Here is a 57,671-nt window from a genome sequence, read left to right as displayed (position 1 = left end):
TGAAAATATCGCCAGAATTTTGCGCGATCAGCCAATCGGCACGCAGGTTGGTGTGATTGTTGATTCAATGCCCGGTGCCACGTTTCAATTGTTCAAACAGGGTACCCAAACCCGTGTTGTGGTAAGCCCGTTTCGGCTGGGAACGTTTGCCAATATCCGGTTGGGGGTGGCAACTGTAAGTGCCGCGCCCGAAGCCATCGAACTTTATACCGAAATGACCAACCGGCTGTGGCGAAGAAGCCTTAAAGGCGAAGAAGGTGCTGATTATATCGAGCAGCAAATTCTTGGGGCCAGCTTGTAAGCCTGGCACTGTAACTGAAGTTACATGTCCTGTCGGTGTTTCGTCTTCATTCCCGTTGATGCATAACAAACCGGGTTTGTCCGGTCTTTTCTCCGCTGCTATTGCCATAGCGGGGGCGGAGCATTTGTGTTTTATAATTGGTATAATGATCAGAGGGGGAACGCCCCTTTTTGTACAAAAAGGGGCGCACAGCGTTAATTGTTTTTCGGTGTGTCATTCAAACTGTCGCCGTCACCGTCGTCGTCATTGGTTTCGCCGTCCGCTTCTTCATCACCGTTAGATTGTTTGATGATGTCCCCTTTATTCGCATCTACCAGCATTTCATGTTCGACGCCGTCGGCATCAAGAATGGTAACCATATAACGCGCGCGGTTGTCATTAACGCGGAGCTGTAATTCGGCGACCTTGCCCGGCATTGCTTTGATCGCAATGGCAATGGCGTCTTGTGCCGACAGTTTGGCGTGGGTTAAGGCCGAAACTTCGGCAGCGTCATCATTGGTTTGCGATGAAGACGCCATCGCCGGGGTTACGGCGACAAAACCGAGCCCGGCGGTCAGGGTGGTCAGCGCAATAAGTGTGATCTTTTTCATGAAATCCTCCGTGGTTGACGGGCCCGATGCCCGTTTGTCAGATGCGACATTACGGCACCCGCTTTTCCGCCAGATTTCGCGGTAAATACAAAAATGTATGGTGGTTGCTGTGCCGTGTCTCGCCGCCTTCTCACGGGTAATGGCTGTTGTGTAGCGCGTGGGACGCATGCTCGCACGATGTTCCTGTGGCCCGGTGTGGGAAGAATTCTTGACGTGGATCAAGGCATTTCGGGGTGGCCCGGCGCTATTGATAATAATTGTCATTATCTGTGTGATGTGGGCCATGAACGCGCTGAATTTCGTCAAAATTTCCAGAACACAGCGATTTGCGGGTGCGATTGAAAATTTCTTTAGCAAAAACCGGCGCCATCTTGGCCTGGTTCACCTCGGCATGTTTGGCGTATTCATCGTCCTTATTTTTGTGCCGCCGTTTTTACCCGCGCCTTTAGAACACAGCCGGGTTTTTGATAACTTTCAATTATTCGCCAATTCCTTGCTGTGGGGGGCGTGGTTTCCGCTGGTTTTGTTGTCGGTTGTTGTCACCGGGCGAAGCTGGTGCGGCCTGTTTTGCCCCATGGGGGCAGCATCTGAATGGGCCAGCGGTCGTGGGCTTGGGCGGCGTGTTCCCGGCTGGCTTAAATCACCGGCGGCCCCGATTGTCAGTTTTGTTTTTGTCACAATATGGGCGCAAACCCTTGGTGCGCGTGATCATGCGCAATCGGCGGCCATTCTGTTTGGCTGTGTCATGCTGGCAGCCTTTGTGTGTGGACTGGTTTTTGGCCGCAAAAAACGGGTGTGGTGTCGCCATGCGTGCCCGATCGGGTTGTTATTAGGGGTTTATGCCCGCCTTGGCGCGGTTGATTTCAAGCCCAAACGGTTTGTCGCAGGTGGCGACCGGTGGACCGAGGCCACGGCGTGCCCGACCATGATCGACTTGAAACGCAAAAGCGAAAGCCGCCATTGCATTGAATGTTTCCGTTGTGTCAGCCCCAATGCCAAGGGTGGACTTGAGGTGCAATTGCGCCGCCCCGGTGCCGAACTGGAAACCATCCGGCATCACAACGGTAATTTGGCAGAAGTCCTGTTTTTGTTCATCAGTGCTGGTGTCGCACTGGGCGGGTTTTTGTGGCTGGTGCTTGGCAGTTATCAGGATTTTCGCCTGTGGCTGGCAACCGAGGCCATTAAACGGGGCTGGCTGTGGGTTGGCAGCCCCGGACCTTCATGGCTGATGGCGGTTTTTTCCGAAGAACGGGAGGTTTTTCGCTGGGTCGATTTTTTGACCATTACCGGGTACATGGCCGGCTGGATCATGATCTGCACGCTGGTTTTATCATTTACCACGGGGGTGGCGGCGTGGCTGGTGCGCCGTGCCGGTGGCACAGGCACATTTCACCAGTGTTTTGTCGCCCTTGGCTATCAGGTTGCGCCGGTTAGCCTTGTTAGTCTGGTGTTGGGGCTTGGCAACGGGGCTTTTATCAACCTTGCCCTTTTAGGCCTCTCACCAGCATTTATTACAACCGTGAAATTACTGCTGTTTGTTAGCGGCGCGGGCTGGAGCCTGCATTTGGGCAACCGCATTCTGGCATCGTTTGGCGTGCGGGGATCTTCCCGTGTCGGACCCTTGTTGTGTGGTGCAGCGGGCAGTGTGTTTCTTGCGTCTGCCTGGTACCCGGCCCTGTTTGGCTAGGCACCAGATTTTTTCGAACTGTAAAAGGAGACTTGATGATGAAATCTGTCAATTTACCAGGAATGCGACGCACTATCGTGGCTTCTGCCGTGATGCTGGCGGGCACTTTTGGCTTTATCGTGTCAGCTTCGGCGGGCGAGCAACCGGCTGGTGAATTGCTGAACAAAAACGGCATGCATATATTGGGTGTATTCCTGCAGCCGGTGGTGATGGAACCGGCAATGCCCGGTCAGGAAGCCGATAAAACCGATATCCATCTCGAAGCTGATATTGCCGCCCTGCCGACCAATGCCAACGGTTTTTACGAAGATGCATGGATCCCGTATCTTGATGTTGATTATCAGCTTGAGCGAACCGGCAGTGATTGGCACCAGGCCGGCAAACTAATGGCGATGGTGGCCTCGGACGGGCCGCATTATGGTGCCAACGTTAAACTCGATGGCCCGGGTGAATATCATGTAACATTTCACATTAACCCACCAGAAGGCGGCCATTTCATGCACCATGTGGACAAGGAAACCGGCGTCGCCCCGTGGTGGCAGCCGTTTGATTATGACGGGACGTTTATTTTTGCCGGTGCAGGCAAAAAAGGGGGGTATTAACCGGCCCGCATCGCGACTGAAAAAGAACGTGGAACGCCATATGCATTTCACGTTCTTTTCTGTTGGGCGGGGTTTTAAACTGTGTTTGTTTAATCGGTGACGGGAAGCTGGTCTTTGCGGGTAACGGTCAAAAACGCGACCAGTGCGATGATGACGGCAAAGAAAACCGCATTGATTTCAAATGTGCCAAGGCCAAGCCCACCTTCGCTGGGGGGCTGAGACATCAGATCGCCAAGGGACGCGCCAAGCGGGCGTGTCAGAATATAGGCAATCCAGAAGGCCAGTACGGCATTAAGGCGCAAAAAGTAAAAAGCCAGTGTTGTCAGGGCGATCAGCCCGCCAAAAATCAGGGCCGATTGGGCGTAACCCCAGTTAAGCCCCTCGGATGCAAGATCGCCGCCTGCTGTGCCCAGCGCAAAGGTGAACAGGATGGTTAACCAGTAAAATATTTCACGGCGTGTTGTATAAATCGAATGGATCGACAGGGTGCGTTCCGCGCAGAACCACGCGATAAATGTTATCGCCAGGGCGATGCTGAACGCGACGGTGGTAACCTCAAGGCTGATGCCCATATTGTCGACCAGATTGTCCGTGATCAGGGTGCCGACAATGCTGATCAGGATGACGGTTAACCAGTAAATCCATGGTTCGTATTTTTTCTTGCTGACTTGCACAAGCAGGGCGGCAATCAACAGGCCCGCCATGATCCACGAGGTGACGGTCAGGCCAAAACCCATATCGACGTTGAGATAATCGGCCGCCGTTTCACCAACGGTGGTTGCCATAATTTTGATAATCCAGAAATAAAGCGTTACTTCCGGTACCTTGTTAAAAATTTGTTCGCCGGGTGTATCTTTAAGCAAAGCCATGTCGGCTCTCCGTATCAGGAAGGGCAATATTGCGCATGAAAAGGCGGGTTGGTCGCCACTTGGCGCCACCAGCGTTATTGCATCCTTCTAAGATGGAAAAATCGCGCCCGGCTTTCGGTGATCATACAAAAATGTAAGATCCCGACCAAAGCGGCACCGTAAAGCTTTGTCTGCTCGGGCGAACCATGATGCTTGGCGCGTTTCTAGCACCGTCATCTGTCGCGTGTGCTGCGAGCATCATGGCTGTGTCAGGATAGGGGGTTAGCGGGCCGGTGTGGGAAACGAAATTTGCACCCGTAAACCCGGTTCATTGTCATAAAGGTGCAGTTCAGCCCCATGCAAATCGGCAATGGCCTTTACCATGCTAAGCCCCAGTCCGGTGCCATCTGTTGTGCGGCTTTTTTCCAAACGGTACAGGCGGCGCAAAACGTTTGTCCGTTCAGAACGGGGGATGCCGGGGCCATTATCGGCAATTGTGACCACAGTTTTTCCTGCGCTGTCTTGCGCGCATGAACAGCAAATGCGGGTGCCCTGCGGGCAATGTCGCAAGGCGTTTTCAATCAGATTGGCAAATAACTGGGTCAAAAGTTCCCGATCACCGGGGATGGCGGGCCCGACGCCGACACCAGATGTGGTTTGATGGGTCAGGGTCATGGCGGCGTCTTTTGCAACTTCTTCATAGATATCGGCAACATTGGCAAGGATATCGCCAATATCGACCTTTGCAAAACGGGCGCGCCGCGCGCCGGTTTCAATCTGGGCAATGCGCAATAAGGCGTCGAAGGTGGCGTTGATGCGGTCACATTCCGCCTGGGCGGCTTCGAGGTCGTCGGTTATTGTTTCACCGCGTGCATGCAGGTCGGATGCGGAATTGATCAGTATTTTTAACCGGTTCAGCGGTGTTTTAAGGTCGTGTGCGATATCGGCACTGACCTGTTTCATGCCCTCAACTACCGATGACAGCCGTTCGAGCGCAATATTGATGTCGCCCGAGAGAAGGGCAATGTCATCCTCGTTTTTTTGTACGGGAATGCGCGCCGAAAGTCGTCCTGCTGCAATTTCGTTCATGGTTTCACGAACTTTATCCAGCCTGCGCTGGGTGTTCGAGGCGATAGCCGCTCCGCCAATTGTCGCAAGCAGGATCACAACGACTGATGCCCAACCGAAACTTTGTAAAACAATTTCTTCGATTTCGCTGATCTGCTCGCCGCTTATGCCAACTGTCAGACTGTAATGGTCAAGGATTCCACGATACAGCCGATAGGGAATGTCGGCATCAAGGCCAAAGGCGGCACCAGTGGTTGTTGACCATCCGAATGGTGGGGCAAGACCGGCGGCAATGTTCCCGGCAATGCGCTGCCCGGCATTGTTTTGTAACAATAAAATTTGGCCGAAATTGCGGGCGGCATTGGCACGCTGGCTAACGGCTTCAATAATTTCCTCGTCTGCCGGACCAGGGCCTATTTCCGAAATCAGCGAAAAAATTTCTTCGATCCGTCGGTGTTGCCAGTTTTCCAGCTCGGTATTCATGACCCGGTAGGTCACAAGGCTGGCAAGGAAAAAGGCCAGCAAAAACAAAAACGTCACTGCCATCACCAGCCGAAAGGCGGTGCTGCGAACAAAGTTAACGCGGTGCATGCAGGGAATATCCGGTGCTGCGTACGGTATGAAGAAGCGGATGGGTAAAGGGTTTGTCTATTTTGGCCCGCAGGCGGCTGATATGGGTTTCGACCACGCTGGTTTTGGGATCAAAGTGAAAATCCCAAACCCGTTCTAACAACATTGTTCGCGTTACAATGCGCCCTTCATTGCGCATCAGAACTTCCAGCAGGGTAAATTCCTTGGGCAGCAGGCTAATTTCCTGACCCTGGCGGTTAACGCGGCGCTGGATCAGGTCCATTTCCAGATCATCTACCTGCAAGGTGGTTTTTTCGTTCTGAAATGGCGGACGGCGCGACAGGGCGTTTACCCGGGCAAGTAATTCGGAAAACGCAAACGGTTTGACAAGATAATCATCTCCGCCCGCCTCAAGGCCATCAACCCGGTCATCTATGCCCCCAACCGAGGTCAGGAAAATCACCGGCGTTTTTACCCCGGCGGTGCGCATTGTTTTAACAATGGTCAGGCCATCCAGCGATGGCAACATGCGATCAACAACGACAACATCATATTTCTCGCGCGTGCCTTGAAAAAGGCCATCATGCCCATCGGTGATGCAGTCACACACATGGCGGTTTTCGCGAAAGCCGGACGCGATATAAGTGGCCGTTTTTTCATCGTCTTCAATGAGTAATATGCGCATTATGGCTGCGGTCTCGCATTATGCTGTGGTGTATGGTGCCGGGTTTCGTCGTCATGCCATGGCTGATGATATGACAATAACAGGTTTGCCCGGTTATTCCATTATCCGCGTCATAGCAAACTTCATTGAACGCAAACGATCAACATGGCTCTTACGCGGCGGGCGTCTTGGCGGACTGGTATCAGTTGGTTGGTGCGATATCTTCGTACTCTACATCAATTGCATTTTTCATCGTCATTTGGCCCGTGCGTGTTCTTGCGTGAGGCGGCATACGGGTTATTGGCAACATGTTTGTAACCGCCGTGCGCAGCACAATCATTGCAGCCGTTGCGACCAGTAAACAAACGGCGATGCCGCCCGCGACAGCGCAGACCATAACAGCACCAATCATGCGTATTTTTTGCACAATGATCTTCATCGCATTCCTCTTGGTTTGCAGGGGCATCATGGTTATGACCCGGGAACATCGCGACCGGTTTGCTGAAATCTTACAAATTTGTAAGTTGCAGGCGTTTATTGGAAATGCGTCTTCAAAATGTCACGTTTCAGGGTGTGATTGGCGGGTGCCAAACGCCAAAATTTTTAAATGTCGACAGCAAGTGACGAAAGAATAGTCTTTAATGGAAATTGCCAATTTTATTGAACATTGGAACCGCCAGTTTTTTCTGGTTCTAAACGGCCCGCAAAACCCCGACTTTACAATATTGGCCATTGCCCGCCTGTTGGCAGAAGATGCAATTTATCTGGTACCAGTATGGTTGGTCTGGCTGTGGCTGCGCGGCGACCCTGCCCGGCGCGGTGGCCTGTTGATGGCTTTTGTTGCTGCCGAAATTGCGCTGCTAATCAATCAGTTGATCCCGTTGGTCTGGTTTCATCCGCGCCCGTTTATGATCCCGCTGGGCCATACATTTGTGACCCACGCTGCAGACAGTTCGTTCCCCAGTGACCATATTGCCTTTCTGGCCGGTATTGCGATTGGGCTGGTGTGCTGGCGGGGCGGGCGCAAAAGTGGCCTTGTCATTGGCGCGATGGCCGTTCCGGTGGCATGGGCGCGTATCTATCTGGGTATTCATTTTCCGCTTGATATGATCGGTGCCGTTATCGTAGCCGCCGTCGCGACGGTTATTTCAATGCCACTTTGGCCCTATGTAAACGGGGTCATCATGCCAAAGCTGGTGACGCCGGTTTATCGCCGTGTCTTTTCCTGGCCGATCCGGCGCGGCTGGGTCCGTGATTAGGCGGAGGAAAGCGGCCCTCCATCTTTTGTGTCTATCGTTCGCGCAAACCCCGTTTTCGAGCGTTGTTTGGTAGCGTTACGGTTGCCGTTCATGATGGTAGGGCGGGGTATGGCGCAAGCACTTCGGTTGAGGTCGCACCGTGATAGACCAACCTACCGTCGTGGTCATGGATACTTTCACAATGACGAGAAAGCTGATGCACAGTCGAGGGACAACCACCGTTCATTGCTACCAGTTTTAGGGCCGATATTTAACAGTGTCATTTGTGACACCCTAAGGTGTGGTGCGGGTAGCAGCGGCCAGATGACGTCGGTGGTCGCGGATTAAAGCCAATGCAGGGCCGGAAATTTATAGCAAATCGAGCTGGATGGCGTGCGGGACGGATTTTACGCTGTGGTTCTGCTTGTTAAGCAAAAATTGCTGCGAAAAAGTTTCATTAATGCTGGTTTGATTTTGCCGGGCAGCCGCTGGCATACGGTCCAGATGAAATGAATTTGGCGGTGTAAGCCGGTATTCCGCCAAGCGGCCCCTGGCCGAAACCGGATGATATTCCCCCAGCGCGTCAATATACCGCACCGACAATAACCCGCCTCGTACAAGCTCGTTTAACACCCGCGACACATTTGCCAGCGTTGGCGAGCGGACTTCCTTTAAAAAACTGTCAATCGCCCGTTCACGCGCTTGCCGCATCTGGTTATAGGAAATGTGGCCGTTTGCATGCGACGTTTCAAGTTGCAAAAGCTGAAGGTCGAGGTCTCGCTGTCGTTCAATCAACCGTTCAGTGCGGGCCAGATTGCGCGCCGGATAGGCATGGCTGCGATCCACGGCCGCGGCAAGTTCGGCCCGGCTGGCGTCAATCAAACCGTTATCGCGGGCATGTGCCAGCAACACCAGAATAAGGGCGCTGGCAAATCGCGGGCGGGTGCTTTTCTGGGCAGCGGACTGAAGTCGATCAAGATAGGGATTTTGCATGTTCTCACCATGGAAACCTAACAAAATCATAGAGTCGCCGCGACTCCAATGCAAGACAAAACATGAACATTTTAGGGTGTCACAGCAGGCAGGGTACCATTTTAAAATGGTACCCTGCCTGCTGGTCTCAGATTAGGGCGTGAAGAGCCAAAGTACAAAACACGCGAGTGCAGGGCTGCCGACTGGTTTGGTTTTGGCCGCGATAGCGGTCGTTAACCGTTACGCACTTATCAAGGGACAGGCGATTTGGGATGCGAGTGCAGTGTCGCACTGGTCATCGCTACAGATCATGTCAAACTGGTCAAGCTTGGCAAAAAGCATTGGTTTGATGACATTGAATTTGGTTGAATCAACCACCAGAATTTTGTTCGCAGCCGTGCGCAAGACCGCTTTTTTGATATCCACTTCGTGCGGGTTGGAACAACTGACCCCGCGCGTGGTATTCACCCCGCCTGCCGACATAAAGGCGGTGTTGATATTAAGATCAAGAATGGCATTCACACTGTTGCTGTCAGCAAAAGACGCCGAAGACGCATGATACATGCCGCCAAGCATGATGACGCGCAGGCCGCGTTTTTTACATAAAATTTCGGCAACATTGATTGAATAGCATACCGCTGTAATGTCTTTGTTTTCTGGCAGGGCATTGGCCAGATACGGGATGGTCGTACCGCAATCCAGAAACAGGGTATCGCCGGGTTTGATGTGCCGGGCTGCGATCTGGCACGCCATGCGCTTCAAATCGGTGTGTTCACTGCGCTCGCGGTCCAGGATATAGCCCAAACCACCCGCCATGGGTGATTTAAGGGTAATATAGCCGCCCAGATAGGTGAATGTATTTTCACAGGCGGCAACATCCCGGCGTACCGTCATTTCAGATACCCCTAAAAGGTCTGCGGCATCCTTTAACCGGATCACGTTGCTGACCTCAAGCGAGCGAGCAAGGGTTTCTATTCGGTCCAGTGATTTTGTCGACATTCAGACTCCGTTCATGGCCGCGCCTGCGCAAGGGCGTTATATGATCTCATTGCGGCGTCGCTGGCACGCTTAAAGTGAGTTTGTCGAAGAACATTTCCCATCAAACACTTCAACACAAGTAACCGATCACGATCAGGTAGGAAATAAGGTGAAACGCTTCTGCCAAAGTATGTTTTTGGCTTGACCTGATGGTAGCGCGATGACAGGATCATTTCAACAAATGTTATAAAGTTAACAAAATGTGGCGAGCCTGTTGGTCGCCACCTAGGGAAAAGTCCAAATGTCTAACGGTCAGAATACGCTCGCTGCGCGTGATCTTGCAGCCTATATTGATCACACCCTTTTGGCCGCCGATGCGACGCCTGATCAAATCATTTCCTTATGCACCGATGCCCGCACCCATGCCTTCAAGGCGGTGTGTGTGAACCCGATTTATGTGCCGCTGGTGGTGCGTGAATTGGCCGGAACCGACGTTTTGACGTGCTCGGTTGTGTGCTTTCCGTTTGGTGCTGACCCGGCTTCGGCCAAGGTTTCCGAAACCCGCTGGGCTGTTGAACAGGGTGCGCGCGAAATCGATATGGTTATTGCGCTGGGCTTGCTTAAAAGTGGCGACACTGATGGCGTGCGTGCCGATATAGCCGCGGTAAAAGACGCCTGCGGCGATGCGGTTCTTAAGGTTATTATTGAAACGGCCCTTTTAACCGACGAACAAAAAGTGCTGGCGTGCGAGCTTTCCAAACAGGCCGGTGCCGATTTTGTTAAAACCTCGACCGGGTTTGCCGGCGGCGGCGCCACGGTTGAAGATATTGCATTGATGCGCAAAACCGTTGGGCCAGACCTTGGTGTGAAAGCATCGGGTGGTGTTCGCACCACCGAGGATGCTCTTAAAATGATCGCGGCCGGGGCATCGCGTATTGGCGCAAGTGCCAGCATCAAGATTATCGGCCAGTAAAACAGAATTTGGCGGGGGTTCCGTTGGACCCGCCAGGGTTTTCTACCCGTCTTTTTAACGGACCGTATAAATCGCGCTCTTGCGATCTATGCCAACAAGATGCAGAAAACTGCCACATAAAAAACGATTACAATTTGGAGGTAACTAATGAACAAGCTTCTTTCGTCGCTTGTCGTCGCCGGGACCCTGTTAACAGGGGCAGCCCACGCCGACGAAGCGGTAAAAACGCCGGATATTATCCAGAAATTTACATCCGAAGCCACCGGCAAGGAATATTCCATTGCCACCGTGGTCAAGGTTGACGGCATTGCCTGGTTTGACCGCATGCGTGAAGGCGTCAAACAGTTTGGCAAAGATACCGGCCACGATACCTGGATGGTCGGGCCGAGTGCAGCAGATGCCGCAGCCCAGGTGCAGCTGGTTGAAAACCTGATCGCACAGGGTGTGGACGCCATTAATATCGTGCCGTTCTCGGTCGAAGCGGTTGAACCGGTTTTGAAAAAAGCCCGCGATCGTGGCATTGTTGTGATCGCACACGAAGCCTCAAACCTTAAAAATGCCGATTACATCCTCGAAGCTTTCGACAACAAGGCATATGGTGCCAAGTTGATGGAAGTTCTGGGTAAATCGATGGGCGGCAAGGGCAAATATGTCGCTACCGTTGGCAGCCTGACGTCCAAGTCCCAGAATGAATGGATTGATGGTGCGGTTGCGTACCAGAAAGAACATTTCCCGGATATGGAAATGGTAACCAAACGTCTGGAAACCTATGACGATGCCAACACCGATTACACCAAACTTAAAGAAACCCTGACCACTTACCCGGATCTGTCGGGTATTGTCGGGGGGCCGATGCCGACTTCTGCCGGTGCAGGTCGTTTGATTGCCGAGCGCGGTTTGCAGGGCAAGCTGCACTTTGCCGGTACCGGTCTGGTTTCGGTTGCTGGTGAATACCTGGAAAATGGCGACATTCAGTATATCCAGTTCTGGGACCCGGCAGTTGCCGGTTATGCCATGAACATGCTGGCTGTAATGGCGCTTGATGGCAAAGGTGATCAGATCAAAGCTGGTCTGGATCTTGGCCTGCCGGGTTACACCAAACTCAGCACTCCTGAAGGTGGCAATGCCAACCTTGTTTATGGTCAGGGCTGGGTTGGCGTGACCAAGGAAAACATGGACAAGTATAACTTCTGATTTCATCAGATGATGAAGGCGTCCGGTTGGGCGCCTTCATTTTATTTTTGAAATTGGGCCCTTTGTTTCACGTTGACGGGCTTGTCATGTCTGAAAATTTTATTGAATTGCGAAATGTCCGCAAGGAATTTGCTGGTGTTGTCGCGCTTAACGATCTTTCGCTGACGATCCGCAAAGGCGAAATTCATTGTCTGGCCGGTGAAAACGGGTCGGGAAAGTCGACCTTGATCAAGGTCATGTCGGGTGTATATCAACCCGATGGCGGCGAAATTTCGATTGATGGCAACAAGGTTGAACATCTGTCGCCGATGGCCTCAATCGAGCATGGCGTGCAGGTTATTTATCAGGATTTTTCGCTGTTCGGTAATTTGACCGTGGCTGAAAATCTGGCCATGAACGTGCAGTTGCGCGAACAACGCCATATTCTGAACTGGCGTCGCATGCGCGAAATCGCCAAAGAAGCGGTTAGCCGCCTTGGCGTCGAGCTTGACCTTGATACAGATGTTGAAAAACTTTCAACCGCTGGCAAGCAGCTGGTGGCCATTGCCCGTGCGCTGATGTCCGATGCCCGTCTGATCATTATGGACGAGCCGACAACCGCCCTGACTGGCAAGGAAATCGAAACCCTTTTCCGGATTGTCAGGGATATCCAGTCGCGCGGCATTGCCATTTTGTTTGTCAGCCATAAAATGCGCGAAATGCTGGAAATCAGCGATCATATTACGGTTATTCGCAATGGCGAGAAAGTGGCCGACGGCCCAACCCGCGACTTTGACGAAGCCCTGATCACGCGCCATATGACCGGACTGGACATTATTTCCGAACCCTATGTCTGGGATCAGGCGCAATACGGGTCGCAGCCTGCACGGGTTGAAACACAAAACCTGTCGTTTGGTAGCGATCTTGACAATATCAATCTGTCGGTTCGCCCGGGTGAAATCGTTGGCGTTTCCGGGCTTTTGGGCTCTGGCCGTACCGAACTGGCACTGGCGCTGTTTGGTATGATGCCGGGTTATAGCGGATCAATCGCCATTAGCGGGCAGGAAACCAAACTGGCAACGCCGCAAGATGCGATCCATGCCGGTATTGCCTATGTGCCCGAAGACCGGCTTAGCGAAGGCTTGTTCCTGACCCAGGGGATTGATCGCAATATATTATCAACCAGCTATGAAAAGCTGGCGCCGGGCTTGCTGATTGACCAAAAGAAAGCGGAAGACTGGGTTGATACCATGATCCGCGATATGCAGATCGCAACCCCGACCGGCAAAAAACTGGTCAAGGAATTGTCGGGCGGCAACCAGCAGCGCGTGGTGATTGCCCGCTGGCTTTTGACCAATGCAAAATTCCTGATCCTCAACGGCCCGACCGTGGGCGTTGATGTGGGTTCCAAGGCCGAAATCCATCGCATCATTCGCGAGTTGGCCCAAAAAGAAGGGCTGGCCGTGTTGATGATATCTGATGACGTGCCGGAACTGGTCCATAATTGTAACCGTATTGTCCTGATGCACCGTGGGGCCTTCGTCGAGGAAATGGCGTCTGCCGAAACCTCCGAAGACCAGATCAGTGACAAGCTCAAGAACTTAACGTGAGGAAAAACTCGATGACCTGGTTTCAAAAATCAGAGGTGGTCATCGCGGGCATTCTTGTGCTTGCCATGGTCATTATCGGGCTGGTCAACCCCGCCTTCTGGAGCCTGGACAATATGTTCAGCCTTCTGCGCAGCAATGTCATTATTGGCATTATGGCGCTGGGCGTTTTGCTGGTGATGATATCGGGCGGGATCGATGTTTCCTTCCCCGCCTTTGCCGTTGCGGCAATGTATCTGACCGTCAAGGGTATGATCTATTTCAACTATGACGGGGTGCTTCTGCCATTTGTTGCGGCGGCCACAATGGGGGCGCTGTTTGGCTGCCTGAATGCGTTTTTTGTTTATAAATTTCGCATGATACCGCTGATCGTGACCTTGGGCACGGGCAGCATGGTGCGCGGGTTTTTGTTAGGTGTGGTTGGCACCAGCATGATCAACATTAACAAAATGCCCGATGCGCTGATTGAATTTGGCAAATCCGATATCGTTAACATGGTCAAAGCCGATGGCAGCACCTATGGCCTGACGGCGATGATTTTGGTTTATGTCGGTTTGGCCATTGCCCTGCATCTGGTGCTGCGCCATACCATGATTGGCCGTGGGGTTTATGCCCTGGGCGGCGACCCGGAGGCTGCAAGCCGGGTTGGCTTTAACATTCGTAAAATCACGTTTTTCATTTATTGCGTTGCCGGGGCCTTAGCTGGTTTTGCCGGTTTGCTTCATAGCGGCATGATCTGGCTTGCCAATCCGCGCGATTTTGTCGGGCTGGAGCTCGACGTGATTGCGGCTGTTGTTCTGGGCGGGGCCTCCATTTTTGGCGGGCGCGGTTCGGTTCTGGGCACGATGCTGGGCGTGTTTATGCTGGTGATGGTTAAAAACAGCCTGATCATTATGAAAATCGATACCACCTGGCAGCGCGTTGTTGTCGGTGTCATCATTGTCATTGCCACAGCCATCACGGCATGGCGTGACCGCCGTGCGAACGCGTGAGGAGGCCGATATGAAACGTCAAATGGATTTTCGCAGCCTGCTCAACCGGGACAATAACATCGTTCAGCTGATCGCGATGACGATCCTGATCTTTGTGGTTATGACAGCACTTAGCCCCGACAAGTTCCTGCGGTATTACAACTTTGAATCCATCACCTATATTTTTCCCGAACTGGGCCTGTTATCGATTGCGATGATGATTGCAATGTTGACCGGCGGTATTGATTTGTCCGTCATTGGCATTGCCAATCTGTCGGGCATTTTTGCCGGGGTGATGTTTAAAAAATTCGCCACCGATGCCGGTGTTGCTGATACCGGTTTTGGTATTGTGCTGTTGGGCGCGGTCATTGCGCTGGGCACGGGCCTTGTCGCCGGGGCATTAAACGGGTTGTTAATTACCCGGCTTAAAATTACGCCAATTCTGGCTACCCTTGGCACCGGGCAAATATTCACCGGCCTTGCCATTGTTATGACCGGTGGCCCCGCCATTGTTGGCTTTCCCAATGCCTGGGCCTTTATTGGCAATGGAAAAATTCTGGGTCTGGCAACACCATTTGTGCTGTTTATCGTGCTGGCCTGCCTGATCGCGTTTATCCTGCGCCGCACGACTTTTGGCATCAATCTGATGTTGATTGGCACCAACCCCAAGGCTGCCTTGTTTGCCGGTTTGAAACGCGAAAAAATGGTATTGATGAGCTATATGCTCACCGGTGTCATGGCATCCATCGCCGGGATCATCCTGTCGGGCCGCACCAATGCTGCGAAGTCCGATTATGGGACGTCCTATTTGCTTCAGGCGGTGCTGATTGCGGTTCTGGGCGGCACCAATCCGGCCGGTGGCCGGGGCACGGTTCTGGGTGTGTCGATTGCGGTTACGGCGTTGATGCTGCTGTCTAGCGGCTTTCAGATTTTACGCTTTTCCAACCATCTGATCGATTTCATCTGGGGTGTGTTTTTGTTGCTGGTCATCGCGATTAACGCCTATAAAAATCGTACACGTTAAGGGATGCAGAAAAGATGAGTGTTTCGACCCAAATCAATCTGCGCAAAAGCTATTTCGGCGATGCCGAACAGGTCATTGCGGCCCATGGCAACATGTCGGCCAGCCTGTTTCGTTATGAAAGCGGCATCGAAGCGATCCGCTTGAAAAACGGGCGCGGGCATCTGGTGATTTTGCCCTATATGGGGCAAATGATCTGGGATGCCGTGTTTGACGGTGTCGATCTGACCATGCAAAACATGTTCCGTATGCCGCGCCCGGCGGATGTGATTGTCGGCACCTATGGCTGTTTTGCTTTTCATTCCGGCCTTCTGACCAATGGCTGCCCCGGGCCAACCGACACCCATCCATTACACGGCGAAATGCCGTGCGCGCCAATGGATAGTGCTTCTATCGAATTTGGGTCCGATGATGAAGGGGCCTATATGGCCGTCACCGGTACGCGCGAATATGTCATGGGTTTTGGTGCCCATTACATGGCCCGTCCCCGTGTGGTTTTGCGGCCCGATTCAACGCTTTTCGATATTCAGATGAATGTTGAAAACCTGTCGGGTGCGGCCATGGACCTGATGTATATGTGCCACGTCAATTTCGCGTTTTGCGAAGGGGGCCGGATCATTCAACCGGCAAAATTCACGCCCGATGAAACCATTGTCCGTACCGAGGTTCCGGCGCACGTGCCGCGGAACCCCGATTATGATGCCTTTTTGCAAACTCTGGCGGCAAACCCGGCGGCAATGGAAACCATGAGCGAACCGCACCGCTACGACCCCGAACAGGTGTTTTACATTCGCAATGGCAAGGCCGACGCCAATGGCAACACATCCTATATGATGCGCAGGGTCGAAGGCGATGCCTTCCATATCACCTATAACACCAACGATTTTCCCAAAACCGTGCGCTGGGTTATGGCCAACCCCGATCAGAAGGTGTGCGCATTTGCCTTGCCGTCAACCTGCGAGCCCGAGGGCTTTAGCGCCGAACAGGGCAAGGGCAATGTGATTTCGCTGCAAAGTGGCGAAAGCCGGCATTATTCCGTGCGTCTTGGCTATGTAACCCGTGCCGACAGCGATGTGGCCGAACAAGCGATCCGCTCGCTGTAAATCAGGAGAACTAATATGGCTGGTAAAATTGCCATTGTCGGCAGCAACATGGTCGATCTGATCACTTATACCGATCGGATGCCGTTGCCCGGCGAAACCATCGAAGCCCCGCGTTTTGAAATGGGCTGTGGCGGCAAGGGTGCCAATCAGGCGATTGCCGCGGCACGCCTTGGCGCTGATGTGATGATGGTGACCAAAGTTGGCGACGATATTTTCGCCGACAACACCATCCGTAATTTTGAAAACTCCGGCATCGATACCCGGTTTGTCGACCGTGTTCCGGGCACATCAAGTGGTGTTGCGCCCATTTTTGTTGATGCGTCAGGTGAAAATTGCATTCTGATCGTCAAGGGGGCCAATGCGGAATTGTCTCCGGCTGATGTCGACCGTGCCGCCGATGCGCTAAAGGAATGCGACCTTATTTTGATGCAGCTCGAAGTGCCGCTGGAAACGGTTTATCACACCGTTGCCTTTGGCGCGAAACACGGCATTAAAACGCTGGTAAACCCGGCCCCGGCCCCTGTCGATCTTGATAGCAGCAAAATCGAAAAGGCAACGTTTCTGGTGCCAAACCAGACCGAACTTGCCACCATTTCGGGCATGGAAGTTAATTCGCTGGCCGATGCCGAAGCGGCCGCACGCAGCCTGATTGCACGTGGTGTTAAAACCGTGATCGTGACGCTGGGGGGCGATGGCGCACTGTTAATCGATGGCGATAATGACGCGGTGCATGTTGATCCGGTTTCGGTCAAACCGGTTGATACCACAGGCGCAGGCGATGCCTTTATCGGTAGTTTTGCGCGCTATTATGTTGAAAGCCACGATGTTAAGGCCGCCCTTAACATGGCCGTGCGCTATGCTGCCGATAGCATTACCCGACCGGGCACCCAAAAATCCTATGCCTCGGTCGAAGAATTTGAAAAGTTCTGCGCGGCACTTTAAGTCACACGCTATGGATGTTTAATTCAGGCCTTGGCATAGCCAGGGCCTGATTATTTTAGTGGCAATGAACGCTGCCAGTGCTGTTGTCCATATGGCAACATTGACCGGGGGGCGAGCTTTTTCGGCACCCGCCACCATGTTCGACCTTTTGCGGTTCAACGGTTACGCTAACCTGATGTGCATATGCAGGAATATTACCCGCCAAAACGAACAGCCCTAAAATGGCGATAGCAAAAATTCGCATGTTTCGTCCTTCCCGGGATTGTTGGGCGATTAAGCTATATTCATTATACCTTAAATAATGCCCGCTTTGTTGGAAAAACAGGCAGATTTGGCTCGCCAAAAACCGCAAACATGAACAAGTGTTTGTGACGCGATGGTATAGAGCATTCTGGGGGTGGGGATGTTTTAACCTTCATCGGCTATTCGCATCTTGAAGTTGTGCGCCATCAATGGTGTGATGATTACCACATATCGTGACCGCGAATTATTCCCAAGGAGCCACCATGTCTTTTCCCCTGTTTGACCTTACCGGACGCCGCGCCCTTATCACAGGATCGGGGCAGGGGATTGGTTATGCGCTGGCGCGCGGATTGGCACAGCATGGGGCCAAAGTTGTGATTAATGGTCGCAACGCGGAAAGAACCCACGCCGCTGCCGACGAATTGCGGGCAGAGGGTGCTGATATTGCAGTTTCAATTTTTGATGTCACCGATGCATCTGCTGTTTCTAATGCGATAGACGAAATCGAGCAGGATCACGGCCAAATTGATATTCTGATCAATAATGCCGGGATGCAGTTTCGCACGCCGCTGGAGGACTTCCCGCTTGATCAGTGGGAAAAGCTGATGCAAACCAACATTTCCAGCCTGTTTTATGTTGGTCAGGCGGTTGCCAAAAAAATGATCCCGCGGGGGGCTGGGCGGATTATCAATATGGCCTCGGTGCAAAGTGCATTGGCCCGCCCCGGTATTGCACCCTATACTGCGACCAAAGGGGCTGTGCGCAACCTTACCAGTGGCATGGCAACCGATTGGGCCAAATATGGCTTGCGCGTCAACGCTATTGCGCCGGGCTATTTTAAAACTCCGCTGAACGAAGCCCTGATCAATGATGCTGAATTTTCCGAATGGCTGGCAAAACGGACCCCGGTCGGGCGTTGGGGCAATGTTGATGAACTGGTAGGGGCGGCTGTGTTTTTAGGTTCGGACGCTGCCAGCTTTGTTAATGGTCACACTTTGTTTGTCGATGGCGGGATCAGTATTTCGCTGTAAACATTTCCAAACCCGCCAGCATCCGGGCGACCATTGATGATGGTCGTCAGGTTTGCCCCATTACACCGGCAAGCGCGAAACCACATCGAGCACCGGGCGCAAATGGCGCGAAATAATGCCAATGGCGGAATCTTCATCAAAATTTTCCAGTGCAACAATCAGGTCGTGATGTTCCTGATCAATTGTTTCGGCGCGCGCGGGCTGTACCCGCATGGCGGCAATGGCAACGCGTTGCTGGCGCACCTGCAAGGACCCGTAAAGTTCAACTAAAACCGCATTATTGATGGTGGCAACGATGCTGCGGTGAAATGCCTGATCATATTCAGCGCGCTGGACAAAATCCTGGCTTTTGCTGGTAACGCACATTTTTTCGTATAAATCGCGCAAAACGGTGGGGATCGGCAAGCGTTCCTGGCAAATCCGCTGCATGGCGTGCGTTTCAATCAAACGGCGGCTTTCATAAACTTCAATCAGTTCCTGTGCCGTAATTTGCCGCACCACCGCGCCACGCCGGGGCGTCAGGCTGATATAATGGTCGCTTTGCAAACGGTGCAGGGCTTCGCGCACCGGTGTACGCGACACGCCAACCGCGTCCGATACGATTTTTTCTTCGATGAAATCACCGCCGCGCCATTCGCCATTTAAAATTTTCCCCCGAACATAGTCATAGACAAGTTCCTTGGCCGGTCTTTTGGGGCCGTCTTCCGTGCTTTTTGTCTTGCGGGCTGCTTGCGTCATGTTTCCTCGTTCGGGTTCGTTTTTGTCCCAAAGCAGAATTACACCACACAGACGGGGTAGACAACGAAATATTTTTTTTGTACATGTCATGTATACACGGTGAATAACGTTTCTCGAAAAGGACAAAAAATGCGTGTCGCCATCTGCCAGTTGAACTCTCAGGACGATAAGGAAGTAAACCTTGCCACCGCTGAAAAGCTGGTGCGCGAGGCGGCGGCTGATAAGGCCGATTTGGTTGCTTTGCCCGAATACACCGATTACCAGGGCCCGAAAGAAGGTGCCCTTGCATCCGCCGAACCGGAAGACGGCCCCACCACCCAACGGTTTTCGGCCCTTGCGGCTGAACTGGGTGTCAACATTCTGTTAGGTTCGATCCGCATTCAAACCGAAGATCCTGCCCGCTGCAATAACCGCAGCTTCCTGTTCGGGCGCGATGGCAAGGTGGTTGCGCAATATAACAAGCTGCATCTTTATGATGTCGATCTGCCGGGTCGGATCACGTATCGCGAATCAGATACCGTCATGCCGGGACAAGATATTGTCATGGGCGAGGTCGATGGCCACAAAGCGGGCCTGTCGATTTGTTATGATGTTCGTTTCCCGGAATTGTTCCGTTTGCAGGCCCTTCAGGGTGCGAAAATCCTGTTCGTTCCGGCCGCTTTCGCCCTTTATACCGGGCGCGATCACTGGGATGTGCTGTTGCGCGCCCGTGCCATTGAAAACCAGTGCTTTGTTATCGCACCGGGGCAGTTCGGCCCGTATCCGCCCGCTGGGGCGTGCAATGGTCGCAGCATCATTATCGATCCGTGGGGTAATGTTTTGACCCGCATGGCCGATAAGGTTGGCTACGCCATTGCCGATCTGGATTTTTCGATGCAGACCAAAACCCGCGAAGAATTGCCATCTTTGGGCAACCGTCGCGCCGATATTTACGATTTGAAAACCGCGTAACCCCCACCGGTGCGTCCATGCCGGGCGCACCGTTACGTCTTTCAAACGCCCTCACGCCACCATTTGACGATATAAAAAAGGTCCTGCAATGAACGCTTCCAAATACGGTTTCTGGATGTCATCGCCCAATTTTGCTGCCGCCGAAATGGCACGGCTTGCCGGGTACGAGTTTATTATTCTTGATATCGAACATGGTTCGTTCGACTTGCAGGACCTTGAACGCTTGATCCCGTTTTTAAAGGCCATTGGCTTTGAAGTGCTGGCAAAGGTGCTGGGCCCCGAACGCGGTCCAATCCAGCAAGCGCTTGATTTTGGGGCGGATGCGGTTGTTATCCCCCATATCCTTAGCAAGGCCCACGCCGAAGAAATTTGTGCCTTTGCCAAATTCCCGCCCTTGGGTGACAGAAGCTTTGCTGGCGGGCGCACATCGTCCTATACCGGGTTTAATGACGAATGGGTTGCCACCCAGGATACCAAAACCCGTTGTTATCCCATGATCGAAGATCACGGCGCGATTGAAGAAATCGAAGGCATTTTGTCCTTGCCCACCGTGGATGGTGTTTTTGTTGGTCCGTCAGATTTGTCACTGCGTCGCGAACGGGGTGCCTATTCGCGTAAACCGGGCGACTTTGACGATCTCGCCAAGGTGGCCGCGGCCGCCACAGCCAGCGGCAAGGTTTGGGCGTTGCCCGCATGGAGCCCCGAAGAAAAGGCGTTCGCCCATAATAACGGTGCCGGATATTCCGTTTTGATTATGGAGCACGGCGCGATATTTCAGGGGCTGAAAACGGCCATGAACGACATGAACGAGATATCTGGAAAATGACGGAAAAAAGCACGTCTTTCATTGCGCGTCTTGACGGGGGCATGACCCGGCTGGGGCGCTGGTTATCGTGGGTTTCGGCGGCATTGATTGTTTATATGCTGTGCCATATCGCGCTGGAAATTGTGCTGCGCGCGTTCTTCGATACATCGACCTTCGTTTTGGAAGAATTTGTGGGTTATGCGTTGGGCGCGATGATTTTTCTCGCCCTTGCCGCAAGCCACACCGAAGACCGGTTGATCCGCGTGAACCTGCTTAAAAACATTCTGGGACCACGCGGGCGCGAAATCGCCGATGCCTTTGCCAATCTGGCGGCGTTGGCGGCCTGTCTTTTGTTATTTGGCGCGCTTTACAACATTTTCACCCGCAATCTGCGCTTTGGAATTACCAGTTCCAGTTTTTCCGAAACGCCGCTGTGGATACCGCAATCGCTGATCATTCTTGGCCTCGGGTTTTACATCCTGCGGCTGGCGGTCAACGTGCTGGTACATACCGAAAAATCACTAAAGGCTTAAAAAAGCCAATGCTTCAGGTGAGGTTAAATTGGACCCGTTAACATCTGCCGCGGTTGTTCTGGCCGCCATTCTACTGGTTCTTGCATCGGGCATCTGGATTTATGTCGGCCTTATTCTGGTCGCGGCAGGTTCGCTGATGTTTCTGGGCCACATGCCGCTTGACCGGGTCATGAATATTTTTGGCTCGATCATTTTGCGCAGCGCCGGGTCGTGGGAACTCTCCGCCATTCCCTTGTTTATCTGGATTGGTGAACTGATCCTTAAAACCGATATTTCGATGCGCATTTTTCGCGGCCTGGCCCCCATTGTCGGGCGGTTGCCAGGTGGATTAATCCATTCCAATGTCTTTGGCTGCACGTTGTTTTCGGCCATTTGCGGGTCCAGTGCCGCAACCACGGCCACGGTCGGTAAAATCACCATTACCGAACTGGGCAATAAAAATTACCGCGAAAGTCTGGTGCTGGGCTCATTGGCCGGGTCGGGCAGCTTGGGCCTGCTTATTCCGCCGTCCATTGTCATGATTGTTTATGGTGTTTTGGCCGAGGTGCCGATTGACCGGTTGTTTGCTGCCGGTATCCTGCCCGGTATTTTTATCGCCATTATGTTTTCGGCATACGTTGCCATTCGCTGCCTGATTTCGGGCGACCAGAACGCGCCGGGGTCACCGCAATATCGCGAAGTTGCCCCGGCTGAGGAACCGACCGAACGCTATACCCTGTGGAACAGCCTGCAGGATCTGGCGCCGATCATGCTGATTGTCGGTCTGGTTCTGGGCTCGATCTATACCGGTCTGGCAACCCCGTCTGAGGCTGCTGGTATCGGCATGGTTTGCGTGCTGGTGTTAACCGCGGTTACCCGTGCGCTGACATGGGAAGTGTTTCAGTCCTCCCTGATGAGCACCCTGCACACCAGCATCATGATTTTTACCGTGGTGATTGCGGCATCGCTGATTTCTACCGCCCTTGGTTATCTGCATATCCCGATCGAACTTGCCAATTATATCGTCGGATCAGACATTTCGCCTGGCCAGTTCATCTTGCTGACCTCGGTGTTCTTCCTGTTCCTCGGCATGATCCTCGATGGTGTTTCCATCATTGTGATGACCCTGCCAATCCTGTTTTCCATCGTGCAGGGGCTTGGCATCGATCCGATCTGGTTTGGGATTTATCTCGTGATCATGGTCGAGGTTGGCCAAATCACCCCGCCGGTTGGCTTTAACCTTATGATTATCCATTCAATTTCCGGTGTGCCGATCTCGCGCATGGCGCTTTATGCCCTGCCGTTCTGCTTTCTGATGTGTCTATGCGTGGCGATTTTCTACTTCATCCCGGAAATCGTCATGTATCTGCCAAATACGCTCTTTAATTAAAAAATGGAGGCTTCAAAAATGATCAAATCAATGCTGTTCGCTGCTGTTGCGTTTGTCCCGTTATGTCTGGGCCAGGCACAGGCCGCCGAATATAACTGGGACCAGTCCACCGAATATGGCCCCAATTCCATCAACACCAAAACCGACGTTTTCTTTGCTGACCGGCTGAAGGAACTGTCGGGTGGTAAAATCGCTATTACCATTCATTCCGGTGCCGCACTCGGCTTTCGCGAAAAAGACCATCTTTTCGCAGTGGCCGATGGCGCATTGCCGATTGCCACCACGGTTAGCGGCACGCTGGCCGGTGTCGATCCGATCTTTTTGCTAAGCTCGCTGCCCTTCGTCGCCAAGGATTTTGACGATGTGCGTAAATTGTGGGAAATCGCCCGGCCTTATTACGAAAAAGTATTCGAAAAATACGACCAGAAACTAATCCACGCAGGCTGGATCGATCCGTCGGGGATCTGGGCGGAAAGCGAAATTAAATCACAGGCCGATTTGAAAAACCTGCGCATTCGCACCTATGATGCCACCGGCACCCGCGTGCTCGATGCCCTTGGTGCATCGCCGCTGCAAATTTCGTGGTCCGACGTGGTGCCGCAGTTGGCAACCGGTTCTATCTCGGCCGTGCTGACCGGGGTTGACGGCGGGGCCGCTGCCAATTTCTGGGATTACACCAGCGTTTTCACCCAGATCAATTATGCCATGCCGCTGACCTTTGTTCACATGAACATGGACGTTTACAATTCCCTGCCGCCGGAACTGCAAAAAGCCGTGATGCAGGCCGGTGAAGAAGCCACCGAATGGCGCGCCACCCAAATTCGCCAAAATCAGGCCGCCAAATATGACGAATTGCGCTCGCACGGCATGACTGTGATTGAAAAGGTTGATGCTGATTTTGCCCAAACCCTTTCATCTGCGTCACAGCCGGTAATCGATGACTGGAAAGCAAAAACCGGTTCGCGTGCTGACGAAATTCTCGCCAAATTCGCCGCTAAATAAAACGTTGCCGGTCCCGGCATGGCGGTATTTGCCATTGCCGGGACCGGTTTTTTAAGGCCCTGCCTGTTTTATAATCATATTGTTGGTTTGATTTCAAACTGCTGAATTTTTAACACAAGTGTTTGTACCAGATAGTCCATTCCGGCGCGGTGCAAAGCCCGGCATCATTCTTTTGATAGAATTGAAATCTTTATATCTGCGGCGGTCTTAACCATGCCGCAAAACGTCCGATATCATCAGGAGGCTGCAATCTTGCATTCTGCATCCGGCACCGGTTTTAACCGGTTTACATTTCCTGATTTGAAAACGGTGCTAGCCAAGGCAAGCCCGCTGCGCTCGGGCGATTTGCTGGCAGGCCTTGCCGCCGAAACCGACGAAGAACGGGTCGCTGCGCGCTATGCGCTGGCCGATATCCCCTTAAAACGTTTCCTGTCCGAAGCACTGGTGCCTTACGAACGTGATGAAGTCACGCGCCTGATCATGGATAGCCACGATTATACAGCGTTTATGGTGGTATCGTCGCTCACCGTGGGCGATTTTCGCAACTGGCTGTTATCCGATGATGCAACCCCGGCCACACTTAAGGCCTTGGCACCTGGCCTGACCCCGGAAATGGTGGCAGCGGTTAGCAAATTAATGCGCAATCAGGATTTGATCGCCGTTGCCCGCAAATGCCGGGTTGTTACCTCGTTTCGCAACACCATCGGTCTGGAAGGCCATCTGGGCGTTCGTTTGCAACCCAACCATCCCACCGATGATCCTGCCGGGGTGGCGGCCTCTATTCTCGATGGGTTGATGCACGGGGCAGGCGATGCCGTTATTGGCATTAACCCGGCGACTGATAGCCCCGATGCCATGATCGAACTTTTAAAACTGATTGATGATGTCCGCGAACGGCTGCAAATTCCGACCCAGTCCTGCGTTTTATCCCATGTTACCACCGCGATCGAGGCGATGAACCGCAATGCCCCGGTCGATCTGGTGTTTCAGTCCATCGCCGGTACCCAGTCCGCCAATGACAGCTTTGGCATTAATCTGGCGTTGCTGGCCGAAGCCCAACAGGCGGCGTCGTCGCTTAATCGCGGTACGGTTGGCAAGGATGTGATGTATTTTGAAACCGGGCAGGGGGCAGCATTATCGGCCGATGCGCATGAAGGGCTGGACCAGCAAACCGTTGAAACACGGGCCTATGCCGTTGCCCGGGCGTTTTCGCCGCTTTTGGTTAACACCGTGGTTGGTTTTATTGGCCCGGAATATCTGTTTGATGGCAAACAAATTACCCGTGCCGGGCTGGAAGACCATTTTTGTGCCAAGCTGTTAGGCGTGCCGATGGGGGTGGATGTGTGTTACACCAACCACGCCGAAGCTGATCAGGATGACATGGATAATTTGCTTACCCTGTTAGGCGTGGCGGGCACCAACTTTGTCATTGGCGTGCCCGGCGCAGATGACATCATGCTGAATTATCAAAGCACCAGCTTTCATGATGCCATGTATTTACGATCTGCCCTTAATTTACAGCCAGCACCCGAATTTGCCCAGTGGCTGCGCAAAATGGAAATTTTTGATCAAAGCGGGCGCACCCGCCCCAAACTTGATGGCAGCCTGACGCAGGATTTGCTGGCATGGTCGGGGGCGGCATAATGAGCATGGCTGATGATAATCCCAACGTCCCCCGGTTGGATCCATGGTCGCGTCTGCGCGTGCATACCAGTGCGCGCATCGGTCTTGGCCGGGTCGGCGATGGCCTGCCGACCAGTCAGTTGCTGGAATTTCAAATGGCCCATGCCCGCGCGCGTGATTCCGTTCATATGCCGTTTGACGCGGCAATGGTGGCGGGAAATCTGGCGCCGTTGAATTTACCGGTTATCACGGTGCAATCGCGCGCTGCCAACCGGGCAGAATTTTTGCAACGCCCCGATTATGGCCGCAAACTTAATGCGCAAAGCGAAACCGGCCTTTTCGATGCCGCGAACAATGCGGGTGCCAACACGTCACCCGATGTTGTGTTCATTTTGGCCGATGGGCTGTCTGCGCGTGCCGTTCACGAAAACGGGGCCGATATGGTCCGCCAGACCATCGCACTTTTGGGCGATGACTGGTCGATTGGCCCGGTTATTTTGGCCCATCAGGGCCGGGTGGCACTAGGCGACGAAATTGCCAGCCGGGTGAAGGCCAAAATCAGCGTGGTTTTAATCGGCGAACGTCCCGGCCTTTCCAGTGCCGATAGTCTGGGCGCGTATCTAACCTTTGCACCCAAACCGGGATGCAGCAACGCCCAGCGCAATTGCATTTCCAATATTCGCCCTGCGGGCTTCCCGGTATGCGATGCCGCGCACAAGCTGGTTTATCTAATGACCGAATGCCGTAAAAACAGCCTTTCGGGTGTAAAGCTCAAGGATAATTTTACCGCCCGCAATCTGGTCGAAACCACGCTTGCCTTACCGGAATAAACCCATAGCCCCGGCACGGTGATAACCTGTCGGGGTTTTATCTTTGGGGTAATGGCGGCCTAAAATGCCTCGCGGTATAGTGCCAGTGCATCTTCTTCGGTAATTTCAACCGGGTTATTGACCAGCAGGCGCGATTGTTTCATCGCATCTTTTGCCAGCATCGACAGGCTGTTGTCTGTCACATTGACATCGCGTAATCGTCGCGGTGCGCCACTTTCATCCATTAACGTCAGCATATGGGCGACAAACGCATCTGATCGCGCTGTAACATTGCCCGTTCCGGGTACTGCCATCACATCGGCCAGTTCGGCGTAAAGCGGGGCGGCGACTTTGGCGTTATAGCGTAATACCGGTCCCAGCATCAGCGCATTGGTCAGCCCGTGGGGCAAATGGTAATGCCCGCCCAGCGGATAGGCCAGGGCATGCACCGCCGCGACGGGCGAATTGGCAAATGCCTGCCCGGCCAGCATCGCGCCTAACAACATTTTTTCGCGCGCTGCACGGTTTGTGCCGTCCTTGCAAGCTGCGATCAGATTGTCGCTTAACAACCGAAGGGCTTCGCGGGCCAGCGCGTCGGATAACGGGTTCTTTTTGAATTTGGATGTATAGGCTTCAATGGCATGTACCATGGCATCAATGCCGGTGGCCGCGGTGTGAATTTGCGGCAAGCCCACGGTCAATTCCGCGTCAAGCAAAACAAAATCACCGTAAAGCTGGCGCGAAACAACACCCATCTTGGTCGTTTCTCCGGTGGTGATAATGGAAATATTTGTTACCTCTGACCCGGTACCCGCAGTGGTCGGCACCAAAGCCAGCGGTAATCGGTTTCCCTTAACATTGCCAATGCCATACATTTCAGTCAGCGGTTGTTCATTGGTAATTAGAACCGCGACCAGCTTGGCAATATCAAGCGACGATCCGCCGCCCAGGCCAATCACAATATCGATCTGTTTTGTTTTCGCCATATCGGCACAGCCCAGCACAATTGCTTCGGGTGGGTCGGCAACCACTTGATCAAAAAGGGTAACGTTAAATCCTGCCGCGACGAGCGATTTTTCTACCGGTGCAATCAGGCCCGCGTCAATCAGGCCACGATCCGTTATCAGCAAGGCCCGGCGCGCGTCAAAACGGCTTGCAAGCAACGCACCCAGTTGTTTTGATCCGCCCCATTCCACAAAAATGTCGGCCACAGTGGTAAAACCAAACGCGTTGCTGGTCATTATTCCCTCCTGATATTTATATGTTTTGGGCAGCAGGCTTTGCCGACGGCCATTTTGCGCTATTTGACCCTAAACCATTATATGTTGCAACAAATGCCGGGTTATACTTTGTCGCGGTTTGATCGTGATCGCTATGAAGATAAAGGCTGATAAATGACTATTGCCGATAACCTGAAATCTGATCACGCAGATACACCCGGCGATGATGAATGCCGCCATTTGGTTGGCATGGCGATGCCCGGTGTATCCCTGCCATCCACTGACGGTACCGGGTTTGATTTTGCTGTGACTCGCCCCGGCTGGTTGATTGTTTATTGTTATCCGCGCACCAGTTCACCCGACACACCTGCCCCGACGGACTGGGATGTTATCCCCGGCGCGCGCGGTTGTACCCCGCAAAGCTGCGCCTTTCGCGATCATTACCGCGAATTACAGCAAAAGGGGGCCGATGTTGTTGGCCTTAGCACACAGTCAACCGGCTATCAGGCTGAAATGGTCAATCGTCTGCATTTACCGTTTGCGGTTTTAAGTGATGAAAACCTTGAACTGGCAACCGCACTGCGATTGCCGGTTTTCCAGGTAGATGGCATGACGTTGCTGCGCCGTTTAACGCTGGCGATCAGGGATGGCATTATTCGCCATGTATTTTATCCGGTTACGGTGCCCGAAAACCATGCCGATGAAATTCTTTTATGGCTGGATCAGAATTAGGTCATGCCGGGGTGGCATAACCGGTGCGAATGGCATGGGCCCAATCCTCTCGTCCGTTATCGGCTGCTCGCCGGGCCGCTTCTTCATGGTCATAAGGCACCGCAATAAAGTCTACGTTTGGCATAGAGGTCTTTTCCGACAAGGCGATAATGGCATAACGTGCGTGGGGGCTGCAGCTTTCTGATACATGGGCCGGGGCGTCGTCGTTATAGGCCGGGCACCCGACAGAGCCGGGATTAATAATCGTTATATCGCCTTTGGTCCGCAATAGGTCCGGGCGATGACTGTGACCGGTTAGCACAATATTGGCACCGTTAACCGACCCCAGGCGTTGCGACACTGCCGGTTCGTGATCACGTACCAATCCGCCATTTTCAATGCGTTCCAGCAAATAGGTGGCATCATTGTTCGGTGTGGCATGGCAGGCAAAAATGCCGGGCACGGGCATTACGGTTTGTGGCAACGCACCCAGCCAGTTTTTGTCCGCCGTTGTTATTTCCTGCACGGCATAGCTGTCAGATGCGATCATTGTTTCCAGGGGCAGGGTGGCAACCTGCCGGTCATGGTTGCCACGCACGGTAATGGCGCCAAGCCGGTGTAAAATTTCCATGGTTTCGCGCGGCCATAACGGGCCAGATACACAATCTCCCAGGTTCACCACAATGTCGGCACCGCCCCGGTGCTTTATATCCGCAATGACAGTTTCCAGCGCCAGGGCATTTCCATGAATATCGGCAATTACAGCTATTTTCATTTTATTCCTGTCGGTCAGTTACATTGTCTTGCACCACTTTTATGCCCAGAAAAGCGCTGCCGTCAGCGCTGCAATCCCGGCCATTGTCCGGTTAATCAGACGCAGTTTTTTGCGGTCATGTAAAATGCTTTTCAATGCTGATCCAAATATAGCCCAAACCGCCATGCTGGGAACGCCGGTTATGGTAAAAACCAGGCATCCCAGCGCAATTTGAAGCCAGTAATGATCCCCTGGTGAAATAAATGTGGCAATAACTGTAATCGCAATCAGCCATGCTTTGGGATTGATAAATTGAAATGCAGCCGCCTGTAAAAACGAAATCGGTCGGGCGGCTCCGGGTTCTTTTAACTCGCCCGCGCGCCAAAGTTTAACGGCCAGCCACAATAAATAAAAGGTGCCGCAAATTTTTAAAACCAGCTGCAATCGTGGTTCAACGGCAAAGACAGCGCCAAGCCCTGCGCCTGTCAGACAAAGTTGCAGGGTAACGCCAAATGGAATACCCAAAATATGCGGAACCGTACGCCGAATACCAAATAACAGGCCCGATGATGTCAACATGACATTGTTTGGCCCCGGCGTTATGGACATCACGAAAGCATATAGTGCCAGGGAAAAAATGGTGGCAATGTCCATGTTGTTCCTTGCAGAATGACCCGGCAATGCGGATCGTATTTTAAAAATTTATCTGATCTGGAACAGCAGATTGCCAGCACATTTTTGTTTTGGCGAATGAGAATTCATCAGCAAAACGTGAAAACATTTCAGGGCCTGGCGGCGAACATGCCGGTTTGATCTTACCTTGCAGGCAATCTTAAAAACCATTGATGTCGATAGTTTGTATATCGCGCACCGGTTAGTTCCCTGTCAATTTCGTGCAGCAGTTCGTCGGGGGCAAGTGTATCATTTTCCGCCAATGCCAACAGGGCCGCCCCATGGCTGGTCCCGCCACTGCCCGATGCAATATGCACTGGTTGTTCGGCCCGAAATAACGCCAGAATTTGGCATAACAGGGCATTTTGGGCAAAGGGACCATCCAGTATCAGCGGGCCACCCGCCCCGATCATGCCCAGGCAATAATCGATCATTAATGCACTATAAAGCGTTGCAAGTGCCGCATGGTGGGCCGGTGTTGTAAGGAGTTCGTGATTTTCAATTTTGCCGTGATGCCCGGCAAAAGGCCCGCCTGCCGTTGCAAAGGATGGAATGGCAAAAACACACTGATCAATCACATGGTCGATATCATCGATGTTAAAGTCGGTTCTTGCATCCGCGCACAGGGTTTCATATTCGCGCCCGCCCATAAATCGCGCACTGGGTACGGCATGCCCGTCCAGGTCGACATTGCATAATGTATCGCGATCTTCGCGCAAATTGCGGGTAGCGGTACTCCCCACGCCAAAACAGATTACCCAGGTGCCACTTGATACCAGCGTAAAGGGTTTGGGCATTGTTTGAATATAGGGCACAAGCGATGCGTTGCTGTCGTGGATACCGCATAAAATTTCGCATTGAGGTGATATGCCGGTTTGTGCCGCAATGTCGGGCAAAAGGGTGCCTATCACGGCATCTGCCCGTTTGACGTCGGGAAATTTTCTGTGCCAGCCCTGTTTTTTTGCCAGGTTGGACCATTCCCCCGTTTCCGGGTGCCACAAATCGCTATGACACCCCAATGACGTGCACTCGCTGGCTTTTACCCCGCATAACCGCCACGCCCAATATTGCGGATACAGCAAAAAATCGCTGGCGGTATCAAACACATCACCTTGCGTTTGGCCTAATGCATAAATTTGCCGCCCGATATTAAGCCCGGCGGGCAAATCGGGGCTTAGGCTTTGCACAAACGGGTCTCGCAGGGCGGCGTAACGGGCGTTAATGGCGGCCGGTATTTCATTTTCATAATCAACTACCGGCATCACAACTGTATCGTCGTGCAAAACAACAACCGTTGCCCCATGTGTGGTTACAACAATGCGGGTAATGTTAAATTCGTTTGCTGCTTTTTGTAATTGTGCCAGGCAAAACTGCCATAATCCATCAATGTCATGATGGCGATAGGGCGGGCCGGGCAGGGGTGTGTTAGCCTGCTTTTCTTCCCAAAACAGCTGCGCATTTCGCGCATCATGGATGCTGATTTTGGCGTTGGTTTTGCCAATATCAAAAACGGCAATGGCAACGGGTCTTGTATGTTTCATGGCGATTACGGCATATGAAATACGGGTAAAAGCGGGCGGCTGACAGGGCTGTCATCGACATTGGTTGCCATAATGTCCCCCATATAGGCCCACCATTTTTGCATGATGGCAGTATCAGGCAGGGTATCCATGCCATGATCCGCCTTGCGCCTTAAAACAGCAAACAGAACATATGTTTCTTCGTCAATGAAAATGCTGTAATCGCAAATTCCGGCGTCTTTTAAAACCGTAACAAGTTCGGGCCAGATATCGTCGTGGCGGCGTTTATATTCGGTTGCCTGGCCGGGGTTCAACTGCATCTTAAAGGCAATCTGTTCCATTTATCCGCCTCGCATTTTTGAACGCATTTTTTGAGCTTGCACAACCCGTCGCCATATAATGGGTGTGCCAATGACTGCGATCAGCAAAATGCCGGTAAAAATGGACATAACGATACCTGGCACATTCAAAAGTCCCATGCCAAATGTCACCAGTCCCATCAAAAATACAGCAATAAATACGCCGGCAATGCTGCCCGCCCCGCCCATGATGCTGACACCGCCCAAAACCACCATCGTGATCACTTCCAGTTCCCAGCCCATCGCGATGGACGGCCGGGTGGAACCAATGCGTGATGTTAGCAAGATGGCGGCAATCCCGGAAAAAAGCCCCACCAGTGTAAACAGTACCATGCGATGCCGTTTTACATTGATGCCCGAAAACAACGCCGCTGTCGGGTTGTTGCCAATGGCAAAAACGCGGCGCCCAAAGATTGTCTTATGCAGAATCACGGCGAAAATCACCGCGAGCAACAGAAACAGGGTAAATTCAAACGAAATCACCCCGTAAACATAACCCTGGCCGAAAAAGGCAAAACCTTGCGGATAATCGCGATACACCCCGTCGCCCAGCACGATATAGGCAATGCCGCGATACAGGCTCATGGTGCCGATGGTCACAACAATGGCAGGAATGTCAAAGCGGGTGATGATATAGCCATTAAAAAGCCCGGCGAGTAATCCCACGCCTGCGCCAATTGCTACCATTCCCGCAGGGTCGATACCGGCGCTGTTGGCCGCCCCCATTGCAACGGATGACAAGGCAATGGTCGATGCTACCGACAAATCAATGTCGCGGGCAATAATCAGCAACGCCATTGGCAAGGCGATGATTGCTTTTTCCGTGAAGTTAAATGTCGCATCCGACAGGCTCCACGGGTCAAGGAAATAGGGGGATAATTGTGTGTTGGCGAAAAATGCCAGCGCCACAAATACCAGCAATAATGTTTCCCAGCGCAGCAAGCGGTTGCGCCAGGCCCCGTTCAGATTGTCGGGTAAAAATCGCTGGTTTCCGGTTTGGTGTTGTGTCGTGTGCGGTGCGGTTTGTTGCAGGGTTTGACGGTTCATTGATGCACCTCTCGCAAAATGCGGCGTCCTACCTGTTTTTCACTGCGCGAATTAATAATAACGGCCAGCACAATCACGCCCCCGGAAATTGCCATTTGCCAGAACGGTGAAATACCTAAAACCGGCAGGGCGTTTTTGATCAGGCCCAAAAAAATCGCGCCCAATGCTGCCCCCCACACAGAACCAATACCCCCGGCAATGGAAATACCGCCAATTACACAGGCGGCGACCACCTGCAATTCAAACGCCAGGGCCACCTCGGTATAGGCAACTGCAAACCGTGATACCCACAAATATCCGCACAAACCCGCCATCGCGCCAGAAATGCAAAATGTAATGAACTGGTATTTACCCACATTCAGTCCGGCATACACGGCGGCCTTGGGGTTGCCGCCAATGGCAAAAATGGCGCGGCCAGTGGCGCTATAGCGGCAAAACAGCGCAACCAGCACAATCATGATGATTGCCAACCACGACAGTGTTGTCAGGCCCAATGTCACTTCACGGGGAAACGCCAAAAATTGCGGTGTCATTTCGTGGGCATTCACCCATTCGCCACCGCTTAGCAAAAAGACCATGCCGCGATAAATGCTCATGGTGCCAAGGGTTACAACGATGGATGGAATGCCGATCAGCCATACCAATATGCCATTGAAGGCGCCCAAAACTGCACCAATACCAATTGACATCACAAGGGTGACAAGGGCAGGGGTTTCGGGGTGCGCCACATTGATCAACGCAACAATCATCCCGGTCAATGCCAGATTGGACGCAACCGATAAATCAATGCAACGCGTTACAATCACCAGCATCTGGACCATTGCCAGCATGATCAGAATGGCAGTGTCATCTAACAGTTCAGACAGGTTGTTGGGGCTTATAAAAAATGCTTCCTGTGTGCCAATTCCGACGGTCATTAAGATAATAATCGCCGCGAGGATCCATTCGCGATGGGCCAGAATTCTGGCAAGGGGTGATGGGGTGTTTGTCATTTATGCAGCCCCCGTTGCAGCGGTTACGATCGCTTCGGCGCTGGCCGTGTCGCGGTCAAACCGGGCGGCAATGCGGCCTTCATGCATCACTATAATCCGGTCGGACATGCCCATAATTTCGGGCAATTCAGATGACACCATAATCACCGACAATCCCTGTGCCACCAGATCACCCATAAACTGGTGAACGGCGGCCTTCGACCCGATATCAATACCCTTGGTCGGTTCATCAACGACAATGACATTGGGGTTGGTCGCCAGCCATTTGCCAATCACCACCTTTTGCTGGTTCCCGCCTGACAGGTTTTCAACATTCTCGCTTAGGCTGGCGGCCTTTAGATTCAGGCTTTGTGCATAATGGCGGGCAACGTCATATTCGCATGCCATGTCAATAAACCCGTGGCGCGACAGGCCGCCTAACCGGGGCAGGGTAATGTTTTGAAAAATGGGCAGGCTCAGGATCGCGCCTTGATGCTGGCGATCTTCGGGCACATATACCAGCCCGCTTGAGATAGCCTGGCTGGTATTGGCCGGGGCATAGGGTTTGTTCTGCAGTGTCATGCTACCGGCATTGGTTTTTGTCAGCCCAAACAGGGCCTGCATCACTTCGCTGCGCCCGGCCCCCACCAGCCCGTAAAAGCCCAAAATCTCGCCTTTGCGCAAATCAAACGAAATATCGTTAAATTCGGTCGGGTGTGACAGGCCCTGCACTGTCATTACAATCGGGCCAATTTCGGCGTCGGTTTTGGGGTAAACCTGCTCAACTGTGCGGCCAACCATCATGGCAACCAGGTCATTCTGGGTTACGGCGCCGATCATGCCCGATCCCACAAGTTGCCCGTCGCGAAACACGGTATAGCGGTCGCAAATTTCAAAAATTTCATCAAACTTATGGCTGATAAACAGGATCGCCTTGCCTTCTTCTTTCAGGCGGCGCACCAGCTTGTATAGATCGTTGATTTCCTGATGCGACAGCGATGCTGTCGGTTCATCCATGATTACTATATTGGAATTGTGCGAAATGGCCGATGCAAACGACACCATGTGCTTGTGCGCAACACTCAGGTTTTTAAGGGGTGTTTGCGGGTCAACCGGCACATCAAGGTATTCCAGCAATTGCCGGGCGCGTTTGCGCATCAAGGGCCAATCCAGCATCCCCAGCCAGTTGCGGTCCTGATTGTTGATAAAAATGTTTTCAGTGACGCTAAGCTCATCGAACATCACCGCTTCCTGATGAATGGCGGAAATGCCCGATTTTACGGCATCGGTGGCGGCATGAAATTCAACCACAGTGTCACCCACCCGTATTTCGCCGCCGTCCGGGGTGTAAATACCGGTTAAAACCTTAACCAGCGTGGATTTTCCAGCCCCGTTTTCCCCAATCAGCGCTGTGACCTGGCCGGGAAACAGTTGCAGGCCAACACCGTCCAGTGCCTTAACCCCGGGAAAGGTCTTGGAAACGTTTTTAAGTTCTAAAACAGGCGTGTCCATGAAACGGACCCTTGTCGCTGTCACTATCGAAAAATGTGGAAATGGTGCGTGTGGCGCAGTTGTGCCGTTGGCTGTGTCTGCGCGATATATGTTTACGCCACCAAAAACCGTTGCAGGAAAAAATGGAAACCGGCACAGGGAGGCAAAAACCGGTTTCCATCAACCCTTGCGGGATCAGAAAATTTTGGCGAATTTTTCAACATTGCTGGCGTCGTAAACAAACGGTTCCGACATGGCGCCATCACCATTTTCGTCAAACGAAATAGTCCCCATACGACCCGCTTCAATCCTGGAATTCGGGCCACCTTCGGCACCGGTTGCCAGTTTGTAGGAAATCATCATGGCGCTGTAACCCAAATCAATCGGGTTCCAGATGGCAAAACTTTTCACCGATCCTTTTTCAACATGGCCCGCCAGTTCCGATGGCAAACCAAGGCCGGTGACAAATACTTTGCCCACCATGTTCTGGTCTTCAACTGCTTGCGCGGCGGCGACAATACCCACCGATGTCGGGGCAACAATTGCTTTAAGGTCCGGGTATTTTTTCAAAAGGGCGACGGTTTCGCGATAGCTTTTATCGGCCAAATCATCGCCGTAAACTGTATCAACCAGCTTTAAACCGCTATAATCGGGCAGGGCCTTTTTCATCTCCTCAATCCAGATATTCTGGTTGGTTGATGTGGGTGTGGCACTTAAAATCGCGATATCACCGCCGCCATCCCCCACAACGTCGGCCGCCAGTTTGACGCAGGTTTTACCGATCAGTTCATTGTTGGACGGGTTAAGATGCACAATGCGGGCATCCTGGGCAACGCCACTATCCCACGAAATAACCTTGATGCCGCGTTGCATAGCGCGTTTCAAAATCGGGGCCAGGGCATCGGGGTCATTGGCCGATACGGCAATCGCATCCACATGCTGGGCCATCAGGGAATTGATGCTTTCAATCTGGCCTTCTGCTGTGGTCGATGTCGGGCCGGTGTAAATAACCTCGGCATTGCCAACTTCCTTGGCGGCTTCCATCGCGCCATCGCGCGCGGCTTCAAAAAAACCGTTTCCCAGTGATTTTACCACCAGGCCAACACGAATGGTGTCTGCCGCCTGGGCCGATACGGTTGCAAGACCAAACACAAGGGCCGCAGCCGCCAAAAGGGACTTCCTGAATTTCATAGCGTTTCCTCCATGATATGACGTTTGTTTTCATTATCCGGTGTCACGCACAGGCTCTGGCGGCCCTTATATTATGCGCTTGCCGTTTCTTCCGTGGCGTCTTCTTCACACTCCGCAATCACAACATTCACACCCGCCTTATCGAGCATCGTGCGATCTTCGTCGCGAATGCCATCATCGGTAATCAGGGTGTCAATGCGGTCCAACCGGCACAAAAACATGTTGCTGCGCTGGCTGAATTTCGAACTGTCAATCATCACCACCAGCTTCTCGGCCTGCTCGATCAGGCGCTGCTCGGACTGGATGATTAACGGGTCACTTTCCATCAAACCCATCGCGTTGATCCCCTGTGCGCCAACAAAGGCCTTGGACGCATAAAAATTGTGGATCACATCGCTTTCAAACGGGCTTAAAATAATATTCTGTTCGCGGTAAATGGTGCCGCCGGGCAAAACCACATTGTTTTCGCTATGTTTGATCAGAAATTCGGCCAGCAAAAACGAATTGGTCAAAATTTGCATTTTGCGCGATTTTAACAGTGGCGCCATCTGATAGGTGGTTGACCCACCGTGAATGACAATCGAGTCACCGGCACTGCACATCTCGACCGCTTTGGCCGCAATAGCCGATTTTTGTATGACCTTCATGGTTTTGCTGACAAAAAATGGCCGCCCCAGCAACGACTGGTTCGACACCGGATGCAAGGCTTCTGCCCCACCGCGAATACGGCGCAGTTTGCCATCCTGATCAAGCGCATTGATGTCGCGGCGAATGGTCGCCTCCGATGCATCAAGCATGTCAACAAGCTGGGCCACGGTCACCACCGGGCGCTCGCCAACAGCGCGCAAAATCAATCTGTGTCGTTCACGTTCGTGCATTTTGTTTCTCCATTCGCCTGATATTCCCGCAAAACCAGTCATTGTCAATCGTAAAATTGTCACAATCAATCATATTGCGCTGCAATATTGAAACTTTATGATCGTTATTGATTGACTATGATTGAAAACGGCGGTAGGCATTTTTAAAAATTGGCTGGCATTTAACGCTGGTCTTCATGGTGTAACGTCCAACCAACAGGTTATCAGGTCATGGCTTCTGTTTCGTCTGATGTGCTTCTTCCACATAAATGGGATGCCGCCCACGCGGCGAAATTAAGCGAGCCCGAACGGCTTTTATACCGTTCCAATCTGCTGGGGTCGGATTTAAGGATTACCAACTTTGGCGGCGGAAATACATCGGCAAAGGTCTTTCAAAAAGACCTGTTAACCGGAAACGAGGCCGAAGTTCTGTGGGTCAAGGGCTCCGGCGGCGATGTCGGCAGCATGAAGCTGGATGGTTTTTCCACCCTTTATATGGAAAAACTGCGTGCGTTAAAGGACCTGTATCGCGGGCCGGATCATGAAGATGAAATGGTCGGCTATCTGCCCCATTGCACCTTTAACCTCAACCCCCGTGCGGCCAGCATCGACACCCCGCTTCATGCCTATATCAACAAACCCCATGTTGACCATATGCACCCTGATGCGGTTATTGCCATTGCAGCATCCAAAGACAGCAAGGCCATGACGCAGGAAGTTTTTGGCGGCGATATTGGCTGGCTGCCCTGGAAACGCCCGGGTTATGAACTGGGGCTGATGCTGGAAAAATATTTTAACGAAAACCCCGACAGCAAAGGTGTTGTTCTGGAATCGCACGGGCTGTTCACCTGGGGTGATAGTGCCGAAGAATGCTATTCCGTCACGATTGACATCATTAACAAGGCCATCGCCTGGTTCGCGACCAAAACCGCCGGGGTAACGGCATTTGGCGGGGCAAAGCATCAAAGCCTTGATACATCACAGCGCCGTGCCATTGCTTCCACCTTAATGCCCCGCATTCGCAGCTTCATTGACCGCGACGAACGTAAAATTGGCCATTTCACCGATGATCCGGTCGTGCTGGAATTTGTTAATTCGCAAAAGCTGCAATCATTGGCCGCGCTTGGCACATCCTGCCCGGACCACTTCCTGCGCACCAAAATTCGCCCGGTTATCATTGATCTGAACCCGGCCCAGCCCGATGTGGACGGCATTATCGCCGGTCTGTCCGATGCCTTTGCTGCCTATCGCGAAGATTACAAAGGCTATTATGACCGTTGCAAACGCCCCAACAGCCCCGCCATGCGCGACCCTAACCCGGTTATTTACCTGATCCCCGGTGTGGGTATGCTGTCCTTTGCCAAGGACAAGGCAACGGCGCGCATTGCCGGTGAATTTTATATCAACGCCATTAATGTCATGCGCGGTGCCGATACCGTCAGCACCTATATGGGGCTGGACGAACAGGAAGCCTTCGACATTGAATACTGGTTGTTAGAAGAAGCCAAATTGCAACGCATGCCCAAACCCAAAAGCCTGGCCGGACAGGTTGCTGTGGTTACTGGCGGGGCAGGCGGTATTGGCCGGGCCTCCTGTGCACGGTTATTACGCGAAGGGGCCTGTGTTGTGGCCTGCGATATTGATGCCGAAGGCCTTGAAACGGCCGTTTCCGACCTGCAAGCGGCCTTTGGCAAGGATGTCGTGCGTGGCCTTCCGGTAAATGTAACCGACGAACAATCGGTGATTAAACTGATGCATGACAGCTGCGCGGAATTTGGCGGTATTGATATTCTGGTTTCCAACGCTGGTATTTCATCTGCCGCCCCGATTGATGAAACATCATTAGCAGTCTGGCAGCGCAATATGGATATTCTGTCCACCGGGTATTTTCTGGTCTCGCGCGAAGCCTTCAAAATCATGAAATTACAGGACCGCGCGGCCAGCATGGTGTTTGTTGCCAGCAAAAACGGTTTGGTGGCCTCGCCGGGCGCATCGGCCTATTGCACGGCAAAGGCATCGGAAATTCATCTGGCCCGCTGTTTGGCGCTGGAAGGTGCGCCTTATGGTATTCGTGTTAACGTTGTTAACCCCGATGCCGTTTTGCGCGGCTCCAAAATCTGGACGGGCGAATGGCGCGAACAGCGTGCCAAAGCTTATGATATGGAACCCGACCAGCTTGAAGAACATTACCGCAAGCGCAGCATGTTAAAGCTTAACGTTCTGCCCGAAGATATTGCCGAAGCCATCTATTTTCTGGCATCTGACATGGCGGCAAAATCGACCGGTAATATCCTCAATGTTGATGCCGGGCACGCCCCGTCCTTTACGCGCTAACCCATATAATGGCCCGAAAAAGATAATAACGGGCCGGGGAGGAAACCAGAAATGGCCGACAAACAGATCGATCCGGCATTAATCGCCGATCATAATCAAAACGCCCTTGCCGATATGCTGGCGGATTACGACGCATTGGGGGCAAAACTCGCCCGCCAAAATGTTGATATTGAACAGCTGACCCAAAAGGCGGTTGATTTTGGCGTTGCCATTCCGTCATGGGGTGTGGGCACCGGCGGCACGCGCTTTGCCCGTTTCCCCGGCCTTGGCGAACCTCGCAATATTTACGAAAAACTCGCCGACTGCGCGGTGATTGCGCAACTATCGCAGGCAACCCCCACGGTATCACTGCATATTCCATGGGACCGGCCCGATGACCCGGCGGAGCTTCGCGAAACGGCGGCATCGTGGGGCCTTGGCATTGATGCCATGAACTCCAATACCTTTCAGGACCATGACGATATGCCGTTATCGTTCAAATATGGCAGCCTCTCGCATACGGACGAGGCCGTGCGTGAACAGGCGATTGCACATAATATCGATTGCATTGAAATCGGCCAAAAGCTGGGATCAAAGGCGCTGACGGTCTGGATCGGCGATGGCACCAATTTCCCCGGTCAGCAAAGTTTCACCCGCAGTTTTGAACGTTACCTTGAGGCGATGAAAAAGGTGTACGCGGCCTTGCCTGATGACTGGCGGGTTTTCATCGAACATAAAATTTATGAACCGGCCTTTTATTCCACCGTTATTCAGGATTGGGGCAGCAATTACCTGGCGGCAAAGGAACTGGGCGACAAGGCCCAATGCCTGGTTGATCTGGGCCATCATGCGCCCGGCGTAAATATTGAAATGATCGTTGCGCGCCTGTTTCAGTTTGGCAAACTGGGCGGTTTTCATTTCAACGACAGCAAATATGGCGATGACGACCTTGATGCAGGCTCTATCAACCCGTATCAGCTGTTTTTGGTGTTTAACGAACTGGTCGATGCCGAACTTTCAAATCCGTCCGGCTTTAACCCCGCCTATATGCTCGACCAGTCCCACAACGTCACCGACCCGATCGAAAGCCTTATCTCCAGTGCGGTTGAAGTCCAACGTGCCTATATTCAGGCATTGCTGGTGGACCGCGCCAAACTGGCCGACTATCAGGACACTAACGATGTAATGATGGCAAACCGAACCCTGAAATCGGCCTATATCACCGATGTATCGCCCATTTTGGCGATGGCGCGGCATCGTGCAGGCGGCGCAATTGACCCGATTACAACCTATCGCGCCACGGGTTATCGCGAAACGGTGGGTAAACAGCGACCAGCGCGTAAAGGTAGCGGCGGGGGGATTGTCTGATATCAAAACCAACCCCTGCCAAAACCGGCAGGGGTTGGCCATTGATTATGTTATAATGTTACAAGTTAGGCTTCGCTGGCAAAGGCAAAATGAACCTTAACCGCCTTGCTACGGTCGCGTGCCATATCAAATGCGGCAACGGCATCTTCCAAATCAAAACTGGTGGTAATGATCGGGCGGACATCGATTTTGCCGGTGTCGATGGCATGAACGGCATCGGCGTATTCGGTATGGAAACGGTGGGTGCCGATAATCGTCAATTCCTTGGCAACAACCGGGTTGAACGATACCGGAATATCGCCAGCAACGCCGACCTGCACCAAAATACCTTGCGGGCGCAGCATTTTAATCGCTGATTGAATGGCAGGGGCCGCGGCCGAGCATTCAAAACACACATCAATCTGGCCTTTGCCGTCTTCATAAATGGCAAGGTCGCTGGCATGGGTGGCAATGTTAACGGTTTTGGTTGCGCCCATTTGGGCGGCAACACCCAATGCGTAATCCTGCAAATCGGTGACAATAATTTCCGCTGCCCCGGCCTGTTTTGCCGCTGCCGCGCATAATGCCCCAATCGGCCCGGCACCGGTTACCAAAACACGCTTGCCGGTTAAGTCACCCGCCCGGCTGACCGCGTGCAGGCAAACTGCCAGCGGTTCGGCGCAGGCCGCCTGCGCCAGGCTGGTGCCGTTTGAAACCGGCACGCATTGTTTGGCATCCAGTGTCATGACATCGCGAAAGGCGCCTTGCATGTGGGGCAGGCGCATGGCCGATCCAAAAAACCGCATATTCAGGCAATGCTGCTGCAAATTTTGCTGGCAATATTCGCATTCACCGCAAGGATGACTGGGGTTAAGGGCAACTTTTTGCCCCACCGACACATCGGTCCCACCATCGGCCACGGCAATAACCGTTCCGGCCACTTCGTGGCCCAGAATAATTGGCTCGCGCACGCGGATTTGACCAATGCCGCCTTCATAAAAATAATGAATGTCCGAACCGCAAATTCCGCCAGCACCGACGCGCACGGTAACCTGCCCGGCTTCGGGCGTTGCGACAATATCGGTTTCAATACGAACATCTTGCTGGCCATACAGGCGGCACACACGGGTTTCCATAATTTGGTTACTCCATCAGGGACGGCAGCCAGGTCGAAAAGAACGGCACATAAGACACCAAAAATAAAATGATGATGTTCGTGATCAGATAAGGCACCAGCGCCTTGATCACGGGGCCGAGCGGCGACTTGGCGATATTGGCGCAAATAAACAGGCAGATGCCGACTGGCGGTGTTGTCAGGCCGATCATAAGGTTCAGCACCGCAAACACGGCGAAATGGATCGGATCAATGCCAACATTTTGTGCCAGTGTTAATAACGGCACGAACAAAATGATCAGGGCGGCAATGGTTTCCATAAACATGCCGACAATCAGCAACACCAGATTGATCAGCAAGATCACGACATATTTGTTATGTGTAATCGCCAGAACGCCGTCGGAAATCATGGTCGGAATACGTTCGGCAACCAAAATCCAGCCAAATACATTGGCAAAACCAACCAGAGCCAAAATCGCGGCGGCGGTAATGGCACTGTCAATCATTATGCCCGGCACAGCGCGAAATGGCAGGTCGCGATACACAAACGCGCCAACCACAAACGCATACAAGCTGGCAATTACGGCTGTTTCAGTTGGGGTGGCAATGCCGCTTAACAATCCGCCGATGATCAGGGCGGTCATGGCGAGCGCCCAGAACGCGCCTAAAAACGATTTGCCAAGTTCGCCAAACCCCTGCCACGGCTGATGGGGGAAATCGTTTCTCACCGCGATGATATAGGTCGTGACCATCATCGCCAGGCCCATCATCATCCCGGGCAAGGCCCCGGCGATAAACATTTTACCCACCGATATGCCCGAAAGGGCACCGACGATAATCATGGGCATGGATGGCGGAATAATCGGCCCAACGGTTGAGGATGCGGCGGTAACTGCGGCTGAAAACGGTGCCGGGTATCCCGCACGTTTCATGCCTGGTATCATCATGCCGCCAATCGATGCGGCATCGGCCACAGCCGTTCCCGAAATGCCACCAAACAGCATGGAACCGGCAACATTGGTCAGCCCAAGGCCGCCGCGCATCCAGCCGACCATGGCGTTGGCAAACCGCACGATGCGCGGGGTAATGCCGCCGCCATTCATCAGGTTGCCCGCCAGAATAAAGCCGGGAATACACAGCAAAACAAACACGTCCATTCCGGCAAACATTTTTTGCGGAATGATCACAAGCGGCATGCCCTGAAACAACAGATAGCACATTGAAGACAGGCCAAGGGTAATGGCAACAGGCAGGCCGATAATCAGGCCGCCGGCAAAGACACCCAGCAAGATAGCAAGGCTCATGGCAATTCTCCGGACTGGCCTTCAGGTTTGCCATTAGAAACCCCGGCGATCATGCGAACAACGCGCAGCAGGGCAAATAGCGACAAAAGAATAAGTAAAACAAATACAGATGCATGAACAAAATCCATGCGGACCCCAAGGGCAGGGGATGTTTGCCATTTACCAATCGCCACAAACTGCCATGCTGGCATCACCAGCAACCCGGCAAATAATGTGGTTAGCACGGCCGATGCAAACAGCAATGTTTTCTGGATCGGGGCTGGTAAAATATCGGTCACCAGTTCCACATTGACCAGTTCGCCATTGCGGTACGACAGGCCAACACCGAATGCCGCCATATAAAGCAGGCACTGGCGGGTAAACTCCTCGGTCCAGACCGGTGATTCTGGCAGGAACGAGCGGGCAAAAACCTGCAACAATACGGTTGCAAAAAGCAAGCCAAAGGCAACGCCGGTTAATATTCGGCACAGGGCAATTAGCAGGGCATATAAACGGGTGGCGATCACGATAGCTCCCCTATGGCGGGAAAGGCCCGGTTGCACAGGGCAACCGGGCAGTCAGGGTCTTATTTGTTTTTGGCAAACAGGTCTTCGACAATCGGGCGAATGTCGTCAGACACGTTTTTCAAAACAGCGGCTTCTGCCTGTTTGGCAAAGGCGGCCTGGTCCACATCAACAAAGGTCATGCCTTTGTCCTGCAATTCCTTGGTCAGGCGCTGTTCGTCAGACAAAAACAGGCCGCGCTCGAATTTCTGCGCGCGGCTGGCGGCTTCCATGACGGCACTTTTGTCTTCGTCAGACAATTTGTTCCAGGTGATTTCCGAAATGGTCAGGTAGATCCAGGACCGGACATGTTCGGTCTTGTTTACATATTTCTGCACTTCGTTAAAGCTGGCTGATTCAATCAGGGCCAGCGGGTTTTCCTGGGCATCAATGGTGCCAGCCTGAAGGGAGGTAAATACTTCCGAGAACGCCATCGGGGTCGGGCGAGCGCCCAGGGTTTTCCACACATCAACAAACAGCGGCACGTTCGGCACACGCATTTTCAGACCTTTAAGGTCTTCCGGCGTTTTGATCGGGCGGTTTGATGTCAGGTTGCGCGGGCCACGGGCAAAATAGGCAATCGGGCGAATGCGCGCACGTTCGATAATCTGCGCTTCAATTTTCTTGCCGATGTCGCCGCTGGCAACCTTGTCCATTTCCTCAAGCGAGGTATAGGCATAAGGCACGGCCAGAAGGGCCGCCATCGGTGCCCAGTTTTGCAGGCTTTCACCGGTAATGGTCATATCGACCGACCCCAGCTGCATGCCGTTGATCAAATCGATTTCCTTGCCCAGTGTTTCATTGGGGAAAACCTGAACGTCAATGCGACCATCGGTCAGCTTGGACAGTTCTTCGCCAAATTTAACGGCGGCTTTGTGCCAGGAATTTTGTTCGTTGGCAAGGTGCCCCAGTTTCAGGGTCATTTCGGCGGCGATCGCACTGTGCGTCATAAGCAGTGCAGCAGCCCCGGCCATAAGCATGATTTTTGTTTTCTTGAACGTAAGCATCATTTTTCCTCCCGTGATAATGTGATGCCTCAGGGTGACAATACCGGATCGGCATTGTCGAAGAGTTCGGATCTTGATTTGGCAATGTCAGGCAGGGTCAGCAGTATTTCGCGGGTATGGCGGCGCATCGCGGCACCGGCCTGTTGCGCGTCTCCTGCTTCAATGGCGGTTAAAATGGCCTCGTGCTGGGCCACGATATCTTCCATTGAAAACTGGAAATAACTCAGGAACCGCACCCGGTCGAGCTGGGCACGAACATCCTCGACCACTTTCCACGCATATGTTTTGCCAGCAGATTCCGCCAGGCAACGGTGAAAATCATGGTCCAGGCTTAAAAATGATTTGGCATCGTTTTTCATCGCACTGCGCTGGGCGGCAATCAATTCGCGCAGGCGGTCAATCGCGCCGTCCGCCGGGTTGCTGGCAACGTAACTGGCAATGTCGGCCTCGATCGCTTCGCGCACAAAGCGCGCGTCAAGCACCGATGAAACCGAAATTTTTCGCACATAAGTCCCGCGTTGCGGGCGAATTTCCAGCAATCCTTCGTCGGCCAGCTTGATAAAGGCTTCACGCACGGGCTGGCGGCTCACGTCATAGGAACGGGCCAGTTCAGCTTCGGAAATACGAACACCGGGCAGCAAATCAGCACAGACAATCCGTTCGCGAATGATGCGATGGATCTGCGGGCCAACCGCCTGATCCGGGGAAACGGACCAGTTATTTTCGCCGGGATCGATCATATTTTAACTCCTTGCGTTTTTCGCTTATGCTGCATACTACCATACTAGTCAACCATAAAACGCCATGTTATGGTCGCCCTAATACTTATAGACTGTGGACATGCAGCCACACCAACACAGAGAGAACAGCATGAAACAAACCTGGAGATGGTTCGGCCCGCGCGATCTGGTCAGCATTGATGATATTTGTCAGGCAGGGGCGCAAGGGGTGGTTTCCGCCCTGCATCACATTCCCAGCGGTGCGGTATGGACCCCGGCTGAAATCACCAAACGTCAGGCCGAGATCGCGACCATGAAAGATGGCACCGCGTCAGGTTTGAAGTGGGATGTGGTTGAAAGCCTGCCGGTTTCCGAAGCAATCAAAAAGCAGGAAGGCCCGTGGCGCGACCATATCGAGACCTATAAACAAAGCCTGCGTCACCTTGCTGCCGCCGGGATCGACATTGTCTGTTATAATTTTATGCCGGTGCTGGACTGGACCCGCACGCACCTTAACTGGCGCTTGCCCAATGGTGCCACCTGCATGCGGTTCGACCTGACCGACTTTGTCGCCTTTGACCGCTATATTCTGGCCCGCCCCGGTGCCGATGAGGGCTATGACGCTGGCTTGCTGGCACAGGCCGAAGAACGCTTTGCCAGCATGGACGATGCACGCCGCGAACAGTTAACCCGCACTGTGGCCTTTGGCTTGCCCGGCTCGGTCGAGAAACTGACACTCGATGATTTGCGCGGCTTGCTGGCAAGTTACGCCGGTATTAGTGGCGAACAACTGCGCCAAAACCTGATCGATTTTCTGGCCGAAGTGGTGCCGGTCGCGCGTGAAGTCGGCATTCGTATGTGCTGCCACCCCGATGATCCGCCCTTCGAACTTCTGGGCCTGCCGCGCATTATGTCGACCGAGGATGACTATCGCCGCATTATCGAAGCGGTCGATTTGCCTGAAAACGGCATTACCCTGTGTTCGGGGTCTTTGGGGGTCCGTGCCGAAAATGACTTGCCGGGCATGATGAAACGCCTTGGTCATCGCGTACATTTCATTCATTTGCGCAATACCTTGCGTGAAACCGAAGGTCTGCCGTGTTCGTTCCATGAGGCCGACCATCTGGGTGGCGACACCAACATGGTTGATCTGATCGAAGCCATTTTGGCCGAAGAAACCGCCCGCAAGGCCGCTGGCCGGTCCGACTGGAACATCCCGTTCCGTCCCGATCACGGGCACGACATTCTTGATGATCTTAACCGTCAAGGCCAGCCCGGTTACCCTGCCATTGGCCGCCTTAAAGGCCTGGCCGAATTGCGCGGGATCATGACCGCCCTTATGGCCCGTCCTAACGGCAAACCGGCGGCCTGATCATGACAGTTTCTTCGCAAAACCCGCATCCTGCCGGTTGGCCCGAAAACCCGTTCGCGGGCAGGGGCCACGGCATTGTCCATATCGGGATCGGGGCATTTCATCGCGCCCATCAGGCGGTTTATACCCAGCAGGCAATGCTGGCAGCGGGCGGGGACTGGCGCATTATCGGTGTCTCGCCGCGCAGCACTGATATTGCCGATCAGCTTAATGTGCAAGGCGGTGCTTATTGCGTTGTCGTGCGCAATCCGGTCGGGGATGAATGTCAAACCGTTCACGCTATTTCCCATGTCATTGCCGCCGCGCGCGATGGTGATGCGGTTTTGTCCGCCTTGTGCGATCCGGCAACCCGCATTGTCACCTTGACGGTCACGGAAAAAGCCTATGGCATTGATCGTCAAACCATGACGGTCGCACAAGACCATGCCGCCATTGCCCATGATCTTGCCAATCCACAGCATCCAACAGGTGTTTTGGGCTTGCTCACCGAAGCCCTGCGCCGCCGTCGCGATGCCGGTGTGGCACCTTTTACTTGCTTGTGTTGCGATAATTTGCCTGAGAACGGCGTTGTCTTGCGCGCCGGTGTGGTGGATTTTGCCCGCCATCTTGATCCCGCCCTTGCCGACTGGATCGATCAGAACGTGCATTTCCCAAGCTCGATGGTAGACCGCATTACGCCCGCCTCAACCGCGGACACATACGAAACTGTGCGCACCATGACGGGCCACGAGGATGCCTGTGCCGTTGAAACCGAACCGTTTTCCCAATGGGTGATCGAGGACGATTTCCCAACCGGCCGCCCGGCGTGGGAACAGGCCGGGGTGTTGATGGTCGATGATGTGCGCCCGTTCGAGCATATGAAACTGCGCATGCTGAATGGCAGCCATTCGCTGATTGCCTATTTGGGCCAGCTTGCCGGTTTTAAATATGTCCGCGATGTGATGGGTGATGACGATTGCGCCAAACTGGTTCATGCCCACATGCGCGCAGCGGCCCAAACCCTGGTGCCGGTTGCGGCACTGGATTTTGCCAGCTATGCCGATGATCTGGTTGCCCGGTTCCAAAACCCGGCGATTGCCCATGAAACCCGGCAAATCGCCATGGATGGCACCGAAAAATTGCCGCAACGTTTGCTGCACCCAGCACAAGATGCCCTGAACGATGGCAAGGACATTGGGACTTACGCCATCGCTGTTGCCTTCTGGATGGCGTATGTGCACAAAATAGTGGCGCAGGGAAAAGGCAGCGATATTTCAGACCCAAGGCAGGCCGAGATCATGACCGCCTTAACTGGACAGTCAACTGCACAGGACATTTATAACGCCCTGTCGCATTTGCCTGGTCTTTTCCCGCTGGCGCTCACATCCTCACCCGTCTGGGCACAGGCCGTAACCGTACGGCTTAACCGTATTCTGACGCAGAGCGCCCTTGATGCCGTAAAAGTAGAACTCAGCTAATTTTCGGCAATAATTTTTGCAATAATCAAAGACAAGCGCCCATATCAAAATAATGATATGGGCGTTTTTCTTTCAAATTCAGCCTGAATAATTAAAGTCTTCATTTTTGATGATAAAGTTAATATCGAAATAGTATTTAAAATATGAATGTAAAAATTCATTTTTTACATATAGATGACGGCATATCAATTGTGATCATTTTGTAATTTACTTATTATTAGTTGCATATTGGTGCCTATGGGTGCATGATGACCTGCAATTTGGCTTATAGGCCAAGAATAAATTGACCGTGGATTAGGATCCAAAGGTCCTGTGCCGATCCATTCCGATCAGACCCCATCAGACCCCATCAGACCCCATCAGTCTTACTCAGGCCAGACCCCGTTCCACACCCGGCTGACAAACTCCGTGCGGTGCATTGACCCGACGTGACGGGTTTCTCAGCGGGTAAGCGGCACTTTGTAATTTCATTAATATTGGCCTTTGCGCGGTCCTGTAACAGGCGCCGAGGGGCGGGGTAACTTTCCCGTCACAATGGCGTGCCAATGTTTAACCCCGGAGCCAGCATGACGATCCCTTCGTTCACCAAAGCCTTGAATACCGAAAACGTTATCCACTTGCCTTTCAATACCAAGGCCGCCAAATCATCGGCGGTGCCCACATCGCTATCCGCCCGCAAGGCCCGGCCAACCGCAATTGTCTATTGCGAAGCCAACTTTGGCCTTGATGATGGCAAAACCGCCAACGGTCTTGTCCGGCATTCTGAAAAATACGAAATTCTTTCCGTGATCGACAGCACACAGACCGGGCGTGATACCGGTGTTATGCTGGATGGCAAACCCAACGGAATTCCGGTTCTGGGTCATCTTGATGCGGCCTTTGCCAAAGGGCTACGCACCCCGGATTACTTCATTTATGGCATGGCACCAGCCACCGGTATGCTGTCTGCCCATGAACGCGACATTGTTCTGGGTGCCCTGAACCATGGCATGCACGTCGTGAACGGCCTGCATGAATTTCTCAATGACGACCCCGAATTTGTCGCGGCCAGCAAAGCCAACCATGTTGAAATTACCGATATCCGCAAACCGCGCCCGAAAAACGATCTGCGCCTGTTTAGTGGCAATATCAACAAAATACCTTGTCCGCGCATTGCCGTTCTTGGCACGGATTGTGCGATTGGTAAACGCACAACCGCCAGCATCCTGACCCGCGCCCTCGTTGCCAAAGGCATAAAAGCCGTCATGGTGACAACCGGACAAACCGGCATGATGCAAGGCTCCAAATATGGTGTTGCCCTTGATGCGGTCCCGTCGCAGTTTTGCTGTGGCGAGCTGGAAGCAACCGTAATCGAAGCTTACGAAGGCGACCATCCTGACATTATCATTGTCGAAGGTCAGGGCGCGTTAAGTCACCCCGCTTTTTGCACATCGGCCTTTATCTTGCGCGGCTGCACGCCAGATGGTGTTATTTTACAGCACGCGCCAAAACGCGCACATCGCTGTGACTTTGACCAAATGCCAATGCCAACGCCTGAATCCGAAATTCGCCTGATCGAAGCCTTTTCAGATACCCGCGTCATCGGCCTGACAATCAACCATGAAAAGATGACAGATGCCGAAATCGGCACCAGCATCACCGATTACCACAAACAGCTTGGTATCCCGGTAACCGATGCCCTGGCGCGCCCGGTCGATTTGCTTGTTGATATGGTGCTGTCGTCCTTTCCCGTGCTTGAAAAGAAACTGGCCGTCACCCTTCAATGATCACTCCGCGGCTAGAGATTGATCTTGATAAAATATATCATAATGCCACAACCCTTGTGGGGCGCCTAAAAAGGCTGGGGATCTCGGTAACCGGGATCACCAAGGCCTTTCGTGGTGCCCCGAAAATTGCGCAAATGTTGCAGCGTGCCGGTGTTTCCGGGCTGGGTGATTCCCGGATCGAAAATATCGAACGTATGCGACGGGCGGGGATTGACGGGCAAATGATGCTGGTTCGATCTCCCATGATCAGCCAGGTGGATCGGGTTGTGGCTGCAGCAGATATCAGCTTTAATACCGAGCTTGATGTAATCGCAGCCCTTTCCAGGGCGGCGCAAAAAACCCGCACATGGCATGGTGTTGTCCTGATGGTCGAACTGGGGGATCTTCGCGAAGGCATCATGCCGCGCGATGTGGCAAAAGCCGTTCAAACGGTGCGCCGCTTTCCCCATATCAGGTTGAAGGGTCTTGGCTCCAACCTTGCCTGTCGCAACGGTGTTTCCCCCGATAATGCCAATATGGAAATGCTTTCTGCATTGGCCGATCAGACCGATGAGCATATCGAGAACTCCGGTTTTATCGTATCGGGTGGTAACTCCAGCAATCTTTCCTGGGCATTTGGTGGTGGTAAGGTCCGCCGGGTTAACAATTTGCGCCTTGGCGAGGCAATATTATGTGGCTGCGAACCACTTCATGGCCGCCATATTCCCGGTCTTTATCGCGATGCCATAACACTTGTCGCCGAAGTCATCGAAAGCAAAATCAAACCGACCAAACCCTGGGGCACACTGGGTCAGGCTCCGTTTGGTCAGGTTCCAGTTACCATTGACGATGGTAATATTTTTCAATCCCTTCTTGCCATTGGCCGTCAGGATATTGACCCTGATGGTCTGCAACCGTTATCGGGTGTTACGGTTCTGGGTGCCAGCAGCGACCACCTTGTTCTTAACACCGGCTCCTGCCAACTGGTTTTGGGGGCCGAAGTTTCTTTCCAGCCCGATTACAGTGCCCTGTTACGCGCCATGACATCTCCCTACGTCACCCAGACATTCACGGGTAATGTCGTGGCGGCAGTTCCCCATCCGGGGCCATTTATTGCACCCTGTTTTTCTGGTGCTGCATAAACCGGGCAACCCGCCGCGTTGTTGCTTTCGTTGCGAAACCGGGCAAAAAAGACTATCTGCACGGGTCAGGTCGGGGTGATGCGTAAGGATCGCATCGCCCGGATCATTACAAGGCAGGATAGACCTTATGGCAGAACCCGTTTTGCAGGCAGTACCGCCCGGCGGCCCCGACAATATCGCCAAGGCTGAAAAGCTGGCACGCAAGAAACGGTTGGCATTGCTAACCCTGCTATTGGCTTGCGCCTGTTTTATCGGGCTGACCATATATGACCCAAACCACCACAACCCGTGGGTGGGCCTGTTTGTTGCCATGTCCGAGGCGGCAATGGTCGGCGGGCTGGCCGACTGGTTTGCCATTGTTGCCCTGTTTCGCCATCCGCTGGGGCTTAAAATTCCGCACACCGCGATCATTCCGCGCAGCAAGGACAAAATCGCCCGCAATCTGGCCGATTTTATCTGTGATCACTTTCTGGGCAAGGATCATGTGCTTGATAAAATCCGCGAATTTGACCCGGCAAATCGTCTGGCAAAACAGTGTGCATCGCCCGAAACATCGGCAAAAATCGCCGATCTGGTGGTAAAATTCGCCCCAAGGCTGATGTATCTGCTCGACAGTGCCGAATTGCAGGAATTTGTTCGCGCGACCACGCGTGAAAAACTGCGTGACATGGATGTTGGCCGCTTATCCGCCCGGTTTCTAACCATCTTAACACAAGACGGCCGCCACCACGAAATGGTCGACAGCCTGTTAAACGACATCGCCGATTTCACTAATAGCGACGAAACCCGCAACATGCTGGCCGATAAAATCGCGGGCGAACTGTGGTCGGTTTTACGCTGGGTAAATCTCGACAAGGCCGTGGCCGACAACATTACCGAAAAAGTTGCCGCGGGCCTGCGCGAACTTATTCAGGATCTGGCCGATAACAAAGACCACGAACTGCGCCTGAAGTTTGAAAACAAAATTCCGCTTTTCATTGATCGTTTAAATACCGACCCGGCACTTCGCGCCCGGCTGGACCAGTTTCGCGACCGGATGCTCGAAAATCAGGAATTATCAGACTATATCGGCCATATCTGGCGCAAGGCACTGGACTGGATCAAGCAGGATTTCGCCAATCCGCAATCGGAAATTCGCCGGGCAATCATGGGCGCATCGCGCAATATTGGCAGTAAGCTGGACGAGGACCCCGATATGAAAGACTGGCTTAATCGCTGGATCATGGAAACCGTCGATCCCTATATTGATGAATACCGCGAAAAAATCCGCAGTTTCCTGATGGAACGCGTTAAAGCCTGGAGTGCGGATGAACTTACCGCCCAGCTTGAGCTCGCCATGGGCAGCGACCTGCAATCGATCCGCCTGAATGGCACACTGGTCGGCGCGCTTATTGGTGGTGTATTATTCGGGGTGATGCAATTCATTGGCTGGGTGGTTGTCGCAGGGCAGGCGACGGCGCAATAAGGTCGCCTAAGTCACTGAATGTTGCGCTTTCCACCGGTCCAGATCATCCATCGTATCAATATCGATCGCGGCACTTGGCACGGGAACGGCAATAACCCCGGTTTCCTGCTTCAACAAGTCTCGCGCTCCGGCGTCATTGTTCAATTTCGCTAAATATTCAAAATGCTGGGCTGGGAAGATTGCAGGCGCACCACACCGGTCATTGTAACGGGCACATATTATGGTCTTATCATCAAGTTTGTCGATCAATCCGGCATAGTCGTCCGTTGTTATGGCAATCTGATCGGCAAGGGCAATCATAATAGCGTCATAATTCAAATGCTGTAGCGACTTTATACCAGCGGCAATGGACGCCCCCATCCCCGATGCCCAGTCTTGATTGTAAATGATGTGGTTTGCGGGCAGGGGGGGTAATGCGGGTGCAACCTGTGTGGCATTGGCACCCAGCACAACATAAAGATCGGTGCCAAATATGCCCGCCAGCCGGTCATAGACAATGCGGATTAGCGCGGTGCCATCAACGGTTTGAATTTGCTTAACATCGCCAAACCGGCGTGCTTGGCCTGCGGCAAGTAAAAGGCAGGCAATGTTGGCCATTTTCAAAGGACCCCGGAAATGGATTTCCCCGACGATCTGGTCAGGCTGGCATGGGCTTCGGCTAAAATTCCCAAGGCAATGCTTTCGGGCAGTTCACCGCCAATGTCAAGCCCCGCCGGGCCTGCCAGGTTTGTCCTGAGCTCTGCCTGCGTTAACCCTGCTTTTTCCAAAACCTGATCCCGGCGATGGACCGGCCCCAGCATGGCAAGATAACCCAGCGAAATATCGGCCAGTGCTAACAAGGCATCGGCATCAATTGTGACGCTGTGCGACATTAAAATAGCGGCATCAACCGTGTGGGTTTGTACATAATCGCGCAGGCCGGTTTGTGAGCCGCGTAAAAACACATCCACATCGGCAAAATGTTGCGGCCGCGCATTTGCCGCACGCGGGTCGCATAATGTCACCCGCCAGCCCAGTGTTTTGGCAATCGCCACCACGGGTCTGGCATCCAGCCCGCCACCGACGATCAACAAACGCGGTTCGGGTTGAACCGGGGTTTCCAGCCATTCTTCATTGCCATGTGTCACCAGCCGGGCCTTGCGATTGTGCCGGGGCAATGCCGGGTCATGGTTCTGGGTTGTGTTTGAAACAAACCGGGCCTTAATCGTGTGGTCGGTGTTGGGAATATATTGCGCAAATGTGCCGCTTTCGCCGCGCGACAGGGCGGCGGCCATTTTGGCCAGCCCCAGGTCGTTTTGTGCGGTGACCGGTTGCAACACAATATGCACCTTGCCGCCACACCCAATGCCCAGTTGGAACGACAAATCATCTTCATCGCTGCCATCATAACACAGGGTCAATGCCTTGCCAGTTACCATGGCTTTGCGGGCCTGGCGCTGAATGTCGGCTTCAATACAGCCACCACTTAACAAACCAAACTGGTCGCCCTTGTCGCTAAACAAAACCATCGCACCGGCCTTGCGATAGGCCGATCCTTCGGTTTTATAAATCGTGCCCAAAACCCATTCGGCATCATCCTTATGGGCGTTCCAGTGTTCAAGCATATGGGAAAGCTGGTTGTTCAATTGTTTTCCTTTCCACAAACCGGGCATATCGCCCGCCCCCGTCGCTGGCAATGCAACGGGGGCGGCGTTGAAATCTCAGGCCGTTGCCTGCAAATTTGTCGTTGGAAGGCGTTGTTTGTTAATCAGCTCTGCCACTGTAAATGCCAGTTCAAGCGCCTGGGTGGCGTTTAAACGCGGGTCACAATGGGTTAAATAGCGCTGCGATAAATCGGCATCCGTGACGGACCGCGCCCCGCCGGTGCATTCGGTAACATCCGCGCCGGTCATTTCAATATGAACACCCCCGGCAATGGTATTTTCCGCCTGATGGATCGCGAAAAAATCGCGTATTTCAGACAAAATACGGTCAAACGGGCGGGTTTTATATCCGCTGGGTGATTTTATGGTATTGCCATGCATCGGATCGCAGGACCACACAACACAATGCCCTTCACGCTCAACCGCCCGGATCAGGGCAGGCAATTTATCGCCAACCTTGTCATGGCCAAAACGTGCAATCAGGGTGAGCCGTCCGGCCTCATTGTGCGGATTTAGTCGGTCGCATAACCGCAACAGGTCGTCGGGGTCCAGCGAGGGTCCGCATTTCAGGCCAATCGGGTTTTTAATACCTCGGCAAAATTCAACATGGGCATGGTCAAGCTGGCGGGTGCGATCGCCAATCCACACCATATGCCCCGATGTGCCATACCAGTCGCCACTTGTTGAATCGATGCGGGTTAATGCCTGTTCATACCCCAGTAACAGGGCCTCGTGGCTGGTATAAAGTGTGGTTGCCGATAAGGCGTCATGGTTTTGCGGCGTAATGCCAATGGCCCGCATAAAGGCCATGGCTTCGGAAATGCGCTGGGCGATATGCTCGTATTTCTCGCGTTGCGGGTTTTGGGCGACAAAATCCAGCATCCAGCCATGCACATTTTCAATATTGGCATAGCCACCCTGGGCAAAGGCCCGCAATAAATTAAGGGTCGATGCCGACTGGCGATAAACCATGTCCTGTCGTTCCGGGTCGGGCGCACGGCTTTGCTTCGAAAAATCAATGCCGTTAATCACATCGCCATGATAACTCAGCAGTTCTTCGTCGCCTTGGGTTTCGGTCGGTGTTGATCGCGGTTTGGCAAATTGCCCGGCAATGCGCCCGATTTTGACAACCGGCAACGACCCCGCATAGGTCAGAACAATCGCCATTTGCAAAAACAGGCGAAACATATCGCGAATATTATCCGCCCCGTGTTCGGCAAAACTTTCGGCGCAATCGCCACCTTGCAACAACAGGGCCTTGCCCTTTGCCACATCGGCCAACCGGCTTTTTAACGCGCGCACTTCGCCGGCAAATACCAGTGGCGGATAAGACGCCAATCGGCCTTCAACATCGGCCAGATGTGCCAGGTCAGGATAGGGTGGAACCTGCGCGATGGGGTAATCGCGCCAGCTCGACGGGGACCATTGATTTGGCATTGTATCCTCGAAATCAGGAATTGTTGGTGGCGGCGGTCACATCGCCGATCAGTTCTTGCAAGGCGGCGGCTATCATGTCGGGGGCCTCAAGCGGGGAAAAATGGCGAATGCCGTCCATAATTTCCATTTTCGCATCGGGAATGGCACTTGCCATCGCCTGCGCCATTTCAATCGGCGTTGCATAATCCTCGGAACCAACGCGGATGACACAGGGAAAATCAAACCCGGCCAAACCACTGCGCAAGTCAGCCGCGCCCAGCATCATGCAGGTGGCGTGATAGGCGGAAATGTCATTGGCTAAAAATGTCTCGACCGCACTGTCTATAACGGCATTGTTGGCCGGGTTTTCGCGAAAACTGTCGCCAAACCAGCGGGTTTTCTGAAACGCCAGCAAGGCCGAAAGGCCTTCGTCACGGGCTTTGTCGGCGCGTTTTTGCCAGGCATCGGCGGCATTTTCACCGTACCATGCCGTTGTATCAATCAGGCCAAGGCCGTCGGTTTTATCGCCATGTCCGCTGGCAAATGCCAGGGCGACACAGCCCCCCATCGATGCCCCGGTCACAATCGCCGATTCCCACCCGGCGTGGGCCAGAATATCGGCAATATCATCGGCGAACTGTTCAACACGATAGGGGCCAGCAGGTTTGTCCGACAGGCCATGTCCGCGACAATCAAGCGTGATAATGTCAGCAGCGCTCTTCAGGGCAGCGATTGTGCCATTCCACAAATTTTTATCCATCGCCAGTGCATGCACCAAAACCAGCCGGGCGTTTGTCTTGGCCGGGTTTTGTGCCGGGGTCAGGCGATAGGAAAGGCGGGTGCCATCGCGGGCAATGGCAAATGTATCGGTCGAGGGCAGTGTATCAGGCAGCGCAGTGTTGGTCATAATCGGGATATCCTGTGGGTTGGGGCATTTGGGGCCGCGATGGCAGCCAGCATTTGAATTTAGAAAACAGCGGGAATTAAGGATGCAGGGTCAGGCTTTTCTTTGGCCGGGCAGGTCATACATGCCGTGAGGCAAACCATTGATAAATTCAATGATTTCAGCACTGTCGATAACGTCGGCATATTTGGCGTTCAGATCATGCAAGCTGATTGCGTGGGACGCTTCGGAGCGCTCAAAACAGGCATCTTCGGCCAGGGTGACACGAAAATTGTGGCTGAACGCATCAATGACGGTGGCGCGCACGCAGCCACTGGTGGCCGTGCCCATCACAATCAGGCTGTCGCATTTCAAAAGCGTTAGATAATCAATCAGATTGGTGCCGTGAAAGCAGCTTGGCTTTTGCTTTTCAATAATCAGGTCGCGATCCTGCGGGGCAATTTGCGGCATAATCTGGTTGCCGTTCAGGTTGGTGCCGCCGGGTTTTTCACCGCTGCGGCCATTTTTCCATGCCCAGCTTCCCGCATCCCAGTTATCCGGCCGCCGAATGCCGGTGGTATAAATAATCGGCAGGTCCCGGCTGCGTGCGGCATCGAGAACGGAGGAAATAACCGGCAAGGCATCCCATGCCGCTTCCCCGCCCGATTGCCGCCAGCGCTTTATAGAGTCCAGTACAGGTTCGCGGCGATCCCCGCAAAACGCATAATTAACGTCAACCACAAGGATGGCGGGCCGTGCGCCAAAGCCCTGGCGGAGTCCATATCCTGCCTGTTTCATGACGTCGTGGTCACGCGCGGTCAGGAATTTGTCCCAAATTCTTTCTTTCATAGCCGTCTCCGCCCTTTGTTTTAGTGGTTCCATTCCGCAGTTTTCCGGCATTTCGGCCCCAAAAAGCGCGGATTGCTGTCTTTTTGCAGGCTTGACTTATGGCATATTTATGTTTGTATGGCAAACATACACTATGACGAGATGACAT

56 protein-coding genes (1 of these 56 running past the window's edge) are annotated in these 57,671 nt (G+C 53.1%); 27 read left to right on the top strand and 29 right to left on the bottom strand.

The features are described from left to right. Positions 1 to 301, top strand: partial view of a helix-turn-helix domain-containing protein gene (locus tag TMES_RS19440; RefSeq protein ID WP_085585668.1) — the 3' end only. 590 nt of this gene lie to the left of the window's left edge; only the last 301 of its 891 coding nucleotides appear in the window; its start codon lies beyond the left edge, outside the window; it ends in the stop codon at positions 299 to 301. Positions 302 to 495: 194 nt separating this feature from the next. Here the strand turns inward: TMES_RS19440 and TMES_RS22840 are convergent, their stop codons facing one another. Beyond that, a complete protein-coding gene (locus TMES_RS22840) occupies positions 496 to 891 on the bottom strand; it encodes a PepSY domain-containing protein (RefSeq protein WP_158091277.1) in 396 nt (131 codons plus the stop codon). Between the two features lie 283 nt (positions 892 to 1,174). Between TMES_RS22840 and TMES_RS19430 the strand changes: the two genes are divergently transcribed. Beyond that, positions 1,175 to 2,578, top strand: a complete 1,404-nt coding sequence (locus TMES_RS19430) for a 4Fe-4S binding protein (protein ID WP_245835521.1) — start codon at positions 1,175 to 1,177, stop codon at positions 2,576 to 2,578. A gap of 35 nt (positions 2,579 to 2,613) precedes the next feature. After that, positions 2,614 to 3,180 carry an iron transporter gene (locus TMES_RS19425; RefSeq protein ID WP_245835520.1) on the top strand — a complete coding sequence of 189 codons (567 nt, stop codon included), beginning with the start codon at positions 2,614 to 2,616 and terminating at the stop codon, positions 3,178 to 3,180. Between the two features lie 89 nt (positions 3,181 to 3,269). Here the strand turns inward: TMES_RS19425 and TMES_RS19420 are convergent, their stop codons facing one another. The 4 genes from TMES_RS19420 to TMES_RS19405 all read right to left on the bottom strand — a co-directional run bounded on the left by TMES_RS19420 (position 3,270) and on the right by TMES_RS19405 (position 6,769). Then, a complete protein-coding gene (locus TMES_RS19420) occupies positions 3,270 to 4,049 on the bottom strand; it encodes a COG4705 family protein (RefSeq protein ID WP_085585665.1) in 780 nt (259 codons plus the stop codon). A gap of 261 nt (positions 4,050 to 4,310) precedes the next feature. Further along, positions 4,311 to 5,687, bottom strand: a complete 1,377-nt coding sequence (locus TMES_RS19415) for a sensor histidine kinase (protein WP_085585663.1) — start codon at positions 5,685 to 5,687, stop codon at positions 4,311 to 4,313. After that, positions 5,674 to 6,351 (bottom strand): winged helix-turn-helix domain-containing protein, encoded by a 678-nt coding sequence (locus tag TMES_RS19410; RefSeq protein ID WP_085585661.1) that lies wholly within the window; start codon positions 6,349 to 6,351, stop codon positions 5,674 to 5,676. Before TMES_RS19410 ends, TMES_RS19415 begins: the two co-directional genes overlap by 14 nt. A gap of 181 nt (positions 6,352 to 6,532) precedes the next feature. Further along, positions 6,533 to 6,769: a hypothetical protein gene (locus TMES_RS19405; protein ID WP_143589740.1), complete on the bottom strand. Its 237-nt coding sequence runs from the start codon at positions 6,767 to 6,769 to the stop codon at positions 6,533 to 6,535. Positions 6,770 to 6,971: 202 nt separating this feature from the next. On the opposite strand from TMES_RS19405, the gene TMES_RS19400 reads away from it, so the two are divergent. Then, positions 6,972 to 7,589, top strand: coding sequence for an undecaprenyl-diphosphatase (locus tag TMES_RS19400; RefSeq protein ID WP_085585657.1), 618 nt, complete (start codon positions 6,972 to 6,974; stop codon positions 7,587 to 7,589). 348 nt (positions 7,590 to 7,937) lie between these two features. Here the strand turns inward: TMES_RS19400 and TMES_RS19395 are convergent, their stop codons facing one another. Next, positions 7,938 to 8,561, bottom strand: coding sequence for a hypothetical protein (locus TMES_RS19395; RefSeq protein ID WP_143589739.1), 624 nt, complete (start codon positions 8,559 to 8,561; stop codon positions 7,938 to 7,940). A gap of 219 nt (positions 8,562 to 8,780) precedes the next feature. After that, entirely contained in the window at positions 8,781 to 9,539 is a 759-nt protein-coding gene (locus TMES_RS19390) for a DeoR/GlpR family DNA-binding transcription regulator (protein ID WP_085585653.1), read from the bottom strand. Between the two features lie 280 nt (positions 9,540 to 9,819). On the opposite strand from TMES_RS19390, the gene deoC reads away from it, so the two are divergent. The 8 genes from deoC (at position 9,820) to TMES_RS19345 (ending at position 18,582) form a co-directional block, all read left to right on the top strand. Further along, entirely contained in the window at positions 9,820 to 10,491 is a 672-nt protein-coding gene (gene deoC, locus TMES_RS19385) for a deoxyribose-phosphate aldolase (protein ID WP_085585651.1), read from the top strand. Positions 10,492 to 10,638: 147 nt separating this feature from the next. Beyond that, positions 10,639 to 11,685 carry an autoinducer 2 ABC transporter substrate-binding protein gene (locus TMES_RS19380; RefSeq protein ID WP_085585649.1) on the top strand — a complete coding sequence of 349 codons (1,047 nt, stop codon included), beginning with the start codon at positions 10,639 to 10,641 and terminating at the stop codon, positions 11,683 to 11,685. 86 nt (positions 11,686 to 11,771) lie between these two features. After that, on the top strand, positions 11,772 to 13,274 hold the full coding sequence (locus TMES_RS19375; protein ID WP_085585749.1) for a sugar ABC transporter ATP-binding protein: 1,503 nt from the start codon (positions 11,772 to 11,774) through the stop codon (positions 13,272 to 13,274). An 11-nt stretch (positions 13,275 to 13,285) separates the two neighbouring features. Continuing rightward, a complete protein-coding gene (locus TMES_RS19370) occupies positions 13,286 to 14,263 on the top strand; it encodes an ABC transporter permease (protein ID WP_085585647.1) in 978 nt (325 codons plus the stop codon). Positions 14,264 to 14,273: 10 nt separating this feature from the next. Further along, complete coding sequence (locus tag TMES_RS19365) at positions 14,274 to 15,266, top strand: ABC transporter permease (RefSeq protein ID WP_085585645.1); 993 nt, start codon at positions 14,274 to 14,276, stop codon at positions 15,264 to 15,266. 14 nt (positions 15,267 to 15,280) lie between these two features. Next, the gene (locus TMES_RS19360; RefSeq protein WP_085585643.1) at positions 15,281 to 16,366 is read left to right on the top strand and encodes an aldose 1-epimerase family protein; all 1,086 of its coding nucleotides are present in this window, start codon (positions 15,281 to 15,283) and stop codon (positions 16,364 to 16,366) included. Positions 16,367 to 16,381: 15 nt separating this feature from the next. After that, positions 16,382 to 17,308 carry a ribokinase gene (gene rbsK, locus TMES_RS19355; RefSeq protein ID WP_085585641.1) on the top strand — a complete coding sequence of 309 codons (927 nt, stop codon included), beginning with the start codon at positions 16,382 to 16,384 and terminating at the stop codon, positions 17,306 to 17,308. A gap of 506 nt (positions 17,309 to 17,814) precedes the next feature. Continuing rightward, a complete protein-coding gene (locus TMES_RS19345; RefSeq protein WP_085585637.1) occupies positions 17,815 to 18,582 on the top strand; it encodes an SDR family oxidoreductase in 768 nt (255 codons plus the stop codon). A gap of 60 nt (positions 18,583 to 18,642) precedes the next feature. Here TMES_RS19345 and TMES_RS19340 read toward each other — a convergent pair whose 3' ends face one another. Beyond that, positions 18,643 to 19,320: a GntR family transcriptional regulator gene (locus TMES_RS19340; RefSeq protein WP_158091276.1), complete on the bottom strand. Its 678-nt coding sequence runs from the start codon at positions 19,318 to 19,320 to the stop codon at positions 18,643 to 18,645. Between the two features lie 129 nt (positions 19,321 to 19,449). Here TMES_RS19340 and TMES_RS19335 point away from each other — a divergent pair, with 129 nt between their 5' ends. The 7 genes from TMES_RS19335 (at position 19,450) to eutC (ending at position 26,433) form a co-directional block, all read left to right on the top strand. Continuing rightward, the gene (locus TMES_RS19335; RefSeq protein WP_085585633.1) at positions 19,450 to 20,271 is read left to right on the top strand and encodes a carbon-nitrogen hydrolase family protein; all 822 of its coding nucleotides are present in this window, start codon (positions 19,450 to 19,452) and stop codon (positions 20,269 to 20,271) included. 88 nt (positions 20,272 to 20,359) lie between these two features. After that, positions 20,360 to 21,097, top strand: a complete 738-nt coding sequence (locus tag TMES_RS19330; protein WP_085585631.1) for an HpcH/HpaI aldolase family protein — start codon at positions 20,360 to 20,362, stop codon at positions 21,095 to 21,097. Beyond that, a complete protein-coding gene (locus TMES_RS19325; protein WP_085585629.1) occupies positions 21,094 to 21,609 on the top strand; it encodes a TRAP transporter small permease subunit in 516 nt (171 codons plus the stop codon). Before TMES_RS19330 ends, TMES_RS19325 begins: the two co-directional genes overlap by 4 nt. Positions 21,610 to 21,637: 28 nt before the next feature. After that, the gene (locus TMES_RS19320) at positions 21,638 to 22,978 is read left to right on the top strand and encodes a TRAP transporter large permease (protein ID WP_085585627.1); all 1,341 of its coding nucleotides are present in this window, start codon (positions 21,638 to 21,640) and stop codon (positions 22,976 to 22,978) included. An 18-nt stretch (positions 22,979 to 22,996) separates the two neighbouring features. Next, entirely contained in the window at positions 22,997 to 23,980 is a 984-nt protein-coding gene (locus TMES_RS19315) for a TRAP transporter substrate-binding protein (RefSeq protein WP_158091275.1), read from the top strand. A gap of 252 nt (positions 23,981 to 24,232) precedes the next feature. Further along, entirely contained in the window at positions 24,233 to 25,624 is a 1,392-nt protein-coding gene (locus TMES_RS19310; protein ID WP_245835519.1) for an ethanolamine ammonia-lyase subunit EutB, read from the top strand. After that, on the top strand, positions 25,624 to 26,433 hold the full coding sequence (gene eutC, locus TMES_RS19305) for an ethanolamine ammonia-lyase subunit EutC (protein WP_245835518.1): 810 nt from the start codon (positions 25,624 to 25,626) through the stop codon (positions 26,431 to 26,433). The genes TMES_RS19310 and eutC overlap by 1 nt, the downstream gene beginning before the upstream one ends. A gap of 59 nt (positions 26,434 to 26,492) precedes the next feature. On the opposite strand, the gene TMES_RS19300 is transcribed toward eutC, so the two are convergent. After that, the gene (locus tag TMES_RS19300; protein WP_085585621.1) at positions 26,493 to 27,653 is read right to left on the bottom strand and encodes an iron-containing alcohol dehydrogenase; all 1,161 of its coding nucleotides are present in this window, start codon (positions 27,651 to 27,653) and stop codon (positions 26,493 to 26,495) included. Between the two features lie 153 nt (positions 27,654 to 27,806). Between TMES_RS19300 and TMES_RS19295 the strand changes: the two genes are divergently transcribed. Continuing rightward, positions 27,807 to 28,364 (top strand): peroxiredoxin, encoded by a 558-nt coding sequence (locus TMES_RS19295; RefSeq protein WP_085585619.1) that lies wholly within the window; start codon positions 27,807 to 27,809, stop codon positions 28,362 to 28,364. A gap of 1 nt (position 28,365) precedes the next feature. Here the strand turns inward: TMES_RS19295 and TMES_RS19290 are convergent, their stop codons facing one another. From TMES_RS19290 to TMES_RS19250, 9 genes are all read right to left on the bottom strand, one after another. Further along, positions 28,366 to 29,118, bottom strand: coding sequence for a metallophosphoesterase family protein (locus TMES_RS19290; protein WP_085585617.1), 753 nt, complete (start codon positions 29,116 to 29,118; stop codon positions 28,366 to 28,368). A 39-nt stretch (positions 29,119 to 29,157) separates the two neighbouring features. Further along, on the bottom strand, positions 29,158 to 29,751 hold the full coding sequence (locus TMES_RS19285) for a LysE family translocator (RefSeq protein WP_085585615.1): 594 nt from the start codon (positions 29,749 to 29,751) through the stop codon (positions 29,158 to 29,160). Positions 29,752 to 29,912: 161 nt separating this feature from the next. Beyond that, entirely contained in the window at positions 29,913 to 31,310 is a 1,398-nt protein-coding gene (locus TMES_RS19280; RefSeq protein WP_085585613.1) for an FGGY-family carbohydrate kinase, read from the bottom strand. Positions 31,311 to 31,315: 5 nt separating this feature from the next. Further along, positions 31,316 to 31,630, bottom strand: a complete 315-nt coding sequence (rhaM, locus tag TMES_RS19275) for an L-rhamnose mutarotase (RefSeq protein ID WP_085585611.1) — start codon at positions 31,628 to 31,630, stop codon at positions 31,316 to 31,318. Then, positions 31,631 to 32,695 (bottom strand): ABC transporter permease, encoded by a 1,065-nt coding sequence (locus TMES_RS19270; RefSeq protein ID WP_085585609.1) that lies wholly within the window; start codon positions 32,693 to 32,695, stop codon positions 31,631 to 31,633. It lies immediately after the preceding gene. Beyond that, positions 32,692 to 33,687, bottom strand: a complete 996-nt coding sequence (locus TMES_RS19265) for an ABC transporter permease (protein WP_085585608.1) — start codon at positions 33,685 to 33,687, stop codon at positions 32,692 to 32,694. The genes TMES_RS19270 and TMES_RS19265 overlap by 4 nt, the downstream gene beginning before the upstream one ends. Next, a complete protein-coding gene (locus TMES_RS19260; RefSeq protein WP_085585606.1) occupies positions 33,688 to 35,178 on the bottom strand; it encodes a sugar ABC transporter ATP-binding protein in 1,491 nt (496 codons plus the stop codon). 174 nt (positions 35,179 to 35,352) lie between these two features. Further along, the gene (rhaS, locus tag TMES_RS19255; protein ID WP_085585604.1) at positions 35,353 to 36,348 is read right to left on the bottom strand and encodes a rhamnose ABC transporter substrate-binding protein; all 996 of its coding nucleotides are present in this window, start codon (positions 36,346 to 36,348) and stop codon (positions 35,353 to 35,355) included. Between the two features lie 71 nt (positions 36,349 to 36,419). Next, the gene (locus TMES_RS19250; protein ID WP_085585602.1) at positions 36,420 to 37,226 is read right to left on the bottom strand and encodes a DeoR/GlpR family DNA-binding transcription regulator; all 807 of its coding nucleotides are present in this window, start codon (positions 37,224 to 37,226) and stop codon (positions 36,420 to 36,422) included. Between the two features lie 210 nt (positions 37,227 to 37,436). On the opposite strand from TMES_RS19250, the gene TMES_RS19245 reads away from it, so the two are divergent. Both TMES_RS19245 and rhaI read left to right on the top strand, forming a co-directional pair. Continuing rightward, positions 37,437 to 39,539 carry a bifunctional rhamnulose-1-phosphate aldolase/short-chain dehydrogenase gene (locus TMES_RS19245; protein ID WP_085585601.1) on the top strand — a complete coding sequence of 701 codons (2,103 nt, stop codon included), beginning with the start codon at positions 37,437 to 37,439 and terminating at the stop codon, positions 39,537 to 39,539. A 51-nt stretch (positions 39,540 to 39,590) separates the two neighbouring features. Then, positions 39,591 to 40,886: an L-rhamnose catabolism isomerase gene (gene rhaI, locus TMES_RS19240; RefSeq protein WP_085585599.1), complete on the top strand. Its 1,296-nt coding sequence runs from the start codon at positions 39,591 to 39,593 to the stop codon at positions 40,884 to 40,886. 65 nt (positions 40,887 to 40,951) lie between these two features. Here rhaI and TMES_RS19235 read toward each other — a convergent pair whose 3' ends face one another. Genes TMES_RS19235 through TMES_RS19215 form a run of 5 tightly spaced genes read right to left on the bottom strand, consistent with a single transcriptional unit; the run spans position 40,952 to position 45,572 of the window. Continuing rightward, entirely contained in the window at positions 40,952 to 42,001 is a 1,050-nt protein-coding gene (locus TMES_RS19235) for an L-idonate 5-dehydrogenase (RefSeq protein ID WP_085585597.1), read from the bottom strand. Positions 42,002 to 42,008: 7 nt separating this feature from the next. After that, entirely contained in the window at positions 42,009 to 43,283 is a 1,275-nt protein-coding gene (locus TMES_RS19230) for a TRAP transporter large permease (RefSeq protein WP_085585595.1), read from the bottom strand. After that, positions 43,280 to 43,789, bottom strand: a complete 510-nt coding sequence (locus TMES_RS19225) for a TRAP transporter small permease (protein ID WP_085585593.1) — start codon at positions 43,787 to 43,789, stop codon at positions 43,280 to 43,282. Before TMES_RS19225 ends, TMES_RS19230 begins: the two co-directional genes overlap by 4 nt. Positions 43,790 to 43,848: 59 nt before the next feature. Continuing rightward, positions 43,849 to 44,835, bottom strand: a complete 987-nt coding sequence (locus tag TMES_RS19220; RefSeq protein WP_211275967.1) for a TRAP transporter substrate-binding protein — start codon at positions 44,833 to 44,835, stop codon at positions 43,849 to 43,851. A gap of 26 nt (positions 44,836 to 44,861) precedes the next feature. Then, complete coding sequence (locus TMES_RS19215; protein ID WP_085585591.1) at positions 44,862 to 45,572, bottom strand: GntR family transcriptional regulator; 711 nt, start codon at positions 45,570 to 45,572, stop codon at positions 44,862 to 44,864. A 130-nt stretch (positions 45,573 to 45,702) separates the two neighbouring features. Here TMES_RS19215 and uxuA point away from each other — a divergent pair, with 130 nt between their 5' ends. From uxuA to TMES_RS19190, 5 genes are all read left to right on the top strand, one after another. Continuing rightward, positions 45,703 to 46,923 (top strand): mannonate dehydratase, encoded by a 1,221-nt coding sequence (gene uxuA / locus TMES_RS19210; protein WP_085585589.1) that lies wholly within the window; start codon positions 45,703 to 45,705, stop codon positions 46,921 to 46,923. A 2-nt stretch (positions 46,924 to 46,925) separates the two neighbouring features. After that, the gene (locus TMES_RS19205; protein WP_085585587.1) at positions 46,926 to 48,380 is read left to right on the top strand and encodes a mannitol dehydrogenase family protein; all 1,455 of its coding nucleotides are present in this window, start codon (positions 46,926 to 46,928) and stop codon (positions 48,378 to 48,380) included. A 566-nt stretch (positions 48,381 to 48,946) separates the two neighbouring features. Continuing rightward, the gene (locus TMES_RS19200; protein ID WP_085585585.1) at positions 48,947 to 50,146 is read left to right on the top strand and encodes an N-acetyltransferase DgcN family protein; all 1,200 of its coding nucleotides are present in this window, start codon (positions 48,947 to 48,949) and stop codon (positions 50,144 to 50,146) included. Beyond that, positions 50,143 to 51,267: an alanine/ornithine racemase family PLP-dependent enzyme gene (locus TMES_RS19195; RefSeq protein WP_085585583.1), complete on the top strand. Its 1,125-nt coding sequence runs from the start codon at positions 50,143 to 50,145 to the stop codon at positions 51,265 to 51,267. Before TMES_RS19200 ends, TMES_RS19195 begins: the two co-directional genes overlap by 4 nt. 127 nt (positions 51,268 to 51,394) lie before the next feature. Then, positions 51,395 to 52,732 (top strand): DUF445 domain-containing protein, encoded by a 1,338-nt coding sequence (locus TMES_RS19190; RefSeq protein WP_085585581.1) that lies wholly within the window; start codon positions 51,395 to 51,397, stop codon positions 52,730 to 52,732. 6 nt (positions 52,733 to 52,738) lie between these two features. Here TMES_RS19190 and TMES_RS19185 read toward each other — a convergent pair whose 3' ends face one another. The 6 genes from TMES_RS19185 to TMES_RS23210 all read right to left on the bottom strand — a co-directional run. Further along, positions 52,739 to 53,329 carry a nucleotidyltransferase family protein gene (locus TMES_RS19185; protein WP_085585579.1) on the bottom strand — a complete coding sequence of 197 codons (591 nt, stop codon included), beginning with the start codon at positions 53,327 to 53,329 and terminating at the stop codon, positions 52,739 to 52,741. 2 nt (positions 53,330 to 53,331) lie between these two features. Further along, positions 53,332 to 54,357: an XdhC family protein gene (locus TMES_RS19180; protein WP_085585743.1), complete on the bottom strand. Its 1,026-nt coding sequence runs from the start codon at positions 54,355 to 54,357 to the stop codon at positions 53,332 to 53,334. A gap of 75 nt (positions 54,358 to 54,432) precedes the next feature. After that, positions 54,433 to 55,812: a class II 3-deoxy-7-phosphoheptulonate synthase gene (locus TMES_RS19175; RefSeq protein ID WP_085585577.1), complete on the bottom strand. Its 1,380-nt coding sequence runs from the start codon at positions 55,810 to 55,812 to the stop codon at positions 54,433 to 54,435. A 13-nt stretch (positions 55,813 to 55,825) separates the two neighbouring features. Beyond that, entirely contained in the window at positions 55,826 to 56,698 is an 873-nt protein-coding gene (locus TMES_RS19170; protein WP_085585575.1) for an alpha/beta fold hydrolase, read from the bottom strand. A 90-nt stretch (positions 56,699 to 56,788) separates the two neighbouring features. Next, positions 56,789 to 57,523 carry a cysteine hydrolase family protein gene (locus tag TMES_RS19165; RefSeq protein ID WP_085585573.1) on the bottom strand — a complete coding sequence of 245 codons (735 nt, stop codon included), beginning with the start codon at positions 57,521 to 57,523 and terminating at the stop codon, positions 56,789 to 56,791. Then, the coding region (locus TMES_RS23210; RefSeq protein ID WP_211275966.1) for a hypothetical protein at positions 57,483 to 57,671 on the bottom strand (189 nt) is incomplete at its 5' end. The genes TMES_RS19165 and TMES_RS23210, both read right to left, overlap by 41 nt.

Source organism: Thalassospira mesophila (assembly GCF_002115755.1).
GTDB lineage: Bacteria > Pseudomonadota > Alphaproteobacteria > Rhodospirillales > Thalassospiraceae > Thalassospira > Thalassospira mesophila.
Note: the sequence above shows the minus strand (reverse complement) of the source record. Positions and strands in the feature narration are given on the sequence as shown.

Bases quoted from the DNA above. Each gene is read 5' to 3' on its own strand.
- TMES_RS19195 (WP_085585583.1), top strand. From the start codon at position 50,143: ATGATCACTCCGCGGCTAGAGATTGATCTTGATAAAATATATCATAAT.
- TMES_RS22840 (WP_158091277.1), bottom strand. From the start codon at position 891: ATGAAAAAGATCACACTTATTGCGCTGACCACCCTGACCGCCGGGCTC.
- rhaS (WP_085585604.1), bottom strand. From the start codon at position 36,348: ATGAAATTCAGGAAGTCCCTTTTGGCGGCTGCGGCCCTTGTGTTTGGT.
- TMES_RS19215 (WP_085585591.1), bottom strand. From the start codon at position 45,572: ATGATCGATCCCGGCGAAAATAACTGGTCCGTTTCCCCGGATCAGGCG.
- TMES_RS19205 (WP_085585587.1), top strand. From the start codon at position 46,926: ATGACAGTTTCTTCGCAAAACCCGCATCCTGCCGGTTGGCCCGAAAAC.
- uxuA (WP_085585589.1), top strand. From the start codon at position 45,703: ATGAAACAAACCTGGAGATGGTTCGGCCCGCGCGATCTGGTCAGCATT.
- TMES_RS19375 (WP_085585749.1), top strand. From the start codon at position 11,772: ATGTCTGAAAATTTTATTGAATTGCGAAATGTCCGCAAGGAATTTGCT.
- TMES_RS19260 (WP_085585606.1), bottom strand. From the start codon at position 35,178: ATGGACACGCCTGTTTTAGAACTTAAAAACGTTTCCAAGACCTTTCCC.
- eutC (WP_245835518.1), top strand. From the start codon at position 25,624: ATGAGCATGGCTGATGATAATCCCAACGTCCCCCGGTTGGATCCATGG.
- TMES_RS19245 (WP_085585601.1), top strand. From the start codon at position 37,437: ATGGCTTCTGTTTCGTCTGATGTGCTTCTTCCACATAAATGGGATGCC.
- TMES_RS19200 (WP_085585585.1), top strand. From the start codon at position 48,947: ATGACGATCCCTTCGTTCACCAAAGCCTTGAATACCGAAAACGTTATC.
- TMES_RS19420 (WP_085585665.1), bottom strand. From the start codon at position 4,049: ATGGCTTTGCTTAAAGATACACCCGGCGAACAAATTTTTAACAAGGTA.
- TMES_RS19430 (WP_245835521.1), top strand. From the start codon at position 1,175: ATGAACGCGCTGAATTTCGTCAAAATTTCCAGAACACAGCGATTTGCG.
- TMES_RS19265 (WP_085585608.1), bottom strand. From the start codon at position 33,687: ATGACAAACACCCCATCACCCCTTGCCAGAATTCTGGCCCATCGCGAA.
- TMES_RS19325 (WP_085585629.1), top strand. From the start codon at position 21,094: ATGACGGAAAAAAGCACGTCTTTCATTGCGCGTCTTGACGGGGGCATG.
- TMES_RS19270 (WP_085585609.1), bottom strand. From the start codon at position 32,695: ATGAACCGTCAAACCCTGCAACAAACCGCACCGCACACGACACAACAC.
- TMES_RS19380 (WP_085585649.1), top strand. From the start codon at position 10,639: ATGAACAAGCTTCTTTCGTCGCTTGTCGTCGCCGGGACCCTGTTAACA.
- TMES_RS19230 (WP_085585595.1), bottom strand. From the start codon at position 43,283: ATGAGCCTTGCTATCTTGCTGGGTGTCTTTGCCGGCGGCCTGATTATC.
- rhaM (WP_085585611.1), bottom strand. From the start codon at position 31,630: ATGGAACAGATTGCCTTTAAGATGCAGTTGAACCCCGGCCAGGCAACC.
- TMES_RS19280 (WP_085585613.1), bottom strand. From the start codon at position 31,310: ATGAAACATACAAGACCCGTTGCCATTGCCGTTTTTGATATTGGCAAA.
- TMES_RS19345 (WP_085585637.1), top strand. From the start codon at position 17,815: ATGTCTTTTCCCCTGTTTGACCTTACCGGACGCCGCGCCCTTATCACA.
- TMES_RS19185 (WP_085585579.1), bottom strand. From the start codon at position 53,329: ATGGCCAACATTGCCTGCCTTTTACTTGCCGCAGGCCAAGCACGCCGG.
- TMES_RS19190 (WP_085585581.1), top strand. From the start codon at position 51,395: ATGGCAGAACCCGTTTTGCAGGCAGTACCGCCCGGCGGCCCCGACAAT.
- TMES_RS19220 (WP_211275967.1), bottom strand. From the start codon at position 44,835: ATGATGCTTACGTTCAAGAAAACAAAAATCATGCTTATGGCCGGGGCT.
- TMES_RS19390 (WP_085585653.1), bottom strand. From the start codon at position 9,539: ATGTCGACAAAATCACTGGACCGAATAGAAACCCTTGCTCGCTCGCTT.
- TMES_RS19235 (WP_085585597.1), bottom strand. From the start codon at position 42,001: ATGGAAACCCGTGTGTGCCGCCTGTATGGCCAGCAAGATGTTCGTATT.
- TMES_RS19395 (WP_143589739.1), bottom strand. From the start codon at position 8,561: ATGCAAAATCCCTATCTTGATCGACTTCAGTCCGCTGCCCAGAAAAGC.
- TMES_RS19330 (WP_085585631.1), top strand. From the start codon at position 20,360: ATGAACGCTTCCAAATACGGTTTCTGGATGTCATCGCCCAATTTTGCT.
- TMES_RS19415 (WP_085585663.1), bottom strand. From the start codon at position 5,687: ATGCACCGCGTTAACTTTGTTCGCAGCACCGCCTTTCGGCTGGTGATG.
- TMES_RS19400 (WP_085585657.1), top strand. From the start codon at position 6,972: ATGGAAATTGCCAATTTTATTGAACATTGGAACCGCCAGTTTTTTCTG.
- TMES_RS19170 (WP_085585575.1), bottom strand. From the start codon at position 56,698: ATGACCAACACTGCGCTGCCTGATACACTGCCCTCGACCGATACATTT.
- TMES_RS19300 (WP_085585621.1), bottom strand. From the start codon at position 27,653: ATGACCAGCAACGCGTTTGGTTTTACCACTGTGGCCGACATTTTTGTG.
- TMES_RS19175 (WP_085585577.1), bottom strand. From the start codon at position 55,812: ATGCCAAATCAATGGTCCCCGTCGAGCTGGCGCGATTACCCCATCGCG.
- TMES_RS19250 (WP_085585602.1), bottom strand. From the start codon at position 37,226: ATGCACGAACGTGAACGACACAGATTGATTTTGCGCGCTGTTGGCGAG.
- TMES_RS19335 (WP_085585633.1), top strand. From the start codon at position 19,450: ATGCGTGTCGCCATCTGCCAGTTGAACTCTCAGGACGATAAGGAAGTA.
- TMES_RS19425 (WP_245835520.1), top strand. From the start codon at position 2,614: ATGATGAAATCTGTCAATTTACCAGGAATGCGACGCACTATCGTGGCT.
- TMES_RS19340 (WP_158091276.1), bottom strand. From the start codon at position 19,320: ATGACGCAAGCAGCCCGCAAGACAAAAAGCACGGAAGACGGCCCCAAA.
- TMES_RS19285 (WP_085585615.1), bottom strand. From the start codon at position 29,751: ATGGACATTGCCACCATTTTTTCCCTGGCACTATATGCTTTCGTGATG.
- TMES_RS19370 (WP_085585647.1), top strand. From the start codon at position 13,286: ATGACCTGGTTTCAAAAATCAGAGGTGGTCATCGCGGGCATTCTTGTG.
- TMES_RS19360 (WP_085585643.1), top strand. From the start codon at position 15,281: ATGAGTGTTTCGACCCAAATCAATCTGCGCAAAAGCTATTTCGGCGAT.
- TMES_RS19295 (WP_085585619.1), top strand. From the start codon at position 27,807: ATGACTATTGCCGATAACCTGAAATCTGATCACGCAGATACACCCGGC.
- TMES_RS19315 (WP_158091275.1), top strand. From the start codon at position 22,997: ATGATCAAATCAATGCTGTTCGCTGCTGTTGCGTTTGTCCCGTTATGT.
- TMES_RS19165 (WP_085585573.1), bottom strand. From the start codon at position 57,523: ATGAAAGAAAGAATTTGGGACAAATTCCTGACCGCGCGTGACCACGAC.
- TMES_RS19410 (WP_085585661.1), bottom strand. From the start codon at position 6,351: ATGCGCATATTACTCATTGAAGACGATGAAAAAACGGCCACTTATATC.
- deoC (WP_085585651.1), top strand. From the start codon at position 9,820: ATGTCTAACGGTCAGAATACGCTCGCTGCGCGTGATCTTGCAGCCTAT.
- TMES_RS19290 (WP_085585617.1), bottom strand. From the start codon at position 29,118: ATGAAAATAGCTGTAATTGCCGATATTCATGGAAATGCCCTGGCGCTG.
- TMES_RS19405 (WP_143589740.1), bottom strand. From the start codon at position 6,769: ATGAAGATCATTGTGCAAAAAATACGCATGATTGGTGCTGTTATGGTC.
- TMES_RS19365 (WP_085585645.1), top strand. From the start codon at position 14,274: ATGAAACGTCAAATGGATTTTCGCAGCCTGCTCAACCGGGACAATAAC.
- rhaI (WP_085585599.1), top strand. From the start codon at position 39,591: ATGGCCGACAAACAGATCGATCCGGCATTAATCGCCGATCATAATCAA.
- rbsK (WP_085585641.1), top strand. From the start codon at position 16,382: ATGGCTGGTAAAATTGCCATTGTCGGCAGCAACATGGTCGATCTGATC.